The sequence below is a fragment of the Sphingobium anseongense genome (assembly GCF_037725245.1).
Taxonomy (GTDB): domain Bacteria; phylum Pseudomonadota; class Alphaproteobacteria; order Sphingomonadales; family Sphingomonadaceae; genus Sphingobium.
The window spans coordinates 1-56,482 of record NZ_JBBJUL010000006.1; the positions used below are offsets into that span (position 1 = coordinate 1).

A 56,482-nucleotide genomic window follows, 5' to 3' on the forward strand; every position below is an offset into this window, starting at 1 on the left:
AATTTGAATTATCTTCCTTCAGTTTGGCCAACCGCTCCCGGTCATAAGCCTGGATGAGATCGTTTTTCCATTCAGCCAGATTCTCGTCTTCTCCAAACAGATGAAAACAGATGTCTTCTATGATTTGCGGTAGATCCGGAATCCTTGGCCCTGCACGCCAGTACCGCAATTTCCGTTCGGGATTGTCATCTGTTTTGACCGGAGGAACGCGAAGATGGATGGCGTATGCAAAGTCCTTTAGCGTGCGATTCTGAGGATTCCGCTTAGTTATGCTACAATCGGGGCAGGTGTTCCAATACACCAGATGCCAATCGAGAAGGCGGGCGAATGTCCCACCTGATGGATATTCATTCGTATGCGCGTACAGTGCTCTTCTTACGTTCGGCAACGGCGTTATCCCGAAAATATTTCTATCAGAAATTGATAAATTTCTCGACCAATGAATTATTGTTCTGTACAATAATGAAGGATAATTATGTTCTTATTTAGATAAATAGCGCAGATATTGCACTGCTATATCGGGTTTTAGAGCTTTCGAGAAGGTATGGGTTGAGGCCATCCGAAGCGGAAGCGGATTTTGGCTGGGTCAAGGACGGGCCTGACGACAACTGCGGGTGCTTCCGCCTGCTTTTCGCAAGCAGGCCGGGTGAGTCCGATAAGGCTGCCAAATTCGACAGACTAAAGGCCGCACTCGGCTGCCAGGGGAGCGTCGTTGAGACAGACACTCTGGAAGAAATGGAAGACATAGTCGAACGGGCCATCTCAGTTGCACCACGGGCGCGCAGTCTGTGATTTTCAGCATAAGTGGCGTTTGAACGACGCGCATACCGATCCACGCCCCAACCGGTAACAGCGACGAATACCGGTACTTACACTTTCGTCGCATACCATCTCCTGCCCAACTCCGCTTGCCCAGCCTCAATCTCGACGCTGGGGCAAAACCGGAGAATTTCCATGGATCGTATTACCGAACAGAAGCTCAAAGCTGCCGGAAAGGTGGCGCTGGGTGCCGCCCGCATCGTGAGTGGAGTCGTCACGGCCACCGGCCATGGCTTCCTCGGCTCGCTGCTACGCCAGCATCACATGATACACCACGCAGCGCGCTTGGGAAAACACAGCGCCGAAGGTGGGCTGAACATGCTGAAGGAGGGCGTCGCCGATTGGCAGGACGCCACCCGCTAGGCCCGAGGCGCGGCTGAACGCCGCGCCTCTCACTATCGAACAGGATCAACACTCGGCGCGGGCAAGCCGCGAACAGCTTCCCACGTCAATTTCCAAGGAGCAAGGTTATGCATAATTGTCCAGCCTGCCAGTCCCCCAACGCCGTGCCGGCCAAAACCTATTTGGACCGCGCAACGAACTTTGCAAGCCGCCCAATCCCTCGGCATAAGGCGCCTGTCCGGACTCGCCGAACTGAGCGGGCGCGTGTTGCGGGCCGTGAGCAACTTGCTGCGGGATTACAGGTGCGCCGATTGCGGTCATCGCTTCGATGTCTAAACGCCACTGGTTCGCGGGAGCGTTCGATATCGGGCGGGAGATCATTGCCGAAGGTCGGCATGAACTTCTGGCGGGATGGTTCGGGCGACATTTCGAGCCGCACCCCTCCGCCAGGTCGCCCACCGACGGACACGACCATTCCATGGCGCAGCGTTCCGGCTGGGAAATGCCCGGCGAACGCGCGCCGGGGCCGGAGCGTGACGCACGCTCCATCGACCATGATCTCGACCGATAGGAGGCTGCGATGCGACGCCCGCCCGATCTGCTTGATACGCCATTGCTGCAATTGACCACGGACGACACGGCCACGATCCGCGATTTCTGTTCCGGAACCCTTTGCACGGGCATGACGGGCAGCGGCAAGACAAGCGGCCCGGCCGCCACGATCCTGCGGGCCTTCCTACGGGCGGGCATGGGCGGGGTGGTCATGGGTGAGCCGCGCGCGCGGCGGGCCGTGCCATGGAAGCCGATCATAGCCGTCCTGTTCGTGATGGCGGTGTTCGCCAATGCCCTCGCCAATCCCGTCCGGCAGAGCGCCACGGCGGGAGCCGGGATGCTGGTGATCACGCTTGGTCTCGGATTGGTGGCGGTGGTCATCCGTAGCCTTGTCCGGCTGTGGCGGCGACGTCCCCGGCGCAGGGCAATCGATCGTGATGTGCCCGTGACCATCTGCGCCCGCCCGGTCGTTCTGCTCCCGCCGCTGCGGGACGCCTATGCAGCCCTGCCGGATTACTGCTGGCAGGTGCTGGGGCGGTAGCGGGATGCCCGCTTCCGCCATCGTCGCCCAGGGGGTAATCGGCTCCCGAAGGGACTATGCGGGCCGAGCCCGCATGCAACTGCCGATTGTCCATTCCGGGTCGTCGGGGCGCAGCCAGAGGGTTCGAAAGGCGACGTTCGCCATCGCCCGAATGCTCCGTGGAAACAGTCTGTTTCAGCGACGCATTAGGGAATCGTTAACCACGTTCTCATCAATAATCGATCCACGAAGCTTCCCGCAGAGGGGTGCACGTCGGGGTTGTCTACAAGCCCGATGTATCTACGCGCCCTTAGAGGGAACTGCTTCACTAAACGGCCTGACGGGCCGGGAACGATAGAGGGGAACATGCAAACGGGGAGTCGCTAGATGGCCATCTTCTCCATGCGCGTGCAGGTCGTGAAACGGTCTTCCGGTCGCTCGGTGATCGCCGCCGCTGCATACCGATCCGGGACCAGGCTACACGATCAGCGGCAGGGCATCACGCATGACTACCGCAACAAGCGGGGGGTCGAGTGTAGCGAAATGATCTTCCCCAAGGATGCTCCTGCATGGGTGCAGGGCATCGACCGCGAGGGGTTCTGGAATGCGGTGGATGCTTCCGAAAAACGGCGGGACGCCCAGACCGCGCGCGAAATCTATGTGTCCATCCCTCGCGAACTCAGCCCTGACGAACGGGTGCGCGTCGTGCGGGATTTCGTAACCGACAGCTTCGTCTCCAAGGGCATGGTTGCCGACATCGCGTGGCACCTCGTGCCCGCCTCGGATGGCGGCGATAATTGCCACGCCCATGTTATGCTGACGATGCGCCCGCTGGTGGCGGGCGGCTTCGGCAACAAGGTGCGCCATGAATATATCCCCGATCCGCAGGGGCGGGCGCACCCGGACGGACGGGTGATGCTGGTCGAGTCCAACAGCCAGAGTTGGAACTCGGCTGCCTATTATGAAACCTGCCGTCTTCGCTGGGAGCAATTGGCGAATGACGCCTTGCAGCGTGCCGGGTCGAGCGAACGCATCGACCGGCGCAGCCTGCTTGAACGCGGGATTGCCCGGCTGCCCGAACCGATGCTGGGGGCAGCCTACCATATGAAGGAACTCTATGGCCGAATGAAGGATCGGTTCGGGCAATATCTCGCTGCCAAGCACGCACGCGAGGTCGAACAGCGGGCAACGGTCGCGCTCGACCGGCTGGACACCATCTCGCCTGCCGAAGCGATGCGCACGGTCGAAAGGTTCCGGGCATGGTTCGACCGCAAGTTGGACCACCTGCCTATGGCGCGTGAAGGGCCGATGCCCGATTTCTCCACCCCATCCCATTCCCCCGATATGGAGCGTTGACGATGAGTGAGGACACCCCTTGGGAACCGGATCGCCGGTTGGGCGGCAACTGGCGATCCCTGTTCGACCAGCCGCGTGGCAGTGGACTGCCCCCGCCGGGTGAACAAGCACCCGTGCCGCAGATGTTGGATGACGGGCCGATGGGCGACGAGGCACAGATCGATCCCAAGGCATATCACCCGTGGATATTGCAGCGGGGCCGCTCACGGCCCTCCGCGATGCTCGGCTTGCGCTGGTACGAATCCAAGGCCGGGTTCTGGTCCGGCTGCGGCATGCCTTATCCCATGCTGCAAGCGGTGGAATATATCGGCGACCGAATGGTGAGCCTCGATTTCGGGACGCGGCAATTTGTGATCGAAGGGAGCGGTCTCGACGTGCTGGCGCGGCGGATCAAGGAAGGCACCGTGCTGGCCGTGGTGGAATATGCACACGTTGTGTGGCCGCAGCGCTCAGAGGGGGCAATGGTTACGGCCATACGGCGTATGAACCCACGAGATATCCCAGCATGATTATTTAGTTGCAAAAGAGGCAATGAATTTGCAATATTATTTTCAGTGGAATATAAAAAATCGCAGTTTGCCTTTTCCCTTGTCGAACTCTCGATTGTTCTGGTCATCCTTGGTCTGCTGACCGGCGGCATTCTGGCCGGACAGAGTCTCATTCGGGCAGCGGAAGTTCGGGCCATTTCTGCGGACGCTTCCCGTTATGAAGCGGCTCTAGCTGCATTCCGAGACAGGTATTTTTCGTGGCCCGGGGACATCAAAAATGCGACCGCTTTCTGGGGGACACGGATCGCTGGCTCCGATCAAACCTGTTATGCAACAATCAATGTATATACGGGTACTTGCAACGGAAACGGCGATGGAATCTACCTAAATAGAAGCGATTTTTCGGATGTCACGAATGGCGAGAGGTTTCTTTCCATGCAACATTTGAGTTATGCTGGCCTAATTGAAGGAAGCTTTACTGGGGCATCAGCTTCTTCAACTTCATATTCAATATCTCCCGGAGTAAATTCTCCTCAATCCAAGATTGGAACAATCAATTTATCATATGCAAACGTGGCATCTAATTTGGCTCACTACTTCCCAAACACAAAAACAAGTAATGTTCTAAATTTTAATAACCCGGGCGGAGCCGCCACAAAATTACTCAAACCTGAGGAGATTTGGAATCTTGATACTAAGCTTGATGACGGCAAGCCTGCATCAGGAAAAGTGTTCGGCCTGTTGTCGACCTCTTCGTGGGGTGCGGGCTGTACCACCACGGACTCTATGAGCACTGCTGAATATGCGGTGGCAACATCAAGCAAGACCTGCGATTTTAACATGACAATTGGGCTTTAGCGTCTTTCCATTTATTGAAATCCACATCCTTAATTGATGTTACAAAGCCAATTGCCACATCCGCCTAGCCAGCGCTCGTTCCTCGTCGTCCCTGACTAAAGTATAGATGCGCGTGGAATTGGGATTGGCGTGGCCCAGCAGTCGCCCCACCAACGATTCCGGCAGACCCGAACCGACGCCGTGGCAGCCGAACCCATGCCGAAATCCTTTGGGCGTGGCTTGAGGGCCTTCGATCCCGGCGCGGTGCATCAGTTTGCGGATATGCCGCCAAGCGGTCTGCCTACACCAGGGGAATAGCGGGTCATCCGGCCCCAGGCCCAGCGAAGCGGCGAAGGCCTTCAACTCTCGTAGGAACGGGCGTGGCACGGGGACGGCACGGAATACCGTGCGGCGGCGTTTCAAGGTGCGGAAGATGATGCGACCTGTTTCGAGATCAAGCCGCCGGGGTGTGATCTGTAATCCCTCGCTGCAACGACAGCCGGTATAATAAAGCAGGTGGCAGAACATTCGCGTTTGCCGATCTTCCTTGTTTGACAAGGCGAGCAGGCATTGGGACTCACTTTGCGTCAGATACTTCCGCTGACCATTGCTGTCGAACACCGACCCTTCATTATATGTACTCTGCTCTCTGTCGCGCACTGCCCACTCCTGCAACATTATGGGCAATAGGGTTGCGCGAATAAATTTTCGATCGTGTCCGCTGAATTGGAACTCACAAATCGGGACCAGAACGAGTAGATCGACTACATTGCTTGCACTACGTAATCTGGGGGGGAGCAGCCGTGAAAGTCACTTTCGACAGCAATATGTACCGCCGGGTTACCGACCCTTCGCGGTTTTCGAATGACCCGGCGCATCACGCCTTTGTCTCTATTCATGAAGCAATTCAGGACGGTAGGGTGCAGCCATTCTTTTCCGCAACCATCGTGACTTTAGAGGCGGTCGCACGCGATACACGAGGAGATTATCTCTCCAACAATCGCGTAAAAGTCGAAAGTGATGAACGCGCTGGCGAAGGCGGGTCCATTCAGGTTCGTATGACAATTGGGCCGGACAATGATCTTCACCCCGGCCTTCCTGAAATTACGGAGCGTTGGCTTACGGCAGCAATTAACCTCGGGTTCAGGTTTCTTGCAGCGCCTCGCATCGGCCAGCCACGACCTGCATTCCTTGATCAGCAGGAGCGGTTCGCTCCACTCGATTGGGTCGATTTTGAAGTTTTCGGCGCGGTGGTGCGAGCAATCGAAGACCGAGGATTAGGAATTGCACAAGCCCGCGCAATTGCGAATACGATTATCGCGCGTGACCCCAAGCCGAATGCCTCCGCACATTGGTCCTCCGTGCTAAGCGAAGCCGCTGACATCCACGAGACCCGAGCAATCGCACGTGCGGTCGCGGAGTGGTCCGATGCTGACGCAATTGGCGCCCATATCGCCTACAAGTGCGACATCTTTTGCACGGAGGACCTTGGAAAAAGCGCTGGTGCACCTTCCGTTTTGAGCCCGGAGGCACGAACTTGGTTGAGTAGCGAATATGGGCTGGTTATCTGCTCTGCCAATGAACTGGTTTCTCGGCTGCAATAGATGGCCGAAGCATCACTCCGACGAAGGTAGCATTATGGGAGTGTTTTTTGTGCCGAACAGCATAAACGCATGCTGCCTTTGCGGAGCGACGGAAAACCTTACGGGTGAGCATAAGGTATGCGTTCCGATGATTATGCCCTGTGGATCGAAATGGGGCACGCCTTAAAGCCGCTCGGCAATACCGGGCGCGGTCTGTGGCTAGATTGGTCCGCCACGTCGCCCAAATTCGACCCGCAGGAGGCCGCTCGGAAGTGGGATAGCTTCGAGCCCCAGCGCACGGGTTATCAGGCGGTATTCGCACGGGCGCAGGCAAATGGCTGGATCAATCCCTCCAGCAATGTCGCCAAACCTGATATTGCGGCAACCGCCGGGGAAATTTCCGCTCGTCCGTTCATCGCTCCTGCCGTTCCCGATATTCCGCCGCGTCCGTGGCTATTAGGCCGCTGGCTGTTGCGCGGTGCGGTGACAACGCTAATCGCGCCGGGCGGCACCGGAAAGAGTGCTCTCATGGTTGCTGCCGCCTTGTCGCTGGCGTCCGGCCGGGAATTACTGGGCAAAACTGTGTGGAGTGGACCCAGGAGCGTATGGCTCTGGAATTTGGAAGATGATCGCGATGAATTGGCCCGGCAGCTTGCTGCCTCCATCCTGCACCATGATATTGAAGAATGGGAATATGGTGATCGCTTATTCATAAACGATGCTGGAACGAGCCTTTGCACGGCGACCAAGGGGCGGGACAGGCTGGCCATTGACGAGCCGGTAAATGCGGCCCTTGTCGCGGAAATCCGCTCCTGTCGAATTGATGTGCTGATTGTTGATCCTTTCGTATCGAGCCACCGGGCGGAGGAAAACGACAATGGCCAGATGGACGCCATCGCCAAGCGCTGGGCCAGTATTGCGCGCGATACGGGGTGCAGCATCGTCCTTGTCCACCATAGCCGCAAGCTAGGCGGGCAACAGGTTGACGCGGAAGCGGCACGGGGAGCAAGCGCGCTCGGCAACGCGGCCCGGACTGTGCTTGTTCTCAACCGCATGGATAATTCCGAAGCCAGCCGCCTGAGCATCGGCAAAGAGGATCGCCGCAGCTATTTTCGCGTCAGCAACGACAAGACCAATCGTGCGCCTGCGGAAGCAGGGGATTGGTTCCATCTGGAGTCGGTAAAGCTGGGCAATGGCGGACCGGAAGGCGGAGACAGTGTGGGCGTTGTCGAACGCTAGACGCCGCCAGAAATTACCGTGACGTTTGGCGATGACGTGCGGGCGAAAATTCAGGCTGAAATCGCGTCCGGGGAATGGCGGACACACCCAACCGCGAAAAATTGGGCAGGCTATGCCGCCGCCAAGATAATCGGATCGGATATTTCCGTGTCTGTAGACAAGAAACAGGTGACAGCCTTACTCAAAGACATGATCGTCAAGGATCAGCTTCGCAACGTGCAACGGTTGGACGCCAGCCGCCACATGCGCGATTTTACCGTGGTGGGCGAGCAAGTAGGGGAATTGTGCGACACTTCTGAATGTTGACGCAACGCTGACGCGCCGCACTGTCGCGAACCCCGGCAGCGCCAATGCGACACCTGCGCCACCCACTTTAGGGTGGTGTAGTGGTGCTGGCGCGACGCGGCAGAGCTATTTGGGAAAATTCAGATGCTCGGCGTAGGTCCCCCACGGATATGGCTCATATCTCACGAGATAATGCACCGGCCCTGCCCAATCACTATTATGCGCCGACCATTGCGGTTTGATCCCGAGAAATTCCGCAAGTTGCGGTGCATCATATGTCTCTTCACTGTGAAAGCCGAACGCTCTCTGCCATAGTGCTGTGATTAGCGCATCTTGGTGTTCTATCATTTCGTGAAGGTCATTAATTTCACGCGTCGATGATTTATCATGGAACTGTGATGGAAATTTCTTTTCTCTCCGGATCAAAATTTCTTCGATGCGACGGTGTAAACACCCTTCAACTATATGCATGATTATAACGGGCCAGACGATCGCTGTTATGCCAACTACCCAAAGCCACATTGTCAGTCCGGACCCCCGATTGCGCATTCGGCGCTAAAGCGCTTTCGAGCGTAAGCTAATTAGAGAAAATTGCCATCTACTTACAACTTTTGATAAAAATCTAATCTACTTCCCTCATACACATTTCCTGTCCCCGCTACCCATTGGCGGGGAGGCGTCATGGTCGATTTGCGTACGAGGTTTGGTAGTTTGGTTCGGGCGCACCGCGTACGTTTGAGACTGACGCAGGAAGCCTTAGCTGAGCGTGCCAACATCAGTACCGACATGGTTTCCAAGATCGAGGGCGGCAACAGCGGCGCGCGTTTTGGCGTTATCACTCAGCTTGCAGAGGCGCTTGGCGTCGATCCAGCGGAATTGTTCACGCCAGATTTGCCGGCCGGGCAATTGGAGCGTGCGACTCTTACGGAAATCACCAGCCGCCTCGCCAGCCTTAGCGATGGTGAGTTGCGGTGGCTGAAGGGTATTTTTGAGGCTGCGTTGCGTTTTAAGTATTAATCTAAAATTGGATGTTGTCGCGCTGTGACTGGGATCGCACGCAGGTTTTCGCCGTCTAGGAAAAAGCGGCATCTATTTCCGTGTTGGAACGGAAATCGCATGGAACGAAGGAGTTTACCCGGAGTGGGGCGAGCTTAAGGCTTAATTATTCTTGATGCCGTTAACGCGGACGATCTGCGAATTGCGCAAATTGCGATCCGCACAATTGTGCATGGACATCCAGCCGAACTCGCCTTCGAAAAACTTTCTCCCCGGCTTGCGCTAGTTAAACCTAGCGATGCTGTCCAAATGCTTAGAACGGCGATTCATCTCGCATATCCCGATCGGATGCTCGATCGGTTTGCCGGCGATGGTGAGCGACCACGCGAGCGAAAGCCGGAACTCCTTAACGCGCTTTTCGCATGCCATCCCCAAGCGGTGCTTGAGGCGCTTGAAAAGCGGCTTCTAGCGGGCCGGCGCTCCACTGTGGAGGAAGCGGGCCGTGCAATCCAAATTCTTCAGCAAGTCGATGCGGAGGCTGTTGCGCGGATCACTCGCACGCTGGTCTCAGTATATAAGCTACGACAGCTTCGCCGTTGAAGGTGCGTCAGGCGAATTTGCAGAAGCCTTGATAAGTTGTTTGGCGCCCATCGCTGCCGACATCACGCCCGGAGACATTCCCGAGTTACGCCTCGCAGTTTCTAGCGTACCAATGCCGATTGCCATGCTCGCCAAGCCAGAGACGCGTTGGCCCTATCCGATCGCGCCGGCTGAGCCCAAGCCAAAACCTAATGATGTTGCGGTGGCTTTTCTCGAATTTTCCATCAACGGCCAGTCAGCCGAATCGCTACACAGCCTCTCTACAGGACAGGTCCACGATCTCGATCTCATGGTTCGCGTCTCACACTGGCCGGAAAGCGCTGACCGACTGGTTATCGCGCCGGTGTCGGTCGAACCTGCCAGTATGTGGGATTTTCCGACGTTTGAAGTGCCGAGACCATCTGGCCCTCCGCCTTACACCTTTGAACGAGGCGGACGAATGGCCCTGCATGGAGGGCAGGGGTTCAACGCCCGCCCATTGGAGTTTCGGTACGCAGCCGAGTTTCAGCCGGCTGTTGAGCGGGAACAACGCGTAGTTGTGGCGGGCCAGCGAACTTTGCGCCTCAACGGTGCAGACACCACTCGACGCGCAGTGACTGGCTACGGCGAAATCGACGCTAAAATCGTGTTGTTACGTGAAAAGCTCCGCCTCGAACCACTGGTTTCAGAGCGTGATATCATGGACCTGCTTACGCTTCTTGCACCTCTCGGCAATTTGCTAGGCCAAGCTGTTCAAGACAAGCGCTACCCCATGCCGATCGACGAGGCAGCGTTTGAGAAGGACGTGCTCGCCTATCTCCGCGCCAATACCGGCGTTGGGCAGGAATTAGAGCTGCAAGCGCAGGTTGCTGGTGGTCGCACCGATCTTTCGTTTCGTGGTATCCGAATCGAACTAAAATCTGAGCGCAGCCGGCGACTCGTGCCCGATGATTGCAAGCAATACGCTCAACAAGCCGCCACATATGCAGTGGGAAGCGGCCGGCGCGTCTCAGTGCTATTGGTATTGGATAGCAGCAAAAAAAAGGAGATGCCCTTTCCGGTGGCGGACGGGATTTTCATTATCCCGGTCGAGACCGGCGCCTCCCCAATCTACGTGATCACACTACTGGTTCAGGGCGGTTTCCCTCGTCCAAGTGACCTTTCACGCTAGGCTGTGTTTACCTATCACGAAATTAGCTTTGCCTCATATTGTGGCCCGCCGTTTAAGAAAAAATTCTGCTCTGCGATTCCGCGCGACACCTCCGCAAAAAAATGGGATCTATTCTATGAGGACAATTGGCTCGGCTCTAGCACACTCCCGAGAAAGCTACCCCCCCTTTGCGGCAACAATTCCCTAGGTTCAGACGCTCCGATCAATGCCGCAATTTCCTGCGCACAGACAACTTCCAGCGCATGGACGCGCTGCGCACGGCGGGTATAGGTTTGTATCCACATTCCCTTTGGACGAGGCAAATCCGCACCCAACCCTTGCACGCCGTGTAACTTTCGTTGCTCCCGAAACAGCTTTTCAAATGGCCGGTCGAAACGGTTTAACCGTTCTACTCGATAGGCTAGCCCCAAAGCCTTCCGGCTGGCGAAGCGGTCGCCTTCCTGCGGTAAATAGAGCACCCGTGCTCGTTCACCCGTTACCGGGCAGCGTAACCACCAGCGCTGCCCGCCAAGATGTTGTGGTAGGGCAGCGAGTGTAATCACCTGCCGCATGGGCGTCCGCCTGCCGTCTGGCGTTGCAAGAGCGTAACATAGGATCAGCCGAGCGGTCTCGGCTGTGCGCAAATCCAGCCGGAAGCAGAGGGAGCCGAGGGCTTCCCCGTCCAGCGTCCACTTGATTTCCCCGTTACCCGCTTGTCCCGCTCGGATCGACGCCAACCGCAAAAGCCAAGCAAGATCGAGGGCGAGGCAATCTTCCACCAGCCGCTTGCTCATGTGCTGCCTCCGCGAATTGCCCAAATCATTTGGGAAATCTGCTTTAGCACGGGTTGGGCGAAACTTCTCCGCCTGATTGCTATCTGATTGCTGACCTGTCCGCGCGACACTCTCTGTCGCGTTGAATTGTCTCTAAGTCATTGAAAAATGGTGGACGCACTTGGGCTCGAACCAAGGACCCGCTGATTAAGAGTCAGCTGCTCTACCAACTGAGCTATGCGTCCACACCGCCTTTGCTGCTTGTCCTTTCGGGCATCCGCATCGTGGCGAGGCGCGGCGGTTAGCATGATCGTCTGGCTTTGCAAACATTAAATGCAGTGAGCATTCAAATTAGGCTGCAAGCGCTATCCCCAATTGCCGTTGCCTGTCCTGCCAGGCTGGGACGACGACCGATCGATGGCAAGCACAATGCCGATGCACAGCATCACTGTCAGCATTGATGACCCGCCATAGGACATGAAGGGCAGGGGGATGCCGACGACCGGGGCCAGGCCCATCACCATCATGAGGTTGATGGCGACATAGAAAAACACCGTGGTGATGAGGCCGGCAGCAGTCAGCCGCGCGAACTTGTCCTGCGTGCGCAGCGCCACCCGGATGCCCCAGCGGAACAGCATCGTAAAGCCCAGGATCAGCAGGCAGCCGCCCGCCAGTCCCCATTCTTCGGCCATGGTCGCAAATACGAAGTCGGTATGGCCTTCGGGCAGGTAATCGAGATGGCTCTGGGTGCCGTTGAGGAAGCCCTTGCCGAATACCCCGCCCGATCCGATCGCGATCTTGGATTGGCTGATATGATAGCCAGCGCCCAGCGGATCGCTTTCCGGAGCCAAGAAGATGAGCACCCGTTTTTGCTGATAATCATGCAGAAAGGAAAAGGCGATCGGTATGGTCGCCGCCATGGTGAGTCCGGTGCCGACGAACAGCCGTAATGGCAACCCGGCAAGGAACATGACCGTGACCCCGCCCGCCGCGATCATCGTCGCGGTGCCAAGATCCGGCTGGACCAGCACCAGTGCCCAGGGCACGCCGATCAGGACCAGGGCGGGCCATATCGCGTTCCATCGGCGGATTTCGCCCACCGGCAGCCGGGCATAGAAGCGGGCCACCGCCAGCACGATGGCCGGCTTCATGAATTCTGACGGCTGAAGCTGCATGAAGCCGAGGTTGATCCACCGCTGGCTGCCGCCCGCGACGCCGCCCACGAGTTCGACGAGCACCAGCGCCACCAGGATCGCACCATAGGCCGGGAAAGCGAAGCGCGCGAAGATGTCGATGGGAATGCGGCTGAGTATCAGCGCCATGACCATGAACACGCCAAAACGCACGCCCTGCATCGCTGCCCAAGGCGTGATGCTGCCCCCCGCCGCGCTGTAGAGCACGAGCGTCCCGAACCCTGCAATCGCCAGAAGCAGGAGCAGGACGCGCCATGGATAGGCCGTGATCGCCGCGGGGACGATACTCATGGCGCGGTCTCGCCGGCTGCGGGCGGGAGGAGACTGCCGGGGGGCGGCGGCTGATCGTCTTCTACCGCGGGTTCGGCATTTGCGGGCGGGGCGGCGGCCGCTGCAGGGCCGCTGGCTCCATTGTCAGGCGATGCGCTGTTATCGACGGCATTGCTCGCCTCGGCCGGAATTTCGCCCGCGGCAATCGCCTTCCTGCGGCGAAACTCGGCCATCTGCGCCGCCTGTCGCTCGACCGGCGTACCGCCCCAACCCTTTTCCAGAGTTTCCAGTTTCTCCAGCGCCTTGGCCGGATCGAACAGGTAGGACAATGTGTCGCTGGCGATCATCGGCGCGTCCTCGTTACGGATCATGTGCCCGCCATGTTCGATGATGCACGCGACCGCATAGCGGGGATTATCGAACGGCGCGAACCCCTGGAACAGGGCATGGTCGCGCAGCTTGAATGCGAGCGAGGCGTCGCGCCGCACGCCGCCGCGCCGTTCGGCCATGGTGATGCGCCGCACCTGCGCGGTGCCGGTCTTGCCGGCGATCAGCACGTCGGGGATGGCCATGCGCGCGGCTCCGCCGGTCCCCCCGCCGTTAACGACCGCGCTCATGGCCTCGCGAATTGTGACCAGATGCTCTTCGGACACGCCGATGGGGGCGGCGGCAGGGCGCTTCTGACCTGCCAGGAAATTTGGCATCAACTGCTTGCCCGTCGCCAGCCGCGCCGCCATCACCGCCATCTGGAGCGGATTGATAAGCATATAGCCTTGGCCGATCGTGGCGTTGACGGTGTCATATGTCTGCCAGGGCTGGTTGTATTTCTTCAGCTTCCACGCCGGGTCGGGAACCGTGCCATAGCTCTGGCTGGGAAAGGGCAGGTTGAAACGCTGGCCCATGCCGACCAGCCGGGCCATCCGCGCGATCCGGTCCATGCCGATGCGCTGGGCCATCTGATAGAAATAGATGTCACAGCTTTGAGCGATGGCGGTGCGCATGTTGACCGAACCGTGGCCGCGCCGCTTGTGGCAGTGGAACAACGTGTTGCCCACGCGAATGGCTCCGGCGCATCCCACCGTCTCCTGAGGTTCCACCCCGGCTTCCAGCAGCGCCAGCGCCACCATCGGCTTGACCGTCGATCCCGGCGGATAGAGGCCCTGGAGCGTCTTGTTGCGCAGCGGGACATGGTCGTCCTGGGACAGCATTTCCCATTCGGTCTGGCTGATGCCGTCGGAAAAGCTGTTGGGGTCGAAACTGGGCATCGACGCCATCGCCAGGATGTCGCCATTCTGGCAGTCCATCACGACCACCGATCCGCTCTGGGTCGCCAGCCGCCGGCCGGCATATTCCTGAAGACCGGCGTCGATGGTCAGCTTGAGGACATGGCCCGGCGTGTCGGGGCGTGTGGTCAGTTCGCGCACGACCTTGCCGCGCGCCGTCACCTCGACGCGCTTGGCGCCGGGCTTGCCGGTCAGATGCTCGTCGAAGCTGCGTTCCAACCCGTCCTTGCCGATCTTGTAGCCCGGCGTGATCAGCAGCGGGTTCTTGCGCTCTTCATAATCCTTGGCCGAAGCCGCGCCGACATAGCCGAGCAAATGGCCGACTGCCGGCCCGGCCGGATAATAGCGGGTGAAGCCCTGCGCCGGCGCGACACCGACCAGGTCGGGAAGGCGCACCGATACCGCCGCATATTGTTCATAGGTCAGATTGGCCGACACTTCGACGGGCTGGAACCCGGCGGCCTTTTCAAGGTCGTCGCGGATGCGTTCGACGGCATCGGGTGTAAGCGAGAGCAGCCGGGTCAGCGTTGCGATCGTGCCTTCCTTGTCACGCAGCCGATCGGGAATGATGTCGACGCGAAAATCGGTGCGGTTGTTCGCCAGCGGCTTGCCATGACGGTCGATGATCCAGCCCCGCCGGGGCGGAATAAGCGTCAGGTTGACACGATTGCTTTCCGACAGCAGCTGATATTTCTCGTTCTCCGCAACGCTGATCCAGGCCATTCGCGCGGCCAGCATCACCCCGAACGCGCCCTGTATGCCGCCGACCACCATGGCGCGGCGGGTGAAGGTGAAGGATTGCGTGGCTTCGGTGACGATCTTGCGGTTGGACTTGGGAAATTTCATGCCATCACGCGCCAGCGGTCGATCCAGGCGCACTGGCGCGCGACGAAGGGAAAGATCAGGATCGTCCAGATCATCTGCGGTGCGACCAACATCAGATTCACTTCGCCACCACCCGTGATGCGCGCGAAAAACAGCCCTCCGGCGATACAGAAGATAATCGCAAGTGCTGCGATTAGCCAGTCCTGCCTGTAGTCGCGCCAGATGAGGCGGTGGTCGATCACGTCGATGCCGATCAGGGCGAACGTCCAAAGGAACATCGACGAGCCGATCGGCTGCCCGCTCGCCATGTCGTCGAACAGACCGAGTGGCACCCCCACCCAGGCGCGCCACAATTCGGGCCGCAACAGTCGCCACGATAGCAGGCCGAGCAGGCCGAAGGGCGGCAGGACCGGCGACTGGGCAATGATCGGCAGCATGTTGGCGACCGACCCCAGCATTACTGTGATAACGGGTGTACCGTTCAGCCGCAGCCGCGAGGGATGCCGTCCGAGCCGCGGCACATGCTGCATTCGGCTGTCGATCATGGTACGCCCGCGTTGCCGCTATTGCCGGCGTCGGGCAGGGGGGCAGGCGCGGGACCGGGCCGGGTCACCGTTTGTTCAAACGGTCGTTCCACCACGACCGCCTCGACCCTGGCGGGGTTGGCGAGCGGAACGCCCACCGCGATCTCGCCTTCGACCCGTACGATCACCGCGACAGGGATGTTGGGCTGATACAGGCCGCCAATGCCGGACGTGACGACGATGTCGCCCGGATGAAAGGGATTGTGCCCTGCCGACAGCGCACGGATCTCCAGCGAACCGTCACCCATGCCGGTCGAAATCGCCGGAATATTGTCCGCCGCACGCCGTACGGGCACGATATTGTTGGGATCGGTCAGCAGCAGGACATCGGCCGTGTTGGGGCTGGCGATATGGATGCGACCGATAAGGCCCTCTGGCGCGCGCACCGGCATTCCCGGCATGGCACCCTGCGCGCGACCGGCGTTCAGGCGGGCGAAGCGTCGCGCGCTGCTGGCCGATGAACTGATAAGCCGGGCGGTGACGACTTCGCTGCCATCGTCCTCGACCAGTTTCAGCAGCTTTTTAAGTCGCGCATTTTCCTGCGCGATCGCGGTCGCGGCGATGATGCGGGTGCGGTCGGCGTCGACCTGCCGCCGCAACATGATATTCTGCGATCCGGCGCGCCAATAGGCGGCGATGCGCTCATCGACCGTACCGACTCCGCTGACCATGCTTTTCAGCCCCGCCGATACCGGGCGGGTGATCTCCGCAACGCCGGCGCGGATCACCGCAAAGCCGGTCGGATCGAACATCGCGACCACGATCATCAGCAGGCCGATGGCGGCACCTGACACCGCCACGACATAGCTGGCGAACAGGCCATATTGCGCCTTCCGGTTATGACCGGGGCGTCGGCTGGGTGGCCGCGCCATCGCTTGCCTTTCCCTGGGCTCAGGCGGTCTGGAGTACGCCGCGGAACATCGGATCTTCCATCGCCCGGCCGGTGCCGATCGCGACGCAGGTCAGCGGGTCCTCCGCGATGGTTACCGGCAGGCCGGTTTCGTCGCGCAACTCGTCGTCCAGACCCTTCAGCAATGCGCCGCCGCCGGTCAGGACGATGCCCTGATCGACGATGTCGGCGGCCAGCTCGGGCGCGGTATTCTCCAGCGCGATGCGGACGCCTTCGACGATGGTGCTGATCGGCTCGGACAGGGCTTCGGCGATCTGGCCCTGGTTGATCGTGATTTCCTTGGGCACGCCGTTGACCAGATCGCGGCCCTTGATGTGGATCGTTTCGCCCACGCCATCTTCGGGCGGCTGGGCGACGCCATATTGCTTCTTGATCCGCTCGGCGGTCGCTTCGCCGATAAGCAGATTATGGTGGCGACGCACGAAGGACACGATCGCTTCGTCCATCTTGTCGCCCCCCACGCGCACCGATGTGGTGTAGGCAAGGCCACGCAGCGAGAGCACGGCAACTTCAGTGGTGCCGCCGCCGATATCGACCACCATCGATCCAATCGGTTCGGTCACCGGCATGTCGGCGCCGATCGCGGCGGCCATCGGCTCCTCGATCAGGAACACCTGGGATGCGCCGGCATTGCTGGCCGCGTCGCGAATCGCGCGACGTTCGACGCTGGTCGAACCCGATGGCACGCAGATCACGATTTCCGGTGCGCGCCAGGGGCTGTGCTTGCCGCCATGCACCTTGGTGATGAAGTGCTTGATCATCTGCTCGGCTACGTCGATGTCGGCGATCACGCCGTCGCGCAACGGCCGGATGGCCTCAATCGAATCCGGGGTCTTGCCCATCATCAGCTTGGCGTCGACGCCCACGGCCTTGACCCGCTTCACGCCGTTGATCGTCTCTACCGCGACCACCGAAGGCTCGTTGAGCACGATGCCGCGACCGCGAACGTAGACAACCGTATTGGCAGTGCCCAGGTCGATGGCCATATCCTGCGAGGAAAATTTGAAGAGACGCGAGAAGATCGACATGCCTAATCCTGTTCAGCCCGCCGTCCCCGCGACGCGATTTCGGGGCCGGACGAAATCTGTGCTGCAAGTCCCCAGCCCATGGGTGCGACGCAAAAATTACGGGCTTGGGGTCGCGGAAAGCGCTCGCTTGGGCTAGTCCCTAATCAATGTCAATACGCCGCCTGCCCGAACATCTGGTCAATCGCATCGCTGCCGGTGAAGTGGTCGAAAGGCCCGCCAGCGCGCTGAAGGAAATCGTCGAAAACGCATTGGATGCGGGCGCGCGACGTATCGACATCCGCATCGGCAATGGCGGGCTGGACCGGATCGAGGTGAGCGACGACGGTTGCGGCATGCCCCCGTCCGACATGGCGCTAGCACTAGAACGCCATGCGACGTCGAAGCTGCCCGACGAAGCGATTGAAAATGTCGCGACTCTGGGATTTCGTGGAGAAGCGCTGCCGTCAATCGCCAGCGTTGCGCGCCTTTCGATCGACAGTCGCGTCGTCGGCGGGGAGGGTTGGAACCGCACGGTCGACAATGGCACGCTGTTGCATGAAGGCCCTGCCGCCCTGCCGCCCGGCACTCGCGTCATTGTCGAACAGCTCTTCGCCAGGGTTCCCGCGCGGCGCAAGTTCCTGCGTTCGGCCAAGGCGGAATATGCCGCTTGTCTCGATGTCGTGCGACGTCTCGCAATGGCACATCCCGCCATCGCCATCAGCCTCGAACATGACGGCCGCCGCATGCTGTCGGTACAGGCGGACGAAGCGCGGGAGGACCGGGTCGCAGCCCTCACCGATCGCGCGCTCGCCGACAATCATGTCATCGTGTCCTTGGAACGCGAAGGGATATGTCTCGCCGGGGTGGCGAGCCTGCCCACCTATCATCGTGGTGTCGGCGATCATCAGTTCCTGTTCGTCAACGGTCGTCCGGTGCGCGACCGGCTGCTGGTCGGCGCGGTGCGCGGCGCTTATGCAGACGTGCTGGCGCGAGACCGGCACCCGGTCGTCGCCCTGTTCCTCAACGTGCCTAGCGCGGAAGTTGACGTCAACGTCCACCCCGCCAAGACCGAGGTGCGCTTTCGCGATCCCGCGCTGATCCGGGGTATGATCGTCTCGGGCCTCCGCCGCGCACTCGACGGCGCGGGTTTCCGCTCGGTGCAGCAGGCCGATCCCGCCGGTTTTGCCGCGTGGCGGCAGGAACCAGTGGCGCAACCGGTTTCGCCCACGCCGATCGGGGCAATGCCGATCTTCGATGCGGCCGCCCGCTCGCCACTCCACCATCCGCTCGCGGACCGCCGCGCCAGCTTCATCACGCCGCCGCCGCAGGCCCGTGCCGAACCTGCCGCTGCGCCCCCGCCTGAGGGGCACAGCTTTCCGCTGGGCGTCGCGCGGGGGCAGATAGCGCGCACTTATATTGTCGCGGAGGCCGAGGATGGCCTGGTCATCGTCGACCAGCATGCCGCGCACGAACGCCTGACCCTCGAACGCATGCGCCGCGCGATGGACGGGCAGGGGGTGCAGAGCCAGGCTTTGCTTCTGCCCGAAGTCGTGGAACTGGACGAGCCGGCCTGCGACCGGTTGGAGGCGAGGATCGAAGAGTTGCGCGATTTCGGCCTCGACCTTGAACGTTTCGGCCCGGCCGCGGTGCTCGTGCGAGCGAGCCCGGCGATGCTGGGGCAGGGCGACGTACAGGGGCTGGTCGCTGATCTTGCCGACGATCTTGCCGCCTATGACAGCGCCTTGTCGCTCAAGGAGCGCCTCGATCTCGTCGCCGCGACCATGGCCTGCCACGGATCGGTTCGCGCCGGGCGCATCTTGAGCGTCGCGGAAATGAATGCGCTGCTGCGCGAAATGGAAGTGACCCCCCGTAGCGGCCAGTGCAATCACGGCCGGCCGACCTGGATAAAGCTGGGGCATGGCGATATAGAGAAGTTGTTTGGTCGCAAGTGACGCGCCGGCTGTCCTACCCCACGCTTAGCGACGGATTGCCATGCGGCACTGTCAGAGTGGCGCGCTTCGACAGCGTTCCGCCGGGCTGTGCGACCTGATCCATCACCATGATGTTGGTGCGCCATTCGTCCGGCGTCACGTCGCAGGTCAGATAGCCGCGCTGGTCGTTGAGGAATGCAAGCTGCGGATTGGCCGCCAGGATTTTGTCGCTGCCGGGCCGCAGATCCTGTCCGTTGCCGCCGCTGGAGATCGATGTGGAAACGAACTCCACCGCGACCGGCACATCCCTGTCATACAACAGCCCGGCAAAATTCTGGTGCTCGTCCCCCGTCAGAACCACAACATTATTGAGCCCCCTCAGGCGCGCCAGCAACCGTTCGCGCGGCGCTTCATAGGCTGCCCAACTGTCGAGGTTCAGGATCTTTTCGGGCTCGCCGCGCGTCCGCCGGTCAAGCGCCATCATCATGACCTGCTGGGCGAGGCAGGACCAGCGGCTGTCCTTTCGGGCAAGATTGGCGAACAGCCATTTTTCCTGGGCTGCACCCATCACCTGGGCCTGCGCCGCGCCGACATCGACGCAGCGCGGGGCAAAGCCGTCATTACAGGGCTGGTCGGAACGGAACGAACGGGTGTCGAGGAAATTCATCGTCAGCAGATCGCCATATCGCGCTGCCCGATAGGCCTGCGTTCGGCCGAAGTTCGGGCGAAGCGCCGCACGGACAGGCATATGTTCGTACCAGGCCTGCAACCCCGCAGCGCGGCGCAGCGCGAAAATTTCTGATGGCGTTGCATCCTGGGCGAATTCGCCGACCCAGTTGTTCTGCACTTCATGATCGTCGAAGGTCGAAAACCATGTCTGCCATGATCGTGCCGACTGAAGGTCATAATCCGAAAGATATTGGGCGTAACGCAGGCGAAAATCGGCGATGTCGGTCAGGTTCTGACCCGCGTGCCGCCGCACCTTGGGCGCGGGAAGGCCGGAATAGCCCGGCTGGCCGTGCCAGGATTCGGCCTCGTAGATGAAGTCGCCATAATGAAAGACGAAAGACAGGTCCTCGCGCGCCAGCGCCGCCATCGCTGTATAGAGGCCGTCCTCGTAATTCATGCAGCCGGCGACGCCAAAGCGCAACGACTGGAGCGCCGCGCCTGGCAGCGGCATGGTTCGCGCGCGTCCGCGGATGCTTTTGCGGCCGCCGCAGAAGAAGCGATACCAATAGGGCCGGTCGGCCTGTAGCCCCTTCACCTCGACATGGACGCTGTGGCCCATTTCCGGCCAGGCGATCGCCTCGCCCTTGGCCGCGATGGTCTTGAAATCGGTGTCTGCCGACACGTCCCATGTCACCGGCACCGGTGACATGGGCATTCCGCCATGGGCCTCGGCCGGATCGGGAGCGAGCCTGGTCCAGATAACGAAGCCGTCGGGCGAAGGATCGCCCGAGGTGATCCCGAGCGAAAAAGGATAGGCGCGGAACCAGCCCTGGGCCCGGACGATGGCCGGCGCCGCCAATGTGGGAACGGCGAGCGAAGCGGCGATGATCTGGCGACGGGACAACATGAGCGTCACCTAATTTGCCATTGTGACAGGCCGATGCAAGTCGGACCGGTCAGTTGGCCGCGATCGGGCCGACTTATGAGGGCCGTGTGCGCCACATGGTGATCGAAATCATCGTCAATACCGCTTCGTCCTTTTGATTGATGACGGTGGCGCGGTTGCGGACGATGCCCATTTCGGGCCGGCTGGCCGAGGGCGTCTTGTCGATCACTTCGTTCGTTCCGCGCAACGTATCGCCGGGCCGTACTGGCCGCAGCCAGCGAAGCTCATCGATGCCGATCGCACCCAGGCTTCCGGCCTGCATGGCCGGCTCGGACTGGAGGGCGCGGACAAGCATCTGCATGAACAGTGCCGCCGTGTGCCAGCCGCTTGCCGCCAGGGTGCCGAAATGTGTCTTCGCCGCCGCCTCATCGGACAGGTGAAAAGGCTGGGGGTCATATTTCGCCGCAAAGGCGATGATGTCGTCGCGGCTTACCGTTAGCGGACCAAAGGGCAGGCTGTCGCCCACCATGATATCCTCGAAATGTACAATGTTGCCCATTGGCATGGCATAAGTCGTATTTACGTTTACGTCAATGTCAGGCAAGGTCCACCGATCTGGCCGACGCAAATTGACAGGTATTATTTTACCCGTCAGCAAAGCCGCTGCAAAGCTTGACTCTTTATGCCTTCCCGGTCATTAGCGCCGCTCTTCCGGTCACGTATCGCGTGGTCGGGCAAGACATCATGAACGGAGTATTGGCACCATGAAGGCGCTGATGAAGACGACCAAGCCGGCAACCCCGGCCACGGTCGAGAAAAAATGGCTGCTGATCGACGCCGAAGGCCTCGTTGTCGGCCGTCTTGCCTCGACCGTTGCGAATATCCTGCGCGGCAAGCACAAGACCAGCTTTACGCCTCACGTCGATTGCGGTGACAATGTCATCATCATCAACGCGGGCAAGGTGAAGTTCACCGGCAAGAAACTGACCGACAAAATCTATTACAAGCACACCGGCTATGCCGGCGGTATCAAGGAAACCACGCCCGCCAAGATTCTGGAAGGCCGTTTCCCCGAGCGCGTGCTGGAAAAGGCGATCGAGCGGATGATCCCGCGCGGCCCGCTCGGCCGTCAGCAGATGCGCAACCTGCGCGTCTTCGCCGGTGCTGAACATCCCCATGAAGCGCAGAGCCCCGAAGTCCTCGACTTCGCATCGCGCAACCGCAAGAACAAGGTGGGTGCATAATGTCCGATAACCGCCAGTCCCTGTCCGACCTCGCAAGCCTGACGGCCGAAGGCGTATCCGCGCCGGTCGCTGCGCCCGCCGTTGAGGGCCAAGCTCCTGCCGCGCCGATCGCGCCGCCGGTTTCGACCATGCCCCTGCGCGCTCAGGAAATCGACAGCCTGGGTCGCGCCTATGCGACCGGTCGCCGCAAGGATGCAGTCGCTCGCGTCTGGGTAAAACCCGGCTCCGGCAAGATCACGGTCAATGGTCGCGATCAGGAAATCTACTTCGCACGCCCCACGCTGCGTCTCGTCATCAACCAGCCGTTCGGCGTCACCGACCGCACCGGTCAGTATGACGTGATTTGCACGGTCAAGGGCGGCGGCCTTTCGGGTCAGGCAGGCGCGGTCAAGCACGGTATCGCCCAGGCGCTGACGAAGTACGAACCGTCGCTGCGCAGCGCGGTCAAGGCCGAAGGCTTCCTGACCCGCGACAGCCGCACCGTCGAGCGTAAGAAGTACGGCAAGGCCAAGGCGCGCAAGAGCTTCCAGTTCTCGAAGCGCTAAATCGCTCTTCTTGCAGACTATCGAAAGGGGCCGGTCATTCGGCCCCTTTTTCGTTGCGCCACCGTATCGGCGGCAACCTTTGCGATCGCTGATCCGTTGACCAGCTAATCGTAACGCAAAGGAGAATGTCCGATGGGTGAACTGACCGACAAGGCGAAAGCCGCAGGTAACAAGGTTGCTGGCGCCGTCAAGGAAGCGGTGGGGAAGCATAATAATGACGCCGACCTGGTAGCGGAAGGCAAGGCCCAGAAGAGCAAGGGCACCGCGCAGGACATCAAGGGATCGGTTAAGGGCGCGCTCGGCGACAAGATCTAACCGGACTGACGATCGCAATAGTATAAAGCCCCGCCATCCTGGCGGGGCTTTTCATTTGTCCTGTTTTCGATGAGCGCGTGGAAAGCCTTGCCGAACCATCTATCGTTTGACGATGCGGTTTGACTGGATGGTGTTGTTGGCCGCATTGTCACCATCATTGGCGCTGCTGCCAAAGGAATAGCCCGCATCCTGGCCGCAATATCCAGGCTTTCGCTTGAGCGTTGAGCGGGCATTTTCCATCACGGCCCTGGCACCGGGCATGTCTCCGACAAATCTGTTGTTCGTGATGCGATTTCCACGTGGCGCCTGATGCCGGATTACGCCGCGTTCACCGCAATTTCGATAAAGCTGAATTCCCGCCTGGTGACCAAGGGGCAGGACGTTGCCAGTCACGATATTGTCAGCCGATCCATCGATCGCTATCGCAGTCCGATCCACTTTCAGATCGAAGACGTTATTTTCTATCCGATTGCGGGCGCTTTCGGCATCGAGATACATGGCCGCCACGGCGTTGCCGACGATTTTGGAATCGCGCAGCGTGAAAGCCGTGCTGCCAGGACCAATATAGACGGGGATCGATTTGTTGCCTTCGATAACACTGTCTCGAACCGTGACCCGCGTTGGGGCGGCACGTTGGGCGCGAGCGGTATAGTCACGAAGCCGAGATTCCCTGATCTGGTCCGGGATACTTGCCACGCCGATACCCCAAAGCCGGACCGCCCCGTAGATATGACAGCGCCGGATCGTAATATCGGTGGGCCTGCTCCACGATGATGGTCCCGTCTGCTGCGACCAGATCGCAACCGTAGGCGCTGCCCTGCTTGCCTTGATACCGGGATATCCGATCGCCCCGCCATTGCAGTCGATCGACACGCCAGATGCTCGTGCGCCCTTTATTACCAGCCGACGGGGCATGGAATCGCCCCGCCGCAGCGTGATGCTGCAATTAAGGTTGAACTGGCGCTCGGCTTTGGCCGCCGGGGCAGTCAGCGCTTTGTAGACTGCCGGACTGCAAGGCTTCGCCCCGCTGCCTGTGGTGGCCTGGGCGGCCATGAGGAATAGCGACAGGGAAATACTCATACGGCATTGCATCCAAATAGGGGGTCAGCTTATTTCATACGTCCCGCCGCATAGATGGTTGCTTAACGCCGCGCGATAAAGGCGCATACTATAATGGATCATTCTCCGCACGCTTGACAATGCCGCTGACCGGTTCAGAGTTGGCGTATTGGGGAGCAGGACCGTGACGCCGGATCCAGGAACACAGATAAAATGGGGCGCTGGCGCGGCTATATTGGCCGTTGTTCTGGTCGCGGTGCTGGCGCTGGTGCCGGATCCTTTCTTCCGTCAGCAAGTCATCGCCACCACTTTCGACGATGTCGAGGGCGTTGCACCGGGCGCTCAGGTCTATTTTCGGGGTGCGCAGATCGGTGAGGTCCGTTCGGTGGATCTGGATGCACCCAGTCGTACATTCGCGGTGGCGCTGGGTGTGGCGCGGCAGTGGCGCGCGTCGGCCTGTTCATTCGCCACCGTCTCGTCGGCCAATCCGTTCACTGCGCCGCGTATCGAACTGGTCGCATTGGAAAGCGGCAAGGCCGGCTGCTCGATTGCACGACGCGCTTATGGCTGCGACCCGGTGCCTGCGGCAGCAAGTGCGGGCGAAAATGCGATCGCCGGATGCCGCCGCCCCGCCGACCTGTTCGACACGGCGGCAGCCGCAGTAGGGGAAGCGGCGGCAGTCGCGCGAACCGCCAATGCCATGGCCCAGCGGTTGCAAACGATGCTGCACGGCAGTGGCGGCGGCAGCGCGGTCGACATGGCTCAGGTCGCGCGCAACGCCACCGAGACGCTGGCTGCACTCAATTCCCTGAGCAGTCAGCTCGACCGCAGCTTCGCGCCGGGGCAGGGCGACATTGCGGTTACGCTGGCCAACGTCCGCAAGGCAACGGGCCGCGCGTCGGAAGTCGACATCGCTGCACTCAATGGCATATTGCGCGAGACGCAAGGGCTGGTCGCGCAAAATCAGGCGAGCATCGCCGGATTGCTTTCCGAAAGCAAAAGCAGTGCGAGCGAAGTGCGGATGATCCTGGAGGGGGCGTCTGCTTCGCTGGTTGCTACAAGCGCCAATCTCGAACGGACCAGTGCCAGCCTTGGCGCGCTCGGCGAGCGGTTGGCGGGCGACCCCACTTATGCGATCCGGGGGCAGCGTTACGTCGATCCGCCGGCACCGGGAGGCAAGTGATGACGCGGCTTTGGGGACTTATGCCGGCTCTGCTGCTCACGGGCTGCGCCGTGCTAAAAGGGGGGGATGAACCGGTGGTGATGCGTCTGTCGCCGGTCTTCGCGGCGAACCAGACCCAACTTGCCGCCGCGCCGTCGATCGCCGTCGCCGCAGTACAGGCGCGCGGATTGTCGGGAGCGAGCCGCTATGCCTATGTCGATGCCGCAGCGCCTGGCGTCATCCGGCAGGCGGCGACATTTTTCTGGGAGGAAGCGCCAGGCACGGTCCTGGAGCGCGCGCTGGTCGCAGGATTGCGAACCCGGTTTCAGGCCGTTACCGGCCCGCAATTATCGATCGCCGCCGACCGGCGGTTGATAACGGTGCTCGACCGCTTCGAGGAAGTTACCGGTGGGCAGGCGCAGGCTGTGGTCGCATTCGACGCCACACTGGTCGCGCAGGGTAAGGCGCTGTGGGCGGGGCGTTATTGCGGCACCGCGCCTGTCGCCGCGGGCGACGGCACCAGCCGCGCACGAGCCTTTGCCGCTGCGGTGGAAATGGCGGTCGGTGCGCTGGTTCAGGATGTGGCGGCAGGCACGGTGTCTGCCGCACCCTGTTGAATGAGTCGGCCGCGTTCCAGCCGATAGATGCGCGTGCAAAACCGCTTCGCCGCCGCCGCGTCCTGTGTCAGTAACAATAGAGCGCGGTCATGTGGCAGGATGCGCCGCCTGATCTGTTCCTCAAGCCCGTCGGCACGGGCAAACGCGCCCTCGAACGGTTCATCCAGTATCAGCAGGTCGGGATCGCGCACGAAAGCCCGCGCCAGTTCGGCGCGACGTCGCTCACCAACGGAAAGTTGCGCTGCTGGAACCGAGGCGCTCGCTTCCAATCCGAAATCGAGTAGCAGCCGGTCAATCCGTCGCGCCGTACGAGTGTTCCGCGCGATGGGAGAAGCCAGCGCCAGGCGCATATTCTCCTCGACGCTGTAGTCGCCGATCAGCGACCCCCCCTGCATCACCAAGCCGCAGTGCGCGCGCAGCCGCCGCCGTTCCTCCCCCTGGGCGTCGGCTAGATCGACCCCCATCAGCCGCACAGTGCCCGCGCTGGGTTCGGCAAGACCGATGGCAAGGCGCTGCAACCAGCTCTTCCCGGTGCCGCTGTCGCCCAGAACGGCAACGCGTTCGCCCGGTCCGACGCTTAGGCTCAGATCATCGATAAGCCGCGATCCGCCCAGTACCAGCCCGACCCGGTCGAACGCGAGCAACGGGCCGGTCATGCGAGTGCGGTCCACAATGCTGCGGCGCCAAATATCCCCAGCAGCCCGGCGATGAAGGCGGTGGTGGCACGCCGGCCGATGTCGGCGGGCGAGCGAACGGGCCGTGCGCCGATCGCACTGCCGACGCCAAAGGCGATCAGCGCATATAGCAGCACCTTGGCCATGCCCGCCAGCATCCCGGATGCGGCATCGTCGGAAAAAGCGAAGCTTGCCCATTCACGCCAGGCGACGTTCGCCGTGAGGCGCAATGGTAGGCCGCATGCAATCAGCGCCGCGATCCCGGCCATCATCATGTGCAGCGGCACCGACAACAGCACCGCGATCAGCGAAGGCCCCAGCGCATGATCCACCGGATCATGGCCGAGCGCCTCCAGCGCGTCGATTTCACGATTGAGCGACATCGCACCCAGCCGCGAGGACAATTCTACCGAAACGCTGCCGGAAGCGAACAGGCCGACGACCAAAGGAACGACATCGCGCAGCAATGTGGTCGCCAGAGTCGACTGGACGGGGATCGGGGCATTGTAGATCGCCAGCAGCCGCGCAGCGCCGATACCGGCGATCAGCCCCGCGAGACCGGCCAGCGGCAGCAGCGTCCGCATCGGTCGCCAGATATAGAGCGGCAGGGCGGCGGCAAGCTGTCGTTCGGCAAGCGCATCGCCAGCGACCGCGCGCCGTCCCATGCCGCGCGCGGCCCGTACGATCAGCCAGATCCCTGATCCGATACCGCTCAGCGCATGTGCGAACGGGTTCATCGCCGCCATGGCGCGCGCAGGATCGTGCCGTCGCTTCCGATCTGCACGGTTCCGCTGCTATCCGCCGAAACGCTCATATCAGCGTTGGCCGCAAGCATCGCGGACAGAGCTGCGCCGTTCTGCGCCGCCCATATCCGGTCCGCATGGTTCAGCAGCGCCGCTGTCTGCCCTTGTTCAATGCCGGAGAGGGAATCGATCAGCGGCATGGCGTGGCAGGCCAGTCCGACCTGCACCAGTCGCCCCTCCTCATGCATCGCCAGCATCGCCGCCCGGCCTGGCGGATCGGCGAGATCGCCCGCAAATATCACCACGCGATCAGGATAATGGACAGTCAATTCTGCGACCAGCACCGGCAACGCCGCCTCAAGGCCATCTATCCCCGGCGCTATCGCTATGGTCAGCGTGCGCAGCGCTCGCTGACCCGTCGCCCCCAGCAACCGTGCCATGATCCTCACCTGTTCGCGGTCCAGATCCTTGATCGCTTCGCTCAGTTCGTCATAGGGTACGATGTCGGGATGCCGCTTTGCCAGGTCATCGCGCTCGGCGCCATATTCCCATCCCTGCACCAGCTTGGCCGCTATCCATCGGTCATGTTCGGCTCGCGCCAGTTCCTCCAGTTCCCCGTCGGTCAGCGCCAAGGTCGCGCCCGTACCCGGCACGAGCCGCGCGCCAATGTCGCGCAGCTTGAGTTGGTAGCAGTCTGCCACCAGCCGATTGTCGTCGCGGAAGCTTTCGGGCAGATCTTCCCATTCCCGCATCGAAGCGCGCGCGCCGATCCGCTCGCCATCGGCAAAGCGGCCTTCGAGGTAGAAATCATGGACCGATCGGGCCAGTGCGTCGTGGCGGTCCTGCAACAGATATTCAGGATCGGCGAGCGCGTCGAGACCGCCGAACGGAAAGATGCCCGCGCCCATGCGATGATCATAACCGCCATCCAGTTGGACGTGTATCGGTGGTGCCGGCCGGTCGGCGACGCGATAATGGCTGTCGACGGCCAGCGCTATCGCCATCGCGCGCGCATCGTCCGGCTGGTCTATCAATATCGCGACCGGGCAAGGAGCGGCGTCCACCAGCGCGGGAATGAAAGCGGGATCGGTGCGCCCAGCGACGAAGCGGACCGGTGCCAGCCTGTCGGCAGCGGGATGGCGAGCGCGAAAACCCTGTTCGATCCCCGCCGCGTCGGCATCATGGACGATGAATGCGGGTTTGCCGCCATCGCGATAATGACCGCCCGCCAGGGTGCGCAGGATGAACCGCTCGATCGGTGGGGTGAAGCCGATAACCAAGATCGTGCGCCCGCTAACGCCCTCGCGCTTGAACATATCGAGCGGACGGTCGAGGGACAGTTGCCGCGCAACGATGTCGGGAACAGACGCGAGCCGGACTCGCGCCGTTTTCCTGTCGCCATGTTCGAAGCGGCTTTCCACGCTGCGGCGCAGGTCGAGATCGTCGATGCGCAGGATGATGTCGAGCGGATCGCCGGCGGGCCTGACGCCGGCAGCCTTGGCGCCGACCGAAGTCGCCAGCGCAATATTGGCAGGCGCATCCTGCCCCAGAAGCAGCACCGCGCGCGCCTTGTCCAGCGCAAGCAGGTCCAGTCCGCGCTGATCGCCGCTGCATTCGACTTCTGCTGCGCCCTGCTCGACCGCATCATTGACCCACAGGGCGCGGCGGTCCTGCGGCCATAGCAGCACGTGCCGGCCATTGTTCAGCTCTGCCATGGCAGTGCGCGCGGCCAGGCCGCCCTGTCCGCCGGGATCGCCGGCTATGACCAGATGATCGCCCCGCGCCCGCATGAAATAAAGGCGCATGGGGTTGCGCAGTTGCTCCCACGCCAACACCACCGTCGTCCAGAACGTCAGCAGCGGCAGCGCCCAGCGCGCGATTTGAAGCGCGGGGGGCATGTCGCGTCCCTCCAATTCGGCGGGGAAATGACCGACGATCAGGCGCATTGCGCTAAAGCCGTTGTCGGCCAGGGTCCGCTCTGCTCCGCCGATTGGCGCATAGGCGATCGCAAAGCCCCACATGCCAAGCAACAGGGCGACCGCCATCGCGCCAAAGCGGATCACCGGCGCAACCTGCGGCAACCTCAACCGCCATGTTCTGCGGCGCGGTGGCGTGACAGCGGGCATGACCTGCTATTCGCTGGTGCGCAGGCGCAGGACGGCGGCGGACACGTCCCGTTCCTTGTTACCCGCAAGGCGCGCGCGCAATCCGGTCAGGAACTGCCGCTCGGTCACATAGGTCTTCATATCGTCGCCAAACAACGGCGTTGCCGACGCGAGAGCGATAATGATTTCGTGTCCATAGGGCGGCGCCACTTCGAACCGGACCTGCTGCGGCCCGCCTGTGCCCACGCCGATCATACGCTGCCCACGGGCGTTGGGCGCAGGCTGGCCGCGATACAGTTCAACCGCGCTGCCGTCGGCCTGGAGATAGATGATGCTCAGGTGCGGGCGGGCCGCAGTGGTCGTCGCCACCACGCCAAAGCGCTCGCCCGCCTTCATCACCACCGGATCGCCTCTGCGCGCTTCGCCCTTGTCGGTCTGGGCCATCACGGTCACGCCGCCGCGCGACAGGGGAGAGGCGAGCGTCATTGCCGCTTCGCACTGCGGCCAGGGCTGGTGCATGACCTGCCAGCGAGTGCGGGGATCGGCGTCCATCGCCAGCTTGTGCAGAGATTGAAGTTCGTTGGCGTCGCCGCCAAAACCGGTGACGGTTTGACCACGCGGTCCAGGCGTAATGGTGATGCCGGCGCAGGAAAGACCGGCCGCCTTTTCCGTCAGAAGCTGCTGCGGAGTCTTGGCGGGAGCGGGGGGAGGGGGTGGCGCGTCGGGCGATGCCTTGGCCGAGGGCGCTTCGAGCGAATAGGCTTCGCCCGCCAGCAGCTTGAACGTTGCATAATCGACCCAGGCATAACCCTTGTCGCCCCAGATCGGTCCCCAACTGTTCATGATCCGCAGCGCCTGGCGCTCCTCGTCATAACCCACGATAGCCATTGCGTGGTAATTGGTCATCTGCTTGACGTCGCGCTTGAACACGCCATCGCCCCGGAACGCCTTGAAATCGGGCGTGGCTGGCATGGCGAAGATCACCGGCGCGCCGCGCGCAAGCGCGCCTTTGATGTCATCCAGAATGACGGGCGTTCGCCAGTCATCCCTGGTTTCGCGGTCGATCGCGCGCCAGTCGAGCAGGCGATAGTCAGCGGCCTTGTCTCGCAGCGCAGGGGAGGCCGGAATCGCGCATTTGGTCAAGTCATCGGGGAAGTCGGCCATGCTGACCGTTCCCTCATTCTTGAGCAGATCAAGCGCCTGGACGATGCCGATGGTGCCGACGCAGGCGGTGCCCGGCGGTCGCAACCGGTTGTAGACATAGGCCGGGCTCATCTGCTCGGCGGGCTTGGCCGGCTGATAATCGAGATCGCGGGCGTTGAGAAATGTCCGCGCGGCATAGGTGGTGGCCCATGCGACACAATTGGGCTGCGGACCTTGCGATCCCGGCGGCGGATAGCGGCTCGACAGATCGACGCGCTTGGGCAGATAGGCGCGGAAGCGCCCCTGCTTGGGCAGCTTGGCATAATCCTCTGGTGAAATCGGTTCGGCCCCGGTCATGAATACCGGTTCAGGCTCGGCCTGTTGCGCCCACAACGCCCCGCCCGTCAGCGCGAGGGCGACCGGCGCCGTCCATGTAAGAAACCGTGCCATGCCGCCCCCCTCATTTCCCTGATTTTTTAGAAGCGATACCCAAGCGTCAGCGACACTGCGTCATAATCGAAATCATGCGAGAAGGTGCTGATCCCGCGCGTATAAAGCAGGCCGACGCGCAACTGTTCGAAGCGGTTCTTTTGTTCGGCCTCTCGCGTGCGCACGCCGATGCTGACGCCCACTTCATGTACATCCTCATAGGATTGCGGATCGTCGATCAGCTTGGTCCAGACATAGCTGGCGCGGATCGAACCTTGCCGCCCGCCGAACATGCGGCCTTTGAGCGGCAACTGATAGGCAAGGCCATTGCGGAAGGTGATCACCTCTTCCCTGAGATAGCCGAAGGCCGGTTTCCTGCCCAAACCGATTTTGGTGGTAGTCGAATAGGCGACCATGTTGCCGATAGTCAGGTCGCCCCGACCGACCTGGCCGATCTTGTAGCGGCTCGTTGCCGAGACGGTCAGAAGCTCGTTGCTCGTCGACCCGAAATAGCGGCCAGCGTCGGTAATGCCATAGGCGATGCGCGGGGTGATCAGCCAGTTGGGCTGGACCGGTATTTCAACACCGGTCGACAGCGTACCGATCACGGCGGTCTTGCCATCATTGACATGCAGGATGTTCAGCGGCGTATCGATCAGCACGCGCGCGCGACTTCCTTCGAAAGGACGGAACTGCTTTTGATAGCGCAACTCGTAACGCTGGCCCTCAACTCCAGCCGATCCCCAATAGGATACCGCGCCGCCAACCACATCGGCGTCGCCCTCCATCTCGAAATCGGCAGTTTCGGGATCATCGTCAAATTCCAGGTCGTTGAGGTTCAGCGCGGTCGAAACCTGCACATGCTGGATGCTGTTGGGGCTGCCGATCGTCGCCAGATAGGCCGATGCGGACGCAGCCGTCGGAGCGCCAGCCAACATAATGACGCCGGAAATGGCAACGGACTTCTTCATGTTCATACTCCCTGTTCGACCGATTGACCGGCCTGATATGCTTTTGCCCTTTTGTCCGACACGCTGTTTACAGCGTGCCGGCGATCTCGTCCTCTTCAAGGTCGCGCACGACACGCAATCCAGCATCCTGCCGCCGCTTGCTGGTTGCCAGTGTGAAACGATTGGCGGACCGCAACTCGCCCGGAGCGCTCTCGAATGATCCGCCGCGCACCACCCGGGTGCGGCAACCGGCGTCGACGCAATCGGCCGTCCATTCCCACACATTCCCTTGCATCTGGTACAGGCCAAAGGCGTTGGGCGGATAGCCGTTCACCGCTTCGGGATAGCCGCGATAGGGAGCGGCCTCTGATCCTCGATACCGCGCGGTGTGATCATAATTGGCCTGGCTGGTGGTAATTTCGTCGCCCCATGGGAACGCGGTTTGCGCGCCGGCGCGATTGGCATATTCCCATTCTGCTTCGGTCGGCAAGCGATAGGCGCGTCCCGACTGCACCGAAATCCAGGCTACGAATGCCTGCGCATCCTCATAACTGATGTCTGTGGCCGGGATCAGGGGGTTGGGATTTTCCTTGGCCCAGTTGCCAAGCTTCGCGCAGGCATTGTCACGGACGCAGGCGCTCCATTCGGCAACCGTCACCTCATACACGCCGATGGCAAAGCCCTTGGCAATCCGGCCTTCCGCCTGCACCGGTTCGTCGTTGCCACGGCCCGGTTCCGATATCGGCGAACCGAAATAAGCGGGGCCGGGGGGAACGGCGCGCATCCACGGGCAATTGGCGCAATCGTAGAAACGGTCGCTCGCCGCCCGGTCGCAGGAAATAAAACAGGGCGCCGCGCCCTGGAGTCCGTAGTCGAAGGTCGGCTTCTGGAAATTCTTGCCCGACCGCAAAGCTACGCGATCTGAGACGCGCTTCAATGCATCGGCAATATTCTGCTGCGGTCGGCGGATCTCTTCAGCCAGCACCTTGGAAAAAATGCCGTCGTCGAACGCATATTGGTCGGCGCTCGTGGAAAAGGCGACCAGATAGCCTTGATCTGGCCGGATTGAAGCAGCGGGTGCACGGACCATCCGGCGTAATCCCTTGCTGCCTGCCAATTCCCCGACGCTACTTGCGTCGACGCCGGTTGCTGCGGCGATCGTGTCCGCCATTGCAGGCGGCGGCGCTGCCAGCACGTTGCGGCACATGTCGAGCACGATCAACATCGTCCTCGCACCCGATCCTAGCAATCCGCGCGTCAACGCGGCTCGCGTGAGCGTCGCGGTTTCGGCCGTGACGTCGCGGCCCGCATCGACAGGCAGCAGCATGACGTCGCCATAGCTGCCCAGCGCTGCGCCATGGCCGGAAAAATATAGCGTGCCGAACGCATTGGGGCCGGCCGCCGCCAACTTCTCGCGGAAATCCGCTATCGCCGCCATCATCTCCGCACGGCCCAGGTCACGACGCACCTGGACCGCGCCATTCCCGCTCGCGTCGACGAAGCCGGTTGCATTGAGCGCGGCGGCGATCTTGTCGCCATCGGCATAGGTCGATCCCAGACGGTCGAAAGACTGATAAGCCCCGTTGACGATGACCAGCGCCAATCGCGGCTCAGGCGCGGCTTGGGCGACAGCCGGCAATGCCAGCAGCGCAGCCAGCGCGGCGATCAGGCCCAGGCAAAATCGCGTGTAGGAAACCAAGCCGGCAATCATTGGATAGCCTTGCGCGGTATGAACGCCACCTGCGTCACTGCTTGATCGACAGCGTCCACATACAGCGTCGCGTCATAACGGCGCGCTGCGCGATAGGGTTCGGCTGGGCCTCCGCCGAATATCTTTGCAAGGAAGCTGCCAAAGCCCCGGCTGTTATTGCAATAGCTGCTGATGGTGACCTCACCCCCGCTTTGTTTGATCTCGTTGAGCCACGCTCCCAGCGGCGCAGGCGCTTCCTTGTTCGCGGGATAGGGAGTTTCCAGATCGACCACTACCGTGCGATTACCGCGCAGCCGGCTCCGCAATGACCGGTCCAACCGGGCCGGATCGGTCATCCGGAGAGTCGGCCTGGCGACCGGCCGGTCGCACGGTTTGATCACGGGCGCGGGCAGGGGCAGGCGAGCGGCGGGCGCTTTGCCAGGCTCGGGCTTGGCCACGTAAGCCGGGTCGACGGCAACAGGCTGTGGCCCTGGGGCGACAGGGGCTGGCGGGGGCGGTTCCGCGGCTATGATCCGCACGCCTCGTTCCTGTGCACCTGTAAGGGGCGCTTCCTGGCGGGGCTGATCACCCCCCCCATTTTTAACCTGTGCTAAGGCGGCTACATTTGCCGATAGTCCGACAGAGGAAATAAAAAGAGCAATTGAAAGCCTAATCATTTTCCGCCCCGAATCCTGATATATTTATTGCTCGATCAGCGAACTTGAGTTTATGAGTTGCCAATTGGTCAGGCAACAAAAAATAGTGGGGCTTCGTTATGTCCTGGCGCGAACGTGGGCTAAAAGCCACAGTAAAGTTGACATTTGTCACAATAGCCCTGAGCGCCGCATGCGCGCATGCGGAGACGCGCGCGCTGCTGGTGGGGGTCTGGCAATTTCAGTCCAGTCAGATCATGGACCTGCGGGGGCCGGAAAACGACCTTCAGGCGATGGAAACTGTCATCCGCGGCCAGGGCGCGAGCGATGTTACCGTTTTGCGCAACGATGCGGTCAGCCGGACCACCGTGGAAACCGCGCTTCACGCGCTTGGCCTGCGGTCGAAACCGGGCGACTGGATCATGCTCTATTATTCGGGTCATGGCGCTCAGGCCGAAGCGGCGGTCAAGGGCACGCGCGATGGCGATCTGGACCAGTTCCTGCCGCTCGCCCGCTTCGACCCCGATGTGCAGGATGCAGAGCGATTCATCGTCGACAAGGATTTCTACAACTGGATCGCTCGCTATGTTCCGCGCGGGGTCCAGGTGCTGATGATGGCCGATGCCTGCCATTCGGGAACGCTGCATCGTTCGGTGGATCAGCGCGCATGGGGCTTTACCCCTCGCCTCGCACTTCGATCTTCCGCGCAGGAGCTCAAACTCGCATCGCGCCCGGCTCCCCGCTTCCCAAGCGTTCTGCCTGGGGGACAAGTCCCTGAAGAAGTGACGCGCGAAGACCTGCCCAACCTGATCTACATCAGTGCGGCGAAGGATGATCAGCTGGCGCTTGAAGCCTCTCTGCCGGTGGAAGGTGCGCCGTCACGCGGGCTGCTAACCTATTCCTTCGAACAGGGGCTGACCATGCCAGGCCCGGACGGCAGGACGCTGGCGGCGGACGAGGATCGCGACGGCACCGTGACGGTGGCCGAACTGGCGATTTACCTGAACGGGCAGGTGCGAGCATTGACGGGCCAGCGGCAGGAAAGCAATGCGGTGATCCCCGCCGGCAAGGAAGCGCTCGGGGTGTTTGCGGCGATTGCGCCTCCTCCCGCGCCGCCATCGCCGCCATCGCCGCCACCGCGCCCCGGCCTCTATGTCGCCGACGCCAAACGACGGGCGAGCGTGACTGGCGATTATCCCTGGCGCGTGCTGACTGCGCCAACCGGAGCGGACTTCGTCTGGGACCCAGGCAAGGGCGTCATGCTGCGCCGGTCGGGAGATATCGTTGCGCAGAATGTGACGGATCGCAATCATGTCCGCGGCGTCATCGAAAAATGGGATGCGGTGGAGGCGCTGCGGCCTTATCTGTCAGAGAACCGGGCGCGGTTGATGATCGGGCCTCAATCCAACGGCGTTCGATATCCTTCGGGTGCGCCGGTTACGCTGGCTCTGCGACAGGAAATGAGCAAGCAGGCGGGCGACCGCTATGCGACCGTCTTCAACCTGGCGTCGGATGGCACGGTCCAGTTGCTGTATCCCGACGCCACCGATGGCACTGGCAAGCTTGCGCCCGACCAGTCGCTGCCCATTCTCGACAGCCAGGTGATCGCGCCCTTTGGTACCGATCATGTCGTCGCGCTGGTGACGCGTAGCCCGCCCGATCAATTCCGCGCGCTGTTGCGTACCGTTGAGGGGCAACGCGCCGCGATGCGGCTGGTCGCGCCGATCAAGGCGCTGCTGGCCAGCGGCGGCGGGGAGGGAGCGCTTTCAATCGGCGAGCTTTACACAGGCAACTGAGCGATGCCGGCCAAGCCCCTAATTGCTGAGCACTACCGTCCGGCTACGCGCAGCGCTTTTATTGCCGATGTCGACACGATAGCTGCCCGACACCCGGGGCGTAACCGCGCACACCGGAGCGTAATCCGCATTGTCGTCCAGGCACAATTGACGACCACTTGTGTCAGTCAGGCGAATATACATGTTCGTGCCGATGTCGCCGATCGCGCCGATGCGCAGCGGCTCGCCACCCTTGGCGGTGACGTTGAAGCGGTAGGCGTTGCGCGGATTGACGTCCAGAACCCGGCGCACCAGTCCCTTGCCGAATGCCGAGGTCATCACGCCCCGGCTGGCGGTCGACTGCGCGACCTGGATCTGCATCAGCAGCGCCGCGTCCCCCTTGGCGAGGTCTTTCGCTTCGGCGAACAGCGCCGCGGAAGAAAAGGCGGCCTGCGTTCCGACCGCGGTATCGGCGCTATCGGTGACGGGTATTTGCTGCAACATCCGCGCCGCCGTCAGCATCGCGCGGGGATCACGCTCATGCCGGGCGAATTCGGCGACCTGCCGCGCGGCGATCGCCTGAGCGAAGGGATCGAGCGGCGCGGGGTTCGGCCTGGGGGCGGTATCGGGCATTGCAGCATCGGGTTGAGCCTCTGCCGCTGGAGCCACGGCCACAGGATCGCTCTGTGCGGCCGCACCAGGCCCGGTGATCGCACCAATTGCCACGCCTACGCTCAGGATCCGGTAAAACATGGCTAATCCTCTCGACAAGCTGATTTCGGGCTCCATGGATACTGCCGCGGCGATAGGAAAGCCAGTGCTGTCAGGAGGGGTCGACATTGCTGATCGCGCTGGTCGGCGGCTCGGGGAATTGATCAGCGGCGCCGGCGAAAGGCGCTTTGCCGCCTTCATCAGCTATAGTCATGCCGACATGGACTTTGCGCGCTGGCTGCATCGGAGCATCGAAAATTACCGCGTGCCAAGGGCGTTGATCGGGACGCAAGGCGAGCGCGGTCCTATCCCAGCACGGCTGCGCCCCCTGTTCCGGGACGAGGATGAACTGGCGGGCGCGGCCGAACTTGGCCCTCGGCTGGAAGGCGCCTTGTCGCGCTCGGACGCGCTGATCGTGATATGCTCCCCGGCATCGGCGCAATCGATCTGGGTCGACAAGGAAATCCGCACCTTCAAGCGCATCAATACCCAGGCACCGGTCTTCGCCGTCATTGCCGCCGGCACCCCCGAAGACTGTTTCCCGCCTTCGCTGCTGTTTGCGATCGACGATGCTGGCGAGCTTGATCGCACCCGCCCGGTCGAACCGCTGGCGCCCGACCTTGAAAAGTTCGGTCGCAAGACGGTCAAGCTCAAGCTGATCGCCGGATTGATCGGGACATCCTATGGTGCGCTCTACCGTCGCGATCGGGTGCGGGCCAGGCGGTGGGCGGCGGGGCTGGGCGCAGCAGCGCTCATCCTTATCCTGTTGCTCAGCGGCCTGTCGATCGCTGCGGTCGGCTATGCCCGCATGGCTGTTCAACAGCGCAATGAAGCGCAGGCCGCGCGCAGGCTGGCGGAGGAGAACGCCGACAAGGCAGAAAGGCGCGCCTGGCTGGCGCAGGTCGCCGCGCAGGAGGTGCGCAGGCAGGCGCTGTTGCTGGACAGCAAAGGTGGCACTTGTCCGCCTCCTGACTGATTTTTCAGCCCCGACAATAGCTTCAGCCCTTGCGTAGTGCAGGTCGTGGCGCGACTGTATGCGCTTGATCAGGGGGCACGCACTATATGAGCTGGACACGCCGCAAGCCGATAGAGGCGATGACTCCTGGCGCTGCCGACCAGCAACTGGGCAAGACATTGTCCTGGCCGCATTTGCTGGCGCTCGGCGTGGGAGCAATCGTGGGAACGGGCATCCTTACGCTGATTGGCGTCGGCGCGGATCGGGCCGGGCCGGCGGTGCTGTTGTCCTTTGCGATTGCAGGGGCCATTTGCGCCTGCGCCGCGCTCGCCTATGCCGAACTGTCGACGATGATGCCGGCCGCCGGTAGCGCCTATAGCTACAGCTATGCGGTAATCGGCGAGGCTATTGCCTGGATCGTCGGCTGGAGTCTCATTCTCGAATATTCTCTGGTCGTTTCCACCGTGGCGGTCGGCTGGTCGGGCTATGCGGGGCCGCTACTGACCGGCATCGGCTTTCCCGCCGTGCTGACGCAGGGGCCGGCACTGGGCGGCCTGATCAACTTGCCGGCCATGTTCATAATCGCGGTGGTGGCGGGGCTGCTGATGCTCGGCACGCATGAAAGCGCGCGTCTCAACAGCCTGCTCGTGCTGATCAAGATCGCCACGCTCAGTCTGTTCGTCGCAGTGGCCCTGCCGGCTTTCGATACCACGAACCTTGATCCCTTCATGCCCTTTGGCTTTGCCAAGTCGATGGGTGCCGACGGCGTCGAGCGCGGGGTGATGGCGGCCGCCGCGATCATCTTCTTCGCTTTCTACGGCTTCGACGCCATTTCGACCGCAGCTGAAGAAGCCAAAAATCCCGAGCGCGATCTTGCCATCGGCATCGTCGGCTCGTTGATCGCCTGCACGCTCATCTACATATTGGTGGCTGCCGCCGCCATTGGCGCGATGCCATTCACGCGCTTTGCCGACAGCCCGGAACCGCTGGCGTTGATCCTGCGCGAAATGGGGCAGGGACAGGTGGCGCGCATCGTCGCCATAGCAGCCGTCATTGCGTTGCCCACCGTGCTGCTCGGCTTTCTCTATGGCCAAAGTCGCATCTTCCTGGTCATGGCGCGCGACGGCTTCCTGCCGCAATCGCTCGCCCGAATTTCCAAGCGCGGCACCCCCGCGCGGATCACTGCGGTCACGGCGACTCTGGTGGCGATTATCGCCGGCCTGCTGCCGATCGACCAGATTGCGGCGCTCGCGAACGCCGGAACGCTGATCGCCTTTTCGGCGGTCGGTGCGTGCCTGCTGATCCTGCGTCGTCGCGCACCCGCCATGAAGCGGCCGTTCCGCGCGCCGGCGGGCATTCTCGTGGGCTGGGGCGCGATATTGGGTTGTACCTATCTGTTCGTGAGCCTGCCGATCAACACCATTCTCGCCTGCGCCGGGTGGAACGCGCTCGGTCTGGCGGTCTATGTTTTCTACGGCCGCGGTCGGGCGACTATAGCAGGGCGCTGACCGGCGCGGCCGCCTTTTCCCGATAGGTCGTTTCGTTCAGTATCCCCTCGCGCCTGGCAACGATGGTCGCGACCAGCACCTGTCCAGCAACATTGACGGCGGTGCGGCCCATGTCGAGGATCGGATCGATCGCGAGCAGCAGTCCGGCACCCTCCAGCGGCAGACCCAGCGTCGACAGCGTCAGCGTCAGCATCACCACCGCCCCGGTCAGCCCCGCCGTCGCCGCCGACCCGATCACCGAGACAAAGGCGATCATCAAATAATCGAGCGGCCCCAGCGAAATGCCGTAGAATTCCGCGACGAAGATCGCCGCCAACGCGGGATAGATGGAGGCGCACCCATCCATCTTGGTCGTCGATGCAAGCGGTATTGCGAACGCCGCATAGCTCCTGTCCACGCCCATGCGTGCGGTCACCGCTTCGGTGACGGGTAGCGTTCCGACCGAGGATCGCGACACGAAGCCGAGCTGGATTGCCGGCCAGGCTTTGGCAAAGAAAGGCAAAGGCGAAAGTCCATGGGCCGCGAGCAGCAGCGGATAGACCACCAGCAACACGATGCCGAGGCCCAGATAGACCGCGCCCGCAAACAGACCGAGTTGCGCCAGCGCCCCCCACCCATAGGTAGCGAGCGCCGCCCCGATCAACCCCGCCGACCCGATCGGCGTCAGACGGATGATCCACCCCAGGATCGCGCGCACCACCGCCAGCAGCGAACGAACAAAGGCGAGGAACGGCTCAGCCCGCTCTCCGACCTTGAGCGTCGCCAGGCCGACCGCGATGGATATCACCAGCAACTGCAAGATGTTGAAGCTCAGTGTTGTTGTAGCCGTACCAGTCTCTGCGTCGATTTTCGTCTCACCCGCCAGCGCCAGGCTGTTACCGGGCACCAGCCCCTTGAGGAAATCGAGCCAGCCCCCCGTTGCGCTGATCTGTCCGATCGTCAGCGCCGCGCCGCGGGCATTCGCGCCCGGTTGCACTATCAACCCGATGGCAAGGCCGATCAAAACGGCGATCAGCGCCGTTATGGCAAACCATAGCAGCGTCTGCCCCGCCAGCCGCGCTGCATTGTCGAGCGCACGCAAATTGGCGATGCTTGCGACAATGGCGGCAAACACGAGCGGCGGCACGATCGCCTTGAGCAGCGACACGAAGATGGTTCCCACCGTCTTCAATGCCTGGGCCAGCCAGTTCAGATGACCGTCCGGTCCCGTTCCCATCGCCTGTGCGACAAAACCCAGCAGCAGCCCAACGACCATGCCGACCAGCACCTGAAAACCGAAGCTGCGCGGGGAAATGCTCATGCGCGATACGTCCCTGAGTGGCGAAGATCTGCAATATCGGACGGGCGTCCGCCATATGCGCGAAAGGCTTTCTTGGGGCGGCCCAAGTGGGGATGATGACGCCGTCATGCGACTGTGCAAGGAAGAGACTAGCAGATCGGAGGTTCCCTGCATGCCCTTTCCAAGACTCTTTGCATGGGCAGGCGCGTTATTGGCGATGACGCCACTGACGACGCATGCCGCGCCCGATCCGTCCCTGGCGAAGGCCGTCCTCCTCAAATCCATCGCTTTCCGCACGGTGGAAGGGGCGGGGCAGGTGCCGGCGCTCGCCGCCTATTATGCCTCGGTGCTGCGGCAGGCGGGCTTTGCCCAAGCCGATATCGAAATCACGCCTGTCGGCGAGACCGCGACCCTCGCCGCGACCGTGCGCGGCTCCGATCCCGCGCTCAAGCCCTTGCTGATGATCGGGCATATGGACGTTGTCGCCGCCGATCGCGCCGACTGGGCGCGCGACCCCTTTGTTCCCGTCGAGGAGAATGGCTATATTTTCGGGCGAGGGGCGGAGGACAATAAATATGACGTCGCGATGATGATCGCGACGCTCGCCGCGCTCGAGCGCGAAGGATGGCGGCCCCGGCGGACTGTCATACTGCTGCTGTCGGGTGATGAGGAAACCGCGATGCGGACCACCCGCGCGCTGGCGACCAGATATCGCGACGCCGAACTGCTCCTCAACGGCGATGGCGGCGGCGGTCTGCTGGACGACGAGGGTGCACCCGTTCTCTACCAACTCCAGGCCGGCGAAAAGACCTATGCCGATTTTGAGATCGCCTTCGCAGATCCTGGCGGCCATTCCAGCGCCCCCACGCCGACCAACCCCATCTATCGCATGGCCCGTGCGATCGACCGGATCGCCACGCATCAATTCCCGCCGATGATCAACGACCTGACCCGCGCGTCGCTGGCGCTCTCGGCCGAACGCATCGGCGGCGATGCTGGCGCGGCGATGCGACGCTATGCCGCCACGCGCGATCCGGCGGCAGCGGCAATGTTATCGACTCACCCCGAATTTGTGGGGCAGATGCGAACGACCTGCGTCGCAACCATGGCACAGGCCGGACATGCCCTCAACGCGCTGCCCCAAAGTGCGAAGCTACAGGTCAATTGCCGCATCTTCCCCGGCGTTGCGATCGACGCGGTCAGGACGGAGATCGTACGGGTGGTGGGCGATCCCACGGCCATCATCCGGACGCTTGGTGAGCCGACCGCGAGCGATGCGTCGCCGTTGCGGCGTGATATTGTCGACGCCGTCACGGCTGCGGTGCGCGCCCGCTATCCCGGCATCATGATCATCCCGTCAATGTCGGCAGGCGCCACCGACAGTCTCTATTTCCGCGCAATTGGTGTACCAAGCTATGGCGTCTCCAGCCTGTTCATGCGCTCTGCCGACAGCTTCGCCCATGGTCTCGACGAGCGCGTGCCGGTCGCCGGCATCCCCGGCGCGCTCGATCAATGGACCGCGCTGCTCTCACGGCTGGCACGTTGATCCTTTGTGCGGCTCGACGCGTGCCTAATCCTTCGCCGCCGGCCGATTGCGTCGTTCTTCCAGAAAGCCACTAATCGCCTGACCGCTTGCATTGAGTAACGGATAGCTGCGGGAATCGGACAGCCAGTCGGGCCGGCGCGCGCCGCTGCCATAGACGGTGTCGTAAACCAGGGTGAAGCCAAGGAAGATCAGCGTCGCGCCGATCAAACCCTTGACCGCACCAAAGCCGCCTCCCAGCACTCTGTCGACCGGTCCCAGCACTGACTGGCGCGTTCGCTGGCCGATCGCGCGGGCGATCAGCTTGCCCGCGCCAAAGGTCAAGCCGAACACCAGCACGAACGCCAAAATCCCCGCGCCGCTGCTCGTCCCGACAAAGGGCGTCAGCAGTTCCGCGACCGAAGCGTGGAACAGCCGCACCGCAAAGATGCCAAGCACCCAGGCGATTAGCGACAGCGTCTCCATCACGAAGCCGCGCAGCAGCCCGAAAATGGCGCAGCCGCCGATGAGAAGCAGAACGGATATGTCGATGGCGGTCATGGATCGGTCTATGTAGCGATTTTTGCGCGGGCCGATAGCCGGTTCGTCCGATGGCTCTCGCCAGAGCGGAAAGCGGCGGGCAGACTGGCGATGGCCGGGCGGCAGGATGGAGAGACGGGTATGACGGACGAACCCAAGCAGAACGCAACTATTGGCTTTTCGCGCGAAATACTGACCTTGTTCGACGATTATGTGCATGGCCATATCAGCAGGCGCGGTTTTCTGGAGACGGGCGCGCTCTATGCCGGCAGCGTGGCAGCCGCGACCAGCCTGCTGGCCGCGCTCAGCCCGGACTTCGCCCATGCGCAAAAGGTCAAGCCCGATGACGAGCGAATCACGACTTCGCGCGTATCGATTCTTGCGCTTGAGGGGTGCGGGTTGATCGAAGCCTATGTCGCGATGCCCGCAACACAGGCAAAAGCCGCGCCTGTGGTGCTGGTGATTCACGAAAATCGCGGCCTCAATCCCCATATCGAAGATATCGCCCGCCGCTTCGCACTCGACGGCTTCATCGCCGTCGCGCCGGATGCGCTGACGAAACTCGGCGGCTATCCCGGCGAGGAGGACAAGGCGCGAACGCTGTTCCAGCAACTCGATCAGGCAAGAATCCGCGAAGATTTCATCGCCGCTGCGGCCTATGCGCAGGCGCTGCCGCAGGGCAATGGCAGGCTCGGCGCGGTTGGTTTCTGTTACGGCGGTGGCATGGTCAACTTCCTGGCGACGCGCATGCCCGGACTGCGCGCCGGCGTCGCCTTCTACGGCGCACCGGCCCCGATCGAGGACGTGCCAGCTATCAAGGCCGAGTTGCTGATCCACATGGCCGGCAACGATGCGCGGATCAACGCTATGTGGCCGCCCTATGAAGCGGCGCTCAAGGCGGCGGGTACGCACTACAAGGCCTTTACTTATGATGGCGTGGAACATGGCTTCAACAATGATACGACGCCGCGCTTCAATCAGGCCGCAGCCGAACTGGCATGGCGGCGCACGCTCGCGCTGTTTCGGCGAACACTGACCTGAAAAGGCGTTTTACCCCCGGCCCAGCATCTGATCCACCAACTGCGCCAGGGTGCGATAGCCGCTGAGCGATATTCCCGTTACGCCGTCGCTGACCGCGGCCGGCACGCAGGCGCGGGTAAATCCAAGCTTTGTGGATTCGCGCAGCCGCAGCGGCGCATGGGCGACCGGCCGGATCTCGCCCGACAGCGCAACCTCGCCAAACAGCACCACATCGGCAGGCGCGGGGCGTTCGGCCAGCGCAGAAATCAGCGCGGCGGCGACCGCCAGATCGGCGGCGGGGTCGGACAGCCTGTAGCCGCCAGCGACGTTGAGATAAACCTCGCAGGTCGAAAAGCTGAGGCCGCATCGCGCCTCCAGCACCGCGAGGATCATCGCCAGCCGCCCGCTGTCCCAGCCCACCACCGCGCGCCGGGGCGTCGCGCCGCTGGCCAGCCTCACCACGAGCGCCTGGATTTCGACCAGCACCGGACGGGTTCCTTCGAGAGCGGGAAACACGGTCGCGCCGGTGACGCTTTCGTCGCGATGGGTAAGGAACAATGCGGACGGATTGGCGACTTCCTCCAGCCCTTCAGAAACCATTGCGAACACGCCGATTTCGTCGGTGCCGCCAAATCGGTTCTTGATGGCGCGCAGGATGCGATATTGATGGCTGCGCTCACCTTCGAACGCCAGCACGGTGTCGACCATATGTTCCAGTACGCGCGGCCCGGCGATGCTGCCGTCCTTGGTGACATGGCCGACCAGAACCAGCGCGCTGCCCCGGCTTTTGGCAAAGCGGATCAGTTCCTGCGAACAGGCGCGCACCTGGCTGACGGTGCCGGGCGCGCTGTCGATCAGGTCGCTGTGCATCGTCTGGATCGAATCGATCACCAGCAGCGCAGGCGGTGGCCCTTCGTCCAGGGTCGTCAGGATATCGCGGACCGACGTTGCGGCGGCAAGCTGCACCGGCGCCCTGCCGAGCCCCAGCCGTTGCGCCCTCAGCCGCACCTGATCGGCGGCCTCCTCGCCGCTGATATAAGCGACCGACAGGCCACGCATCGCGACGCGGGCGGATGCCTGAAGCAACAGCGTCGATTTGCCGATCCCCGGATCGCCGCCGATCAGCGTCGCCGATCCCGCCACCAGCCCGCCACCCAGCGCGCGGTCGAATTCGGCAATTCCGGTCGACGTCCGATCGGGCAGGGCGATATCGCTGTCGAGCGCGACCAGTTGCAGCGCGCGGCCCCCGCCGGCCAGATGATGCTTGGCGGCAAAGACCGTCTCGGCCGCTTCCTCGACCAGGCTGTTCCACTCGCCGCAATCCTCGCACTGACCCTGCCACCGGCTTGCGACCGAACCACATTGCTGACAGACGAATTTGCGCTTTGCCTTGGCCATGATGACTGCATATCAGAACATATGTGGAACGCCAGTCCGAAACTGTGGAAACCGGCCGAGCTGTCGTGCATTGCGACGACATGACATTATTGCGCGTCGCCAGTTACAATATCCGTAAAGCCATCGGCACCGACCGCCGTCGCGTCCCCGAAAGAGTGCTGGAGGTGCTTGCCGAGGTCGATGCTGACATCATCGCATTGCAGGAGGCGGATCGGCGTTTCGGCGTGCGGTCGGCGGCGATCCCGCCGTGGCTGCTGGACGCGCAGAGCCCCTACAAGGCAGTGCCGCTCAATGTTCATCATGACAGCATGGGCTGGCACGGCAACGCTATCCTGGTGCGCAAGGGGGCGACGATCGCCACGCATGACATATTGCATCTTCCCTGCCTGGAGCCGCGCGGCGCGATCATGGCGGAAGTCGGCTTGAATGGTGTCGCCATACGCGTGTTCGGCATGCATCTCGACCTGTCGGGACTGTGGCGGCGACGGCAGGCGGCTGCGATCATTCATGCCGCGGCAGCGCGCGAGACGATGCCCACCGTGCTGATGGGCGACCTTAATGAATGGAGCGCCAATCGGGGCTGCCTTGCCGATTTCGCCCGGCATTACAGCTTCGCGCCGTGTGGACGCAGCTTTCATGCGCAGCGGCCGGTCGCTCGGCTCGACCGGATCATGCATTGCGGCTTGATGCGGCTGGTGGATTGCGGCGCGCATGACAGCGCGGCGGCGCGCAAGGCGTCGGACCATCTGCCGATCTGGGCGACGGTCGACATCGGCTGATGCGCTCGACAAGTTCGCCTGTCTCTGCGATCCATCGCGCATGAGGGAGAAGGAACTGCGGCTGGCGCTGGTCTGCTATGGCGGCATCAGCCTGGCGATCTACATGCACGGGATCACCAAGGAAATCTGGCGGCTGACGCGCGCCAGCCGATCCTTTCACGATGGCGAAGCGCCCGGTAAAGGCAGCCAGGGCGTCTATCATCGCCTGCTGGCCGAAATCGAGGCGACCACCGGTACGCGGTTGCGGGTGATGCCCGACATCATCGCCGGCGCAAGCGCTGGCGGGATCAACGGCATTTTCCTGGCGCAGGCGATCGAAACCGGCCAGTCGCTCGATCCGCTGACGGACATGTGGCTGGAACAGGCCGATGTCGACAAGCTGCTCGATCCCGACGCGCGGCCGGCCCGGCGTATCACCAAATTCTGGGCCACGCCGATCGTGTGGATGGCGGCGCGCCGGCCTGGCGACGCGGTCGAGCGCACGGTCGCGCCCGACACGCGCGAAGAAGTCCGGCACAAGCTGTCCAACTTCATTCGCTCGCGCTGGTTCGAACCACCCTTTGGCGGCGCGGGGCTTTCGACAATGCTGCTCGATGCCTTCGATGCGATGGCCGCCTCGCCGCCGGGGCCGGCGCTGCTGCCCGCCGGCCACCCGCTCGACCTGTTCGTCACGGTCACCGATTTTGACGGTCATCCCGAAAGCCTGACCCTTAACAGTCCGCCGCAGGTGATCGAGACGGAACATCGCCTGTCGATAGGGTTCAGCGCGCGGGGCCGGTCCGACCGCACTTTTGCAGATATCGCCGAACTGGTCTTCGCCGCGCGCGCGACATCCAGCTTCCCCGGAGCCTTCCCGCCCTTCACCGTGCGCGAACTGGACGAAGTGCTCAAACGCCGGCACCGCGCATGGTCGGGCCGGGCGCGCTTCCTCGCGCGTATCCTGCCCCGTCAGAGCGTGATGGGCACGGCCGAGGATGCGGTGCTGATCGACGGATCGGTGCTTGCCAACGCCCCCTTTCGTCAGGCCATAGATGCGCTGCGCAATCGGCCTTCCCGTCGCGAAGTCGATCGCCGCTTCGTCTATATCGATCCCAAGCCCGGTCATCGTTCGATCCGCCTCAATCGCGAGGGCGGGCCCGCTGCCGAACCGGAACACGGCCAGGCCCCGCTCCCCGGCTTTTTCCGCACCATCTTCGGCGCGCTGAGCGATATCCCGCGCGAACAGCCGATCCGCGACAATCTTGAGATGCTTGAAAGGCATTCCGCGCGCGTGCGGCGCACGGGCCGGATCATCGCCGCGCTGCGCGCCGACATCGACGAGGAGGTCGAGAGCGCAATCGGCGGTATGCTCTTCCTCGACCGCCCGACACCGCTGCGGCTTTCGGCCTGGCGTGCCAAGGCGCAGCAGCGCGCCGCCAGTGCCGCGGGGTTTGCCTACCCAGCTTATGGCCACCTCAAGCTGTCGGGCATCGTCGAAGATCTGTGCAGCCTGCTCTTTCGCCTCAGCGGCCAGGAAGACGCGCTGATGCGCGAAAGCTTTCGCCAGGCTATCTGGGGCCATGTCCGTGCGATCGGCGCGGACCAGTTGACCGGCGCGGTCAATGCGCGCTCGGCCCCGGTCCAGTTCTTTCGCACCCACGATCTTGCCTTTCGCATGCGCAGGCTGCGCTTTCTGGCCCGCCGTCTTGCTGAAACGCTGGAGGTTGAAAGTGAAGCGGACGACGCGGCGGTCACGATAATGCGTGATGCCATCTATCAGGGCATCGCCCATTATGCCGAATGCGCGGCAATCGAAACCTATGGCGATGATGTGCGCGCGGCTGCGCGCGACACGCTTGCCGATCCCGCCGGCGCGCTGGAGGCGCTGGCCGCTGCACGGGGGTTGCGCGCGCGCGACGAAGCAGCCGACATGATGCTTTCCGACGCATTGTGGGGCCTGCCCAAGGCGGAGCGGCGCGTGATGCTGCTTGCCTATCTCGGCTTTCCCTTCCTTGATATTGCCACCCTTCCACTGCTTCAGGGTGACGCGGCCGACGAATATGACCCGATCAAGGTCGATCGCATTTCCCCTGAGGACTGTAGCGCGATCCGGCCTGGCGGTGCGGACGCCACGCTCAAGGGGATCGAATTCAACAATTTCGGCGCCTTCTTCAGCCGCGCCTATCGCGAGAATGATTATTTGTGGGGGCGCTTGCACGGCGTCGAACGGCTTCTGGACATCGTGATTTCGGCAATGCCCGCCGCGACCCGCCTTTCGGACGAGTCGCGGCACGAGTACAAGCGTTTGGCGTTTCTGGCGGTGCTGGATGAGGAGGAGGATCGCTTGCCCCTCGTCGCGGAACTGATTGCCGAACTGCGGAAGGAGATTGGGTGACGCGGAATTACAGCCGCCAGACCGCTCTGGTCCTGCTGCTTCTTGCCGGCGGCTGCGATGCCACGCCGGATGAACGACGCGCCGATACAGTCGCGCCTGGGGACGCAGAAACGGACGTCGTATCCGGCCCGTCACAAGCCGAAGCGATCTCTGCAAATATGACGGTGCCGACCGCCGTGCCGGCCAAGCGCAGCCCCGACAGCCGCCATGCGTCGATGTTGCCCGATCCGCCCGGCATACTGGCTCCTGAACCATCGCTGCCTCTTTCGGCATTGTCGGTGTCGTCGACCATTCAGTCGGGGGACCTGCCGCCGTCGGACGATGCCGCCCCTGTGGGCGTCTTTCCTGATGAAGTGCTCGCCTTCATGGTCGATCGCGACGGCTGCGATCATTTCCGGGGGGAGGAGCCATTTGATAACGAACGGCGCGTCTATCTGGAACAGAATATTCAGCAGCTATGCACCGGCACCGATGCGCGTCTCGCCACGCTGCGCCGCCGATATAGTTTGCAGGCTGATGTTATGGCAGCGCTCAGCAGCTATGAAGACCGTGTCGAAGCGCCAGCGCGCCCCTTGGACAAATTGCCCTGATGACAGGCAAGAACGACGGCGCTAGGGGAAGCGCATGCTGGGGGCAATCAGACGATCGGAGCATGCGCGCGGGCTGCTGACCGCGCTGGCGCTGCTTGTCTTCGCAATTCAGCTCATTGCTCCGTCCGGCTTTATGCCGATCCGCACGGATCGCGGCGTCGTGGTGACGCTGTGCACCGGGCAGGGTGCGGTCAATGTCATCGTCCATCGCGACAGCTTGGCCGGTGATGATGCGCCCGCAACCGACGATCGTGCGACCACCAAGCCCTGCATCTTCGCTGGGGCGGCGGCGCATGCGTCATTGCCCTCGCTCGCTCTCGCAGAGGAAACGCTGCCGGCCTGGACGCTTGCGTTCGGGACGATCGCCTTTGCGCTCAAGACAGGCTGGATCGCTCGTCTGGCCGCGCCTCCTCCGCCCGCTTTGGGACCTCCGATGCTTTTCTGAACACCGCACGCATGGACCGGTCATTTCGTGCCGGATCATAACTTCGTTCATTAAGGTATCAATTCATGCCATCTATTCTTTCGCGCAGCGTATCGCTGTGCGCGCTCATTGTAGCATTGTCGCCCGCCATCGCATCCGCAGACGAAAGCGACCCCATCATCGTCACCGCCATTCCCGCCGTCGCCGAAGCGGCAGTGCGGGTCGCGCGAACGCCGGGCGGTGTCGATATCGTATCCGCATCCGATTTCGAGGACAGGCTCGCTGTATCGCTGCGCGATGCGCTGGCATTTTCTCCCGGCGTCTACACCCAGTCGCGCTTCGGGCAGGAGGTGCGGATATCGATCCGCGGATCGGGCATCAGCCGCGGCTTCCACATGCGCGGCCTTACGCTGCTCCAGGATGGCATTCCTATCAACTTGGCCGATGACAACGGCGATTTTCAGGAGCTGGACCCGCAAGTCTTCCAACATATCGAAGTCTATCGCGGCGGCAATGCGCTGCGGCTTGGCGGTTCGACGCTGGGCGGCGCGATCAATGCGGTAACGCCCACCGGCCGCAGCGCCCCCGGACTCGACATGCGCGTCGATGGCGGTGCTTTCGGCACGCTGCGCGGCAAGATCGCCTATGGCCATGCGGATGAATGGGGCGATGTATGGGCGGCCGTTACCGCGGACCGTTCCGACGGTGATCGCGATCATGCGACCCGCAAATCGCTGCGCTTCAACGGCAATGTCGGCGTCCGGCTGACTGACGCGATCGAAAACCGCTTTTATGCCAGCCTCCAGACGATCCGACAGGAACTGCCCGGCGCATTGAACGAAGCGAATGCGCTGGCGCATCCAAGCAGCGGCAATTTCTTTGGCGATCAGGCACGCGATATCGACTCGATCCGCCTTCAGAACCGAACCAGCGTGGATCTGGGGGAGGCGAAGCTGGCGGTCGGCGCTTATGTCAATGCCAAGCAACTCTATCATCCGATTTTCCAGGTTATCGACCAGAAGTCGACAGATTTCGGCGCGTTCGCGGGCGTCGACCTCGCCGGCACCATAGGTGGCATGGCAATCGAGGCGACGCTGGGCACGCAGGCCCGGTTCGGACAGGGCACCGCGCGCCAGTTCGTCAACATGAATGGCGCACGCGGCGCGCTCACGGCGCTTGGCTATGTCAAGGCGCGTACGATCAACAGTTACGGCGAATTGCGCGTCGCTCCAGTGCGCGACTTGTGGATCATCATGGGTGGCCTGCACACATATGGTCGTCGGGAAGTCGACAACCGCCTCGTGCCGGTGCGCAGCGGCGCGGCGCGGTTCGATGCCTTTTCACCCAAGATCGGGCTGCTCTATGAAGCCGCGCCAGCGGTGCAATTCTATGCCAACTACAATCGGTCGGTCGAACTTCCCGGCTATTCGGAACTGAACCAGTCCCCGTTTGCGACGAGCGCGGGCAACGTCCCGACCCCAGGCTTCGTTGATGTCGGACCGCAAAGGGCATGGACTGTCGAGTTCGGTACGCGCGGCCATGCCGGCATCGCGGCCTGGGACATCAGCCTTTATCGCGCCGACATCCGGGGCGAAATGCTGCAATATAATCCCGGCCTGACCACTGGCGTCCCCGCCGCGACTTTCAATGCGGACCGGACCCGGCATCAGGGGATCGAAGCAGGGCTGGACCTGACGCTGACGCAATGGGCAAAGCTGCGGCAAGTTTATACCTGGAGCGACTTCCGCTTTCGCGATGACGCGCAATATGGCGATAATCGGCTGCCGGTCGTGCCGCGTCATGCTTATCGCGCGGAACTGAAATTGGGTACGGATGCGGTCAGCGTGTCGCCTGCTGTCGAATGGATACCCCGGGGCGCATGGGTCGATTATGTGAACAGCAAGCGCGCGGGCGGCTATACCATGCTGGGCCTGTCGGCTCAGGCGCTGGTCAAGGATGGGGTGACGCTGTTTCTGGACGCGCGCAACCTGACCAATCGCAAGGCGGTGGGCGATATCAGCGCGCTCGTAAAATATCTCCCCGACAATCCATCGACGCCAGCGGATGAAAGCAGCGCCAGCTTTTATCCACTGGAACGGCGCGCCGTTTATGGCGGTGTGCGGGCGCGATTCTGAAGCGCGGCGGCGCTTTCTGTCGCGCGGTGTGACGCGCCATGCCGGGTTGGTCCAATAGTGACCCGATGGGCCACTCCCTTGTGCCTGACGGCGGAGCGGGCGCATTAGCTGGCGACCAGAATCTGAAGTTCACACCATTATACAGGTGTCGATCGAACCTTCGGATTCATCTGGGTTGCCAGCAAAGATATGATTCCGGTGCGGTGGATTGAAATCCGCTGCACCGGACCTTGTCGACCTTGTGACAGCCACCGCAAGCCAGGTGCTAAAGCCATGATGACCCCGCTTAAAATCGATGGCATCAACGGTGAACATACGGCTGTTCCATACGCATCGCTGCGCACGAAATGAACACCATCAAAATGACATTGATACGTCATTGAAAATATTGGTGCGGGCGGGGGGACTCGAACCCCCACGGGCAGGGCCCGACGGATTTTCTTACCAGCTACGGCTTTCGCCGCCGCCCGGATGGGCGTTTGTGGTCTGGACTATCCCTTCACCATGCCCCGGCAGGGCCGGGGGGTAGGTGCTGCCCGTCTAGTCTCTACACCTTCCCGAAAGCGATGCTTTCGGGCTTGGCTCGGGATTGCCAGATTAAAGGTTTCCCCGACTTTGAGCAGTTCTACATCACGGGTTTCCCCGCGCGCACTCAATGGCCTAAGTCCGTTGCGTCTACCGATTCCGCCACGCCCGCTTGACCAAGGTCAGCTATAGTCAGCGCAAGCATGGTCGCCAAGCAGGATATGTCACTTGTGCCCAGCTTCGTCGTCGAAATCGGGAGACGGGGTGGCTTGCGCTTGCGCCTGACCAGTTGACGGCGTGGCGTCAGCCCGCTGCGTCTACCGATTTCGCCATGTCCGCGCGGCTGTACCCCTGCCGGGTAGGCCCGCAAGGTCAGGGCTTGGCCCGTCATCGGCGCAGCGCGGCTATTTGCCGTTCAATCGCTCGCGCATTTCCTTGCCCGGCTTGAAATAGGGCACCTTCTTTGCCGATACCGGCACCTGTTCGCCGGTGCGGGGATTGCGGCCGGTGCGTGCGTCGCGCGCGCGGGTCGTAAAGGCGCCGAAGCCACGCAATTCGACACGGCCACCCGACGACAGCCGGTCGACGATTTCGCGGAAGAACAGATCGACGATCTTTTCGACTTCGACTGTCGTCAGGCCAGGATTTTCCTGCGCGAGAATTTGGACCAATTCGGAACGGATCATCGTGCTGCCAGCTCCTTGCATGCGCCCCTTACGCATGTGTGCAAAGCAGCATAGAGTATCGGTAAGGCACTGACAATGTGTTGCGCCGCGACACTGTCATTATGGAAAAGGCCCGCCGAACTTGCGTCCGACGGGCCTTTTTCCGTTCCGGCAGGAAAGAAGGCTTATCAGCCCTCGTTCTTGGCCTTGAGCGCTTCGCCCAGGATGTCGCCGAGCGATGCACCGCTGTCGGACGAACCATATTGGGCAACGGCCTGCTTCTCTTCGGAAATCTGCAGGGCCTTGACCGAGAAGTTGGGCTTCTTGGCGCGGTCGAAACCGATGACCAGGGCGTCGAACTTCTGGCCGACCTGGAAACGCTCGGAGCGCTGCTCGTCGCGGTCGCGGCCAAGGTCGCTGCGCTTGATGAAGCCGGTCGCGCCGTCCTCGCCAGCCTGGACTTCCAGGCCGCCGTCGCGGACTTCCAGCACCGTCACGGTGACCGTCTGGTTGCGGTTCAGGCCGGCGGCCGCAGCCGATGTGCCACCGGCGGCGGGGCCACCGCGTTCCATCTGCTTGATGCCAAGGCTGATGCGTTCCTTTTCGACATCGATGTCGAGAACGACCGCCTGAACCGTTTCACCCTTGCGATGCAGCGCCAGCGCGTCTTCGCCCGAAATGCCCCAGGCGATGTCGGACATGTGGACCATGCCGTCGACGTCGCCGTCCAGGCCGATGAACAGGCCGAATTCGGTCGCGTTCTTGACTTCGCCTTCGACCACCGAACCGATCGGGTGGCGCTCGGCAAAGCTGTCCCAGGGGTTCGAGATCGCCTGCTTGAGGCCCAGGCTGATGCGGCGCTTTTCGGGATCGACCTCCAGCACGATGACGTCGACTTCCTGGCTGGTCGAAACGATCTTGCCGGGGTGGACGTTCTTCTTGGTCCAGGACATTTCCGAAACGTGGACCAGGCCTTCGATGCCCGGCTCCAGTTCGACGAAGGCACCATATTCGGTGATGTTCGTGACCCGGCCCGACAGCTTCGCGCCGACGGGATATTTGGCCGATGCGCCTTCCCACGGATCGCTCTCAAGCTGCTTCATGCCGAGCGAGATGCGCTGGGTGTCGCGGTTGATGCGGATGATCTGCACGCGAACGGTGTCGCCGATGTTGATCATCTCGTTGGGGTGGTTGATGCGCTTGTAGCTGAGGTCGGTGACGTGCAGCAGGCCATCGATGCCGCCCAGGTCGACGAACGCGCCGTAATCGGTGATGTTCTTGACGACGCCTTCGATGATCTGACCCTCGGCCAGCGTCTGGATGAGGCCGCTGCGCTGTTCGGCGCGGGTCTCTTCCAGAATGGCGCGGCGCGACACGACGATGTTGCCGCGGCGACGATCCATCTTGAGGATCTGGAAGGGCTGCGGAATGTCCATCAGCGGGGTGACGTCGCGCACGGGGCGGATATCGACCTGCGAACCGGGCAGGAACGCCACGGCGCCGTCCAGGTCGACGGTGAAACCGCCCTTGACGCGACCGAAGATGACGCCTTCGACGCGCGCGCTTTCGGTGAATTCGGCTTCCAGCTTGTCCCACGCGGCTTCGCGGCGGGCGCGGTCGCGCGACAGCATGGCTTCGCCATGGGCGTTTTCGACGCGGTCGACATAGACTTCGACTTCATCGCCGACCTTGATGTCCGCCTTCTGGCCCGGCATCGCGAATTCGCGCAGCGGCACGCGGCCTTCGGACTTCAGACCGACGTCGATGACGGCCAGGTCGTTTTCGATGGCGGTAACGGTGCCCTTGACGACGCGGCCTTCAAAGCCGCCGTCCTCGCCACCGAGGGAATCATTGAGAAGCGCGGCGAAATCGTCGCGCGAGGGGAATGCCGTAGAGGCCATATGTCGTCCTTCACTCATCATTGCTGGCCAACCGGTTGTATCCGATGGTCTTTGGCCAAACCGTCCACAACGCCCCATGCGCTGAAGACATCCGCCGAACGGGGGCAGTGGCAAACGCTCAGGCCGTGAAAAGCGAAAAGGGCGCCCGGAAAATCCGCGCGCCTTGTCGGGTCAGCCGGGCCATTTCAGGCGGGACGGCGACCTTCAAGCTGGGCGTCGACCAGCGCGATCGCTTGGCTGACGGCCTGCGCTATAGTCAAATCGCTGGTGTCTAGCAAGTCCGACCCGGCCGCCATCTTCAACGGGGCCGTTTCCCGGCTCATGTCGCGCGCATCGCGTGCCTCGATGTCGGCGACCAGGGCCTCCAGGCTGGGCGCGCCGCCGTGCGCCAGGCCCTCGGCATAGCGCCGCTGGGCGCGCACCGCCACGCTGGCGGTCACGAACAGCTTGGCATCGGCATCGGGCGCGATGACCGTGCCGATGTCGCGTCCGTCCAGGATGGCGCCGCCCGGCTGCGTGGCGAATTCACGCTGGCGCTGGACCAGCGCCAGACGGACGCTTTGATGGACCGACACGCGCGATGCGATCGCGCCTATCGCTTCGCTGCGCAGCGCGGCGTCATCGAGCAGGCTGTCGTTGAAATCGCAGCCCGCCAGCGCGTCCGATTCCAGATCGGGGTCGCCGCCGGCGTCGAGCACCGACAATCCCACCGCGCGATACAGCAATCCGGTGTCCAGGCAGGGGAGGTCATAATGGCGGCCGAGCGCCTTGGCGATAGTCCCTTTGCCCGATGCCGCCGGGCCGTCAACCGCTATGATCATACCGCTTTTTTCCAGAAAAATGTTTTGATGAGGCCCAGCAGCGCGATCAGCGCCCAGACGATTTCCAGCGCCATCGACGCCAGATTGAAATGCACCGTCAGCGAAGCGATCAAAAGCAGCGATCCGGCGAGATTGAGCAGGTTGAAGACAATGAAATTCATCGTGCGCGCTATATTGCTATAGGCATAGGCGATCACCATCAGCGCGCTGCCCAGCAACCCTATGACATTGGCCAGGTCAAATGTCATCCGAACGCTCCCAGCCTCTTTAGCAACGCGACGAAGCCCGGAAAGCTGGTCGCCACCGGCCGCATGTCGTCGATGGTCACGCCATCGCGCGACACCAGCCCCGCCACCGCAAAGCTCATCGCGATGCGATGGTCCAGCCGCGCCGCGATCGGCCCGCCCCCGGCCAGCGGCGCGCCGCCGCTGCCTTCGATGATCAATCCGTCCTCCAATTCCTCCACCGGCACGCCGATGGCGCGAAGCCCCGCCGCCATGGTCGCGATACGGTCCGATTCCTTGACCCGCAATTCCTCCAGCCCGCGAAACACGCTGCGCCCCTGTGCCAGCGCGGCGGCGATGAAGGCGACGGGATATTCGTCGATCATGGCCGGCGCGCGCGCCGGGTCCGGCTCCACGCCGTTCAGCGCCGATGCGGTGACAACCAGGTCGCCGACCGGCTCTCCGCCCACTTCGCGCGCGTTGGTGACTTCGATGGCGCCGCCCATTTCCCGCAACAGGTCGATGAGGCCGGCCCGCGTCGCATTCAACCCGACATTGGCGATCGTCACCCGCGACCCTGGCACCAGCAGCGCCGCCACCATCGGAAAGGCCGCGGAGGAGGGATCGCCCGGCACGACGATCTGCTGCGGCTTCAACTCCGCCTCGCCCGCCAGCGTGATGATCCGCGTTCCGTCCGCCTCGACCTCGACAGTCAGTTCCGCGCCAAAGCCCTTCAGCATCCGCTCGCTATGGTCGCGCGTCGGCACCGGCTCGACCACGCGGGTGATGCCCGGCGCGTTGAGCCCGGCGAGCAGGATCGCCGACTTGACCTGCGCCGACGCCACCGGCAACCGGTAATCGATGGGCACCGCCGGGCAAAGGCCCCGCATCGTCAGCGGCAAGGTGCCGCCCGGACTGGTAGTGAAACTC

The 56,482-nt window shown here is 62.4% G+C and carries 54 protein-coding genes and 1 tRNA gene (1 of these 55 cut by a window edge); 27 read left to right on the forward strand and 28 right to left on the reverse strand.

Translation table 11 applies throughout. The features are described 5' to 3' along the window. Positions 1 to 388, reverse strand: a 388-nt coding sequence (locus WG908_RS09730; protein WP_340186391.1) for a hypothetical protein, incomplete at its 3' end; no start/stop codon positions are given. A 566-nt stretch (positions 389 to 954) separates the two neighbouring features. Here WG908_RS09730 and WG908_RS09735 point away from each other — a divergent pair. The 6 genes from WG908_RS09735 (at position 955) to WG908_RS09760 (ending at position 4,935) form a co-directional block, all read left to right on the forward strand. Beyond that, positions 955 to 1,182, forward strand: coding sequence for a hypothetical protein (locus tag WG908_RS09735; protein WP_340186392.1), 228 nt, complete (start codon positions 955 to 957; stop codon positions 1,180 to 1,182). Between the two features lie 307 nt (positions 1,183 to 1,489). Next, positions 1,490 to 1,732, forward strand: coding sequence for a hypothetical protein (locus tag WG908_RS09740; protein ID WP_340186393.1), 243 nt, complete (start codon positions 1,490 to 1,492; stop codon positions 1,730 to 1,732). Positions 1,733 to 1,741: 9 nt separating this feature from the next. Further along, positions 1,742 to 2,254, forward strand: coding sequence for a hypothetical protein (locus WG908_RS09745; protein ID WP_340186394.1), 513 nt, complete (start codon positions 1,742 to 1,744; stop codon positions 2,252 to 2,254). 366 nt (positions 2,255 to 2,620) lie between these two features. Further along, positions 2,621 to 3,589, forward strand: a complete 969-nt coding sequence (gene mobQ, locus WG908_RS09750) for a MobQ family relaxase (RefSeq protein ID WP_340186395.1) — start codon at positions 2,621 to 2,623, stop codon at positions 3,587 to 3,589. Between the two features lie 2 nt (positions 3,590 to 3,591). After that, positions 3,592 to 4,098: a hypothetical protein gene (locus WG908_RS09755; protein WP_340186396.1), complete on the forward strand. Its 507-nt coding sequence runs from the start codon at positions 3,592 to 3,594 to the stop codon at positions 4,096 to 4,098. 45 nt (positions 4,099 to 4,143) lie between these two features. Further along, positions 4,144 to 4,935, forward strand: a complete 792-nt coding sequence (locus WG908_RS09760) for a type II secretion system protein (RefSeq protein WP_340186397.1) — start codon at positions 4,144 to 4,146, stop codon at positions 4,933 to 4,935. A 39-nt stretch (positions 4,936 to 4,974) separates the two neighbouring features. Here the strand turns inward: WG908_RS09760 and WG908_RS09765 are convergent, their stop codons facing one another. Continuing rightward, positions 4,975 to 5,535, reverse strand: coding sequence for a tyrosine-type recombinase/integrase (locus tag WG908_RS09765; protein WP_340186398.1), 561 nt, complete (start codon positions 5,533 to 5,535; stop codon positions 4,975 to 4,977). Between the two features lie 182 nt (positions 5,536 to 5,717). Here WG908_RS09765 and WG908_RS09770 point away from each other — a divergent pair, with 182 nt between their 5' ends. The 5 genes from WG908_RS09770 (at position 5,718) to WG908_RS09790 (ending at position 10,767) form a co-directional block, all read left to right on the forward strand. Further along, positions 5,718 to 6,518: a hypothetical protein gene (locus WG908_RS09770; protein ID WP_340186399.1), complete on the forward strand. Its 801-nt coding sequence runs from the start codon at positions 5,718 to 5,720 to the stop codon at positions 6,516 to 6,518. A 117-nt stretch (positions 6,519 to 6,635) separates the two neighbouring features. Further along, entirely contained in the window at positions 6,636 to 7,736 is a 1,101-nt protein-coding gene (locus WG908_RS09775; RefSeq protein WP_340186400.1) for an AAA family ATPase, read from the forward strand. An 18-nt stretch (positions 7,737 to 7,754) separates the two neighbouring features. Then, positions 7,755 to 8,042 (forward strand): hypothetical protein, encoded by a 288-nt coding sequence (locus tag WG908_RS09780; RefSeq protein WP_340186401.1) that lies wholly within the window; start codon positions 7,755 to 7,757, stop codon positions 8,040 to 8,042. Between the two features lie 660 nt (positions 8,043 to 8,702). Then, a complete protein-coding gene (gene relB / locus WG908_RS09785) occupies positions 8,703 to 9,038 on the forward strand; it encodes a type II toxin-antitoxin system RelB family anti-toxin (RefSeq protein WP_340186402.1) in 336 nt (111 codons plus the stop codon). Positions 9,039 to 9,519: 481 nt separating this feature from the next. Beyond that, entirely contained in the window at positions 9,520 to 10,767 is a 1,248-nt protein-coding gene (locus tag WG908_RS09790; RefSeq protein WP_340186403.1) for a hypothetical protein, read from the forward strand. A 113-nt stretch (positions 10,768 to 10,880) separates the two neighbouring features. On the opposite strand, the gene WG908_RS09795 is transcribed toward WG908_RS09790, so the two are convergent. The 7 genes from WG908_RS09795 to WG908_RS09825 all read right to left on the reverse strand — a co-directional run bounded on the left by WG908_RS09795 (position 10,881) and on the right by WG908_RS09825 (position 17,612). Next, positions 10,881 to 11,540: a hypothetical protein gene (locus WG908_RS09795; protein ID WP_340186404.1), complete on the reverse strand. Its 660-nt coding sequence runs from the start codon at positions 11,538 to 11,540 to the stop codon at positions 10,881 to 10,883. Positions 11,541 to 11,688: 148 nt separating this feature from the next. Then, a tRNA-Lys gene (locus WG908_RS09800) sits at positions 11,689 to 11,764 on the reverse strand. Between the two features lie 120 nt (positions 11,765 to 11,884). Continuing rightward, on the reverse strand, positions 11,885 to 13,003 hold the full coding sequence (gene rodA / locus WG908_RS09805; protein ID WP_340186405.1) for a rod shape-determining protein RodA: 1,119 nt from the start codon (positions 13,001 to 13,003) through the stop codon (positions 11,885 to 11,887). After that, a complete protein-coding gene (mrdA, locus tag WG908_RS09810; protein WP_340186406.1) occupies positions 13,000 to 15,111 on the reverse strand; it encodes a penicillin-binding protein 2 in 2,112 nt (703 codons plus the stop codon). The genes rodA and mrdA overlap by 4 nt, the downstream gene beginning before the upstream one ends. Then, positions 15,108 to 15,635 carry a rod shape-determining protein MreD gene (gene mreD / locus WG908_RS09815; RefSeq protein ID WP_340186407.1) on the reverse strand — a complete coding sequence of 176 codons (528 nt, stop codon included), beginning with the start codon at positions 15,633 to 15,635 and terminating at the stop codon, positions 15,108 to 15,110. The genes mrdA and mreD overlap by 4 nt, the downstream gene beginning before the upstream one ends. After that, a complete protein-coding gene (gene mreC / locus WG908_RS09820; protein ID WP_340186408.1) occupies positions 15,632 to 16,546 on the reverse strand; it encodes a rod shape-determining protein MreC in 915 nt (304 codons plus the stop codon). The genes mreD and mreC overlap by 4 nt, the downstream gene beginning before the upstream one ends. Positions 16,547 to 16,565: 19 nt before the next feature. Then, a complete protein-coding gene (locus WG908_RS09825) occupies positions 16,566 to 17,612 on the reverse strand; it encodes a rod shape-determining protein (protein ID WP_340186409.1) in 1,047 nt (348 codons plus the stop codon). 146 nt (positions 17,613 to 17,758) lie between these two features. Here WG908_RS09825 and mutL point away from each other — a divergent pair, with 146 nt between their 5' ends. Further along, positions 17,759 to 19,543 (forward strand): DNA mismatch repair endonuclease MutL, encoded by a 1,785-nt coding sequence (gene mutL, locus WG908_RS09830; RefSeq protein WP_340186410.1) that lies wholly within the window; start codon positions 17,759 to 17,761, stop codon positions 19,541 to 19,543. A 13-nt stretch (positions 19,544 to 19,556) separates the two neighbouring features. Here mutL and WG908_RS09835 read toward each other — a convergent pair whose 3' ends face one another. Further along, on the reverse strand, positions 19,557 to 21,098 hold the full coding sequence (locus WG908_RS09835; RefSeq protein WP_340186589.1) for an alkaline phosphatase D family protein: 1,542 nt from the start codon (positions 21,096 to 21,098) through the stop codon (positions 19,557 to 19,559). Between the two features lie 73 nt (positions 21,099 to 21,171). Next, on the reverse strand, positions 21,172 to 21,636 hold the full coding sequence (locus WG908_RS09840) for a MaoC family dehydratase (protein ID WP_340186411.1): 465 nt from the start codon (positions 21,634 to 21,636) through the stop codon (positions 21,172 to 21,174). 205 nt (positions 21,637 to 21,841) lie between these two features. Between WG908_RS09840 and rplM the strand changes: the two genes are divergently transcribed. The 3 genes from rplM (at position 21,842) to WG908_RS09855 (ending at position 23,181) form a co-directional block, all read left to right on the forward strand. Beyond that, positions 21,842 to 22,321 (forward strand): 50S ribosomal protein L13, encoded by a 480-nt coding sequence (gene rplM / locus WG908_RS09845; RefSeq protein WP_340186412.1) that lies wholly within the window; start codon positions 21,842 to 21,844, stop codon positions 22,319 to 22,321. Next, positions 22,321 to 22,866, forward strand: a complete 546-nt coding sequence (gene rpsI / locus WG908_RS09850) for a 30S ribosomal protein S9 (protein ID WP_340186413.1) — start codon at positions 22,321 to 22,323, stop codon at positions 22,864 to 22,866. The genes rplM and rpsI overlap by 1 nt, the downstream gene beginning before the upstream one ends. 132 nt (positions 22,867 to 22,998) lie before the next feature. Further along, positions 22,999 to 23,181 (forward strand): CsbD family protein, encoded by a 183-nt coding sequence (locus WG908_RS09855; RefSeq protein ID WP_340186414.1) that lies wholly within the window; start codon positions 22,999 to 23,001, stop codon positions 23,179 to 23,181. Positions 23,182 to 23,280: 99 nt separating this feature from the next. Here the strand turns inward: WG908_RS09855 and WG908_RS09860 are convergent, their stop codons facing one another. Further along, on the reverse strand, positions 23,281 to 24,261 hold the full coding sequence (locus tag WG908_RS09860) for a right-handed parallel beta-helix repeat-containing protein (RefSeq protein ID WP_340186415.1): 981 nt from the start codon (positions 24,259 to 24,261) through the stop codon (positions 23,281 to 23,283). Between the two features lie 214 nt (positions 24,262 to 24,475). Here WG908_RS09860 and WG908_RS09865 point away from each other — a divergent pair, with 214 nt between their 5' ends. Beyond that, on the forward strand, positions 24,476 to 25,423 hold the full coding sequence (locus WG908_RS09865; RefSeq protein WP_340186416.1) for an MlaD family protein: 948 nt from the start codon (positions 24,476 to 24,478) through the stop codon (positions 25,421 to 25,423). Next, positions 25,423 to 26,019, forward strand: a complete 597-nt coding sequence (locus WG908_RS09870; RefSeq protein WP_340186417.1) for an ABC-type transport auxiliary lipoprotein family protein — start codon at positions 25,423 to 25,425, stop codon at positions 26,017 to 26,019. Before WG908_RS09865 ends, WG908_RS09870 begins: the two co-directional genes overlap by 1 nt. Here WG908_RS09870 and WG908_RS09875 read toward each other — a convergent pair. The 7 genes from WG908_RS09875 to WG908_RS09905 form a co-directional block, all read right to left on the reverse strand. Then, positions 25,977 to 26,675, reverse strand: a complete 699-nt coding sequence (locus WG908_RS09875; protein WP_340186418.1) for an ATP-binding cassette domain-containing protein — start codon at positions 26,673 to 26,675, stop codon at positions 25,977 to 25,979. The two genes, WG908_RS09870 and WG908_RS09875, sit on opposite strands and share 43 nt — an antisense overlap. Further along, complete coding sequence (locus tag WG908_RS09880) at positions 26,672 to 27,430, reverse strand: ABC transporter permease (RefSeq protein WP_340186419.1); 759 nt, start codon at positions 27,428 to 27,430, stop codon at positions 26,672 to 26,674. Before WG908_RS09880 ends, WG908_RS09875 begins: the two co-directional genes overlap by 4 nt. Beyond that, the gene (locus WG908_RS09885; RefSeq protein WP_340186420.1) at positions 27,427 to 29,517 is read right to left on the reverse strand and encodes a RyR domain-containing protein; all 2,091 of its coding nucleotides are present in this window, start codon (positions 29,515 to 29,517) and stop codon (positions 27,427 to 27,429) included. Before WG908_RS09885 ends, WG908_RS09880 begins: the two co-directional genes overlap by 4 nt. Positions 29,518 to 29,568: 51 nt before the next feature. Beyond that, entirely contained in the window at positions 29,569 to 31,134 is a 1,566-nt protein-coding gene (locus WG908_RS09890) for a C1 family peptidase (RefSeq protein WP_340186421.1), read from the reverse strand. Positions 31,135 to 31,160: 26 nt separating this feature from the next. After that, positions 31,161 to 32,084, reverse strand: coding sequence for a hypothetical protein (locus WG908_RS09895; RefSeq protein ID WP_340186422.1), 924 nt, complete (start codon positions 32,082 to 32,084; stop codon positions 31,161 to 31,163). 67 nt (positions 32,085 to 32,151) lie between these two features. Next, on the reverse strand, positions 32,152 to 33,774 hold the full coding sequence (locus WG908_RS09900; RefSeq protein ID WP_340186423.1) for an SUMF1/EgtB/PvdO family nonheme iron enzyme: 1,623 nt from the start codon (positions 33,772 to 33,774) through the stop codon (positions 32,152 to 32,154). After that, a complete protein-coding gene (locus tag WG908_RS09905) occupies positions 33,771 to 34,109 on the reverse strand; it encodes a hypothetical protein (protein WP_340186424.1) in 339 nt (112 codons plus the stop codon). Before WG908_RS09905 ends, WG908_RS09900 begins: the two co-directional genes overlap by 4 nt. Positions 34,110 to 34,567: 458 nt before the next feature. Here WG908_RS09905 and WG908_RS09910 point away from each other — a divergent pair, with 458 nt between their 5' ends. Beyond that, positions 34,568 to 36,202 carry a caspase family protein gene (locus tag WG908_RS09910; protein ID WP_340186425.1) on the forward strand — a complete coding sequence of 545 codons (1,635 nt, stop codon included), beginning with the start codon at positions 34,568 to 34,570 and terminating at the stop codon, positions 36,200 to 36,202. An 18-nt stretch (positions 36,203 to 36,220) separates the two neighbouring features. On the opposite strand, the gene WG908_RS09915 is transcribed toward WG908_RS09910, so the two are convergent. Beyond that, a complete protein-coding gene (locus WG908_RS09915) occupies positions 36,221 to 36,934 on the reverse strand; it encodes a hypothetical protein (protein ID WP_340186426.1) in 714 nt (237 codons plus the stop codon). Here WG908_RS09915 and WG908_RS09920 point away from each other — a divergent pair. Then, positions 36,933 to 37,868, forward strand: a complete 936-nt coding sequence (locus WG908_RS09920; protein ID WP_340186427.1) for a toll/interleukin-1 receptor domain-containing protein — start codon at positions 36,933 to 36,935, stop codon at positions 37,866 to 37,868. The genes WG908_RS09915 and WG908_RS09920 overlap by 2 nt on opposite strands. Positions 37,869 to 37,954: 86 nt before the next feature. Next, positions 37,955 to 39,355: an amino acid permease gene (locus tag WG908_RS09925; protein WP_340186428.1), complete on the forward strand. Its 1,401-nt coding sequence runs from the start codon at positions 37,955 to 37,957 to the stop codon at positions 39,353 to 39,355. On the opposite strand, the gene WG908_RS09930 is transcribed toward WG908_RS09925, so the two are convergent. Beyond that, positions 39,339 to 40,655 carry a dicarboxylate/amino acid:cation symporter gene (locus WG908_RS09930; protein ID WP_340186429.1) on the reverse strand — a complete coding sequence of 439 codons (1,317 nt, stop codon included), beginning with the start codon at positions 40,653 to 40,655 and terminating at the stop codon, positions 39,339 to 39,341. The two genes, WG908_RS09925 and WG908_RS09930, sit on opposite strands and share 17 nt — an antisense overlap. Positions 40,656 to 40,851: 196 nt before the next feature. On the opposite strand from WG908_RS09930, the gene WG908_RS09935 reads away from it, so the two are divergent. Then, positions 40,852 to 42,180 (forward strand): M20/M25/M40 family metallo-hydrolase, encoded by a 1,329-nt coding sequence (locus WG908_RS09935; protein WP_340186430.1) that lies wholly within the window; start codon positions 40,852 to 40,854, stop codon positions 42,178 to 42,180. A 24-nt stretch (positions 42,181 to 42,204) separates the two neighbouring features. On the opposite strand, the gene WG908_RS09940 is transcribed toward WG908_RS09935, so the two are convergent. Further along, complete coding sequence (locus tag WG908_RS09940) at positions 42,205 to 42,717, reverse strand: CvpA family protein (RefSeq protein WP_340186431.1); 513 nt, start codon at positions 42,715 to 42,717, stop codon at positions 42,205 to 42,207. A 120-nt stretch (positions 42,718 to 42,837) separates the two neighbouring features. On the opposite strand from WG908_RS09940, the gene WG908_RS09945 reads away from it, so the two are divergent. Beyond that, positions 42,838 to 43,737, forward strand: a complete 900-nt coding sequence (locus tag WG908_RS09945) for a dienelactone hydrolase family protein (protein WP_340186432.1) — start codon at positions 42,838 to 42,840, stop codon at positions 43,735 to 43,737. Positions 43,738 to 43,746: 9 nt separating this feature from the next. On the opposite strand, the gene radA is transcribed toward WG908_RS09945, so the two are convergent. Next, positions 43,747 to 45,114: a DNA repair protein RadA gene (radA, locus tag WG908_RS09950; protein ID WP_340186433.1), complete on the reverse strand. Its 1,368-nt coding sequence runs from the start codon at positions 45,112 to 45,114 to the stop codon at positions 43,747 to 43,749. A gap of 80 nt (positions 45,115 to 45,194) precedes the next feature. Between radA and WG908_RS09955 the strand changes: the two genes are divergently transcribed. The 5 genes from WG908_RS09955 to WG908_RS09975 all read left to right on the forward strand — a co-directional run bounded on the left by WG908_RS09955 (position 45,195) and on the right by WG908_RS09975 (position 51,416). After that, positions 45,195 to 45,893, forward strand: coding sequence for an endonuclease/exonuclease/phosphatase family protein (locus WG908_RS09955; protein WP_340186434.1), 699 nt, complete (start codon positions 45,195 to 45,197; stop codon positions 45,891 to 45,893). A 40-nt stretch (positions 45,894 to 45,933) separates the two neighbouring features. Continuing rightward, positions 45,934 to 48,267, forward strand: coding sequence for a patatin-like protein (locus tag WG908_RS09960; RefSeq protein WP_340186435.1), 2,334 nt, complete (start codon positions 45,934 to 45,936; stop codon positions 48,265 to 48,267). Then, a complete protein-coding gene (locus tag WG908_RS09965) occupies positions 48,264 to 48,857 on the forward strand; it encodes a hypothetical protein (protein ID WP_340186436.1) in 594 nt (197 codons plus the stop codon). The genes WG908_RS09960 and WG908_RS09965 overlap by 4 nt, the downstream gene beginning before the upstream one ends. A gap of 34 nt (positions 48,858 to 48,891) precedes the next feature. Further along, complete coding sequence (locus tag WG908_RS09970) at positions 48,892 to 49,302, forward strand: hypothetical protein (RefSeq protein ID WP_340186437.1); 411 nt, start codon at positions 48,892 to 48,894, stop codon at positions 49,300 to 49,302. 65 nt (positions 49,303 to 49,367) lie between these two features. After that, the gene (locus WG908_RS09975) at positions 49,368 to 51,416 is read left to right on the forward strand and encodes a TonB-dependent receptor family protein (protein ID WP_340186438.1); all 2,049 of its coding nucleotides are present in this window, start codon (positions 49,368 to 49,370) and stop codon (positions 51,414 to 51,416) included. A gap of 929 nt (positions 51,417 to 52,345) precedes the next feature. Here WG908_RS09975 and WG908_RS09980 read toward each other — a convergent pair. The 5 genes from WG908_RS09980 to aroA all read right to left on the reverse strand — a co-directional run. Continuing rightward, positions 52,346 to 52,627 (reverse strand): integration host factor subunit beta, encoded by a 282-nt coding sequence (locus WG908_RS09980; protein ID WP_340186439.1) that lies wholly within the window; start codon positions 52,625 to 52,627, stop codon positions 52,346 to 52,348. A gap of 167 nt (positions 52,628 to 52,794) precedes the next feature. Continuing rightward, entirely contained in the window at positions 52,795 to 54,507 is a 1,713-nt protein-coding gene (gene rpsA / locus WG908_RS09985) for a 30S ribosomal protein S1 (RefSeq protein WP_340186440.1), read from the reverse strand. Between the two features lie 185 nt (positions 54,508 to 54,692). Then, a complete protein-coding gene (cmk, locus tag WG908_RS09990; protein ID WP_340186441.1) occupies positions 54,693 to 55,328 on the reverse strand; it encodes a (d)CMP kinase in 636 nt (211 codons plus the stop codon). Next, entirely contained in the window at positions 55,325 to 55,576 is a 252-nt protein-coding gene (locus WG908_RS09995) for a CBU_0592 family membrane protein (RefSeq protein ID WP_340186442.1), read from the reverse strand. The genes cmk and WG908_RS09995 overlap by 4 nt, the downstream gene beginning before the upstream one ends. Beyond that, positions 55,573 to 56,482: the 3' portion of a 3-phosphoshikimate 1-carboxyvinyltransferase gene (aroA, locus tag WG908_RS10000; RefSeq protein WP_340186443.1), read on the reverse strand. The gene runs 431 nt beyond the window's last position; only the last 910 of its 1,341 coding nucleotides appear in the window; the start codon falls outside the window, past its right edge — the gene reads right to left on this strand; it ends in the stop codon at positions 55,573 to 55,575. The genes WG908_RS09995 and aroA overlap by 4 nt, the downstream gene beginning before the upstream one ends.

What these genes read in the sequence shown, in the direction of transcription:
- rpsA (WP_340186440.1), bottom strand. Translation starts at nt 54,507, where the DNA reads ATGGCCTCTACGGCATTCCCCTCGCGCGACGATTTCGCCGCGCTTCTC.
- WG908_RS09925 (WP_340186428.1), top strand. Translation starts at nt 37,955, where the DNA reads ATGAGCTGGACACGCCGCAAGCCGATAGAGGCGATGACTCCTGGCGCT.
- WG908_RS09935 (WP_340186430.1), top strand. Translation starts at nt 40,852, where the DNA reads ATGACGCCACTGACGACGCATGCCGCGCCCGATCCGTCCCTGGCGAAG.
- WG908_RS09875 (WP_340186418.1), bottom strand. Translation starts at nt 26,675, where the DNA reads ATGACCGGCCCGTTGCTCGCGTTCGACCGGGTCGGGCTGGTACTGGGC.
- WG908_RS09915 (WP_340186426.1), bottom strand. Translation starts at nt 36,934, where the DNA reads ATGTTTTACCGGATCCTGAGCGTAGGCGTGGCAATTGGTGCGATCACC.
- WG908_RS09755 (WP_340186396.1), top strand. Translation starts at nt 3,592, where the DNA reads ATGAGTGAGGACACCCCTTGGGAACCGGATCGCCGGTTGGGCGGCAAC.
- WG908_RS09745 (WP_340186394.1), top strand. Translation starts at nt 1,742, where the DNA reads ATGCGACGCCCGCCCGATCTGCTTGATACGCCATTGCTGCAATTGACC.
- WG908_RS09835 (WP_340186589.1), bottom strand. Translation starts at nt 21,098, where the DNA reads ATGTTGTCCCGTCGCCAGATCATCGCCGCTTCGCTCGCCGTTCCCACA.
- WG908_RS09955 (WP_340186434.1), top strand. Translation starts at nt 45,195, where the DNA reads ATGACATTATTGCGCGTCGCCAGTTACAATATCCGTAAAGCCATCGGC.
- mrdA (WP_340186406.1), bottom strand. Translation starts at nt 15,111, where the DNA reads ATGAAATTTCCCAAGTCCAACCGCAAGATCGTCACCGAAGCCACGCAA.
- WG908_RS09980 (WP_340186439.1), bottom strand. Translation starts at nt 52,627, where the DNA reads ATGATCCGTTCCGAATTGGTCCAAATTCTCGCGCAGGAAAATCCTGGC.
- WG908_RS09960 (WP_340186435.1), top strand. Translation starts at nt 45,934, where the DNA reads ATGAGGGAGAAGGAACTGCGGCTGGCGCTGGTCTGCTATGGCGGCATC.
- relB (WP_340186402.1), top strand. Translation starts at nt 8,703, where the DNA reads ATGGTCGATTTGCGTACGAGGTTTGGTAGTTTGGTTCGGGCGCACCGC.
- WG908_RS09930 (WP_340186429.1), bottom strand. Translation starts at nt 40,655, where the DNA reads ATGAGCATTTCCCCGCGCAGCTTCGGTTTTCAGGTGCTGGTCGGCATG.
- rpsI (WP_340186413.1), top strand. Translation starts at nt 22,321, where the DNA reads ATGTCCGATAACCGCCAGTCCCTGTCCGACCTCGCAAGCCTGACGGCC.
- WG908_RS09795 (WP_340186404.1), bottom strand. Translation starts at nt 11,540, where the DNA reads ATGAGCAAGCGGCTGGTGGAAGATTGCCTCGCCCTCGATCTTGCTTGG.
- WG908_RS09920 (WP_340186427.1), top strand. Translation starts at nt 36,933, where the DNA reads ATGGCTAATCCTCTCGACAAGCTGATTTCGGGCTCCATGGATACTGCC.
- WG908_RS09840 (WP_340186411.1), bottom strand. Translation starts at nt 21,636, where the DNA reads ATGGGCAACATTGTACATTTCGAGGATATCATGGTGGGCGACAGCCTG.
- WG908_RS09735 (WP_340186392.1), top strand. Translation starts at nt 955, where the DNA reads ATGGATCGTATTACCGAACAGAAGCTCAAAGCTGCCGGAAAGGTGGCG.
- WG908_RS09870 (WP_340186417.1), top strand. Translation starts at nt 25,423, where the DNA reads ATGACGCGGCTTTGGGGACTTATGCCGGCTCTGCTGCTCACGGGCTGC.
- WG908_RS09900 (WP_340186423.1), bottom strand. Translation starts at nt 33,774, where the DNA reads ATGATTGCCGGCTTGGTTTCCTACACGCGATTTTGCCTGGGCCTGATC.
- WG908_RS09995 (WP_340186442.1), bottom strand. Translation starts at nt 55,576, where the DNA reads ATGACATTTGACCTGGCCAATGTCATAGGGTTGCTGGGCAGCGCGCTG.
- WG908_RS09880 (WP_340186419.1), bottom strand. Translation starts at nt 27,430, where the DNA reads ATGAACCCGTTCGCACATGCGCTGAGCGGTATCGGATCAGGGATCTGG.
- WG908_RS09895 (WP_340186422.1), bottom strand. Translation starts at nt 32,084, where the DNA reads ATGAAGAAGTCCGTTGCCATTTCCGGCGTCATTATGTTGGCTGGCGCT.
- WG908_RS09945 (WP_340186432.1), top strand. Translation starts at nt 42,838, where the DNA reads ATGACGGACGAACCCAAGCAGAACGCAACTATTGGCTTTTCGCGCGAA.
- WG908_RS09940 (WP_340186431.1), bottom strand. Translation starts at nt 42,717, where the DNA reads ATGACCGCCATCGACATATCCGTTCTGCTTCTCATCGGCGGCTGCGCC.
- WG908_RS09975 (WP_340186438.1), top strand. Translation starts at nt 49,368, where the DNA reads ATGCCATCTATTCTTTCGCGCAGCGTATCGCTGTGCGCGCTCATTGTA.
- WG908_RS09855 (WP_340186414.1), top strand. Translation starts at nt 22,999, where the DNA reads ATGGGTGAACTGACCGACAAGGCGAAAGCCGCAGGTAACAAGGTTGCT.
- WG908_RS09825 (WP_340186409.1), bottom strand. Translation starts at nt 17,612, where the DNA reads ATGTCGATCTTCTCGCGTCTCTTCAAATTTTCCTCGCAGGATATGGCC.
- WG908_RS09890 (WP_340186421.1), bottom strand. Translation starts at nt 31,134, where the DNA reads ATGGCACGGTTTCTTACATGGACGGCGCCGGTCGCCCTCGCGCTGACG.
- radA (WP_340186433.1), bottom strand. Translation starts at nt 45,114, where the DNA reads ATGGCCAAGGCAAAGCGCAAATTCGTCTGTCAGCAATGTGGTTCGGTC.
- WG908_RS09970 (WP_340186437.1), top strand. Translation starts at nt 48,892, where the DNA reads ATGCTGGGGGCAATCAGACGATCGGAGCATGCGCGCGGGCTGCTGACC.
- mutL (WP_340186410.1), top strand. Translation starts at nt 17,759, where the DNA reads ATGTCAATACGCCGCCTGCCCGAACATCTGGTCAATCGCATCGCTGCC.
- mreD (WP_340186407.1), bottom strand. Translation starts at nt 15,635, where the DNA reads ATGATCGACAGCCGAATGCAGCATGTGCCGCGGCTCGGACGGCATCCC.
- rplM (WP_340186412.1), top strand. Translation starts at nt 21,842, where the DNA reads ATGAAGGCGCTGATGAAGACGACCAAGCCGGCAACCCCGGCCACGGTC.
- WG908_RS09740 (WP_340186393.1), top strand. Translation starts at nt 1,490, where the DNA reads ATGTCTAAACGCCACTGGTTCGCGGGAGCGTTCGATATCGGGCGGGAG.
- WG908_RS09905 (WP_340186424.1), bottom strand. Translation starts at nt 34,109, where the DNA reads ATGACCGATCCGGCCCGGTTGGACCGGTCATTGCGGAGCCGGCTGCGC.
- mobQ (WP_340186395.1), top strand. Translation starts at nt 2,621, where the DNA reads ATGGCCATCTTCTCCATGCGCGTGCAGGTCGTGAAACGGTCTTCCGGT.
- WG908_RS09860 (WP_340186415.1), bottom strand. Translation starts at nt 24,261, where the DNA reads ATGAGTATTTCCCTGTCGCTATTCCTCATGGCCGCCCAGGCCACCACA.
- rodA (WP_340186405.1), bottom strand. Translation starts at nt 13,003, where the DNA reads ATGAGTATCGTCCCCGCGGCGATCACGGCCTATCCATGGCGCGTCCTG.
- mreC (WP_340186408.1), bottom strand. Translation starts at nt 16,546, where the DNA reads ATGGCGCGGCCACCCAGCCGACGCCCCGGTCATAACCGGAAGGCGCAA.
- WG908_RS09775 (WP_340186400.1), top strand. Translation starts at nt 6,636, where the DNA reads ATGCGTTCCGATGATTATGCCCTGTGGATCGAAATGGGGCACGCCTTA.
- cmk (WP_340186441.1), bottom strand. Translation starts at nt 55,328, where the DNA reads ATGATCATAGCGGTTGACGGCCCGGCGGCATCGGGCAAAGGGACTATC.